We start from the raw sequence: 57,671 nt of genomic DNA, 5'->3' as shown, positions 1-57,671 counted from the left end.
ACCTCTCTTCCTGTTTCCCACTTTGCTGCTGCGTTATTGTTTATTATAGCTGCAGCAACAGATTGGGTTGATGGTTATTATGCCAGGAAATATGATCTTGTTACCAATTTAGGGAAATTTTTAGATCCGCTGGCCGACAAACTGCTTGTATCCGCGGCGTTAATTTTATTGGTGGAAATGGGTATTGCTCCTGCTTGGATAGTTATTGTTATTATTAGCAGGGAACTTGCAGTAACGGGTCTTCGCCTGGTCGCAGCAGGGGAAGGGATTGTTCTTGCTGCGGGAAGTATGGGAAAATTAAAAACGGCTACACAAATGATTGCTATCTCAGTCTTGTTACTACATAATTTTCCCTTTTCATTTATAGGCTTTCCATTTGGAATGATCATGTTATATGCAGCATTAATCTTCACCATAATTTCAGGTTATGATTACTTCGTTAAAAACTGGCATGTAATGAGGGATTCTAAGTAATGAAGCAGTTCAAAGCAGAAATCATTGCTGTTGGTACAGAACTTTTATTAGGTCAGATTGCTAATACGAATGCACAATGGTTATCACAACACTTGGCTTTACATGGTATTAATGTTTATAATCATGCTGTTGTAGGTGACAATTTGAAGCGTGTAGAAGATACTTTTAAACAAGCACAAGATCGTTCGGATATCATTATCGTCACAGGGGGCCTTGGACCGACAGATGACGACCTGACTCGTGAAGCTTTTCAAAAAATAGCGAATCTGAAAATAATAGAGCACACCCCTGCAATGATGAAAATCAGATCCTATTTTGAAAAACAAAAAACAATAATGACGCCAAACAACAAAAAACAAGCGCGTGTTTTTGAAGGTGCTCAGGTGCTGGAAAATAAAGTTGGAATGGCACCTGGGATGATCATAACCCACAAACAAAAAACGTGGGTTTTTCTGCCAGGAGTACCTAAAGAGATGAAGCAGCTGGCAACGGATGAAGTATTTCCTTATTTAAAAAGAGTAACTGGACATGCAGGAATTATTAAATCTACTGTATTAAAATTTGCAGGGATAGGCGAATCCAAATTGGAGCATGAATTACGTGCTCTAATTAATGCGCAAAGCAACCCTACTATTGCGCCTTTAGCCCAGGATGACGGAGTAGTCATTCGATTAACAGCTAAAGAAGATTCCAGTTATAAAGTAGACGAATTACTCAATCATACCAAAAAACAAATTCTTGACAGAGTAGGTAGTTATTTTTATGGTTCGGATGATCAAACAATGGAGCAACAAGTGGTTACCTTGCTAAAAGAGCAGAATAGAAAAATAGCAGCCGCTGAAAGTATTACTGGTGGTAAGTTTACAGATAAGTTAATTTCTGTAGAAGGCGCTTCTCAAGTGTGCCGAGGCGGAATCGTTTGTTATGATAACAAAGTGAAACAAAATATAGTAGGAGTAACACGTGAAACCATTGAAAATAAAGGGCCAGTTAGCGAAGCATGTGCTGTTGAGCTGGCTGCAGCAATAAACGATAAGCTGGATTCTTCTATTGGGATAAGCTTTACAGGTGAAGCAGGACCAACTAGTGCTAGTGATCAACCGGTAGGTACAGTTTATATTGCTATTTGTACGGAAGCTGGTTATAAGCAAGTAAATAGATTTACATTTCAAGGAGATCGTAATTCAATAAGAGATAAGGCTGCTTTAAAAGGTTTTGAACTTCTTTTAAAATACTTGAAATCGTAAAATTATAGATGCTTTGTGTGCAAAATCGTATTATAGATAGTTTTTAAGTGCTCAAAATCTATTTTTCATGATAGAAAGCAGGCGAAAAAAGCAGAACATTTATTCGTTTTTCGCTTGGCAAATTCGAAAAAACAATGTATGATGAAAATAGTTAATTAAGGAGGTAGTCTCGTTGAGTAATAAAAAACAGGCTTTAGATATGGCTTTAAAACAAATAGAAAAACAATTTGGAAAAGGTTCGATAATGAAACTAGGGGAAAATGAGATGCAAAAGATAGATATCATTCCCAGCGGATCATTAGCATTGGATGTAGCATTAGGAATAGGTGGTTATCCAAGAGGCCGTGTTATTGAAATTTATGGTCCCGAATCATCTGGTAAAACAACAGTAGCGCTGCATGCAATTGCGGAAGCACAACGAAAAGGTGGAACTGCAGCGTTTATTGACGCTGAGCATGCTCTTGACCCTATCTATGCACGTGCTTTAGGTGTGAATGTTGAAGAGTTGCTTTTATCGCAGCCTGATACAGGTGAGCAAGCTTTAGAGATTTGTGAAGCACTTGTACGTAGTGGTGCGGTGGACGTTGTTGTTGTGGATTCAGTTGCTGCATTAGTTCCAAAAGCAGAAATTGAAGGTGAGATGGGTGACTCTCACATGGGTCTTCAAGCTCGCTTAATGTCTCAAGCATTAAGAAAGCTATCTGGTGCAATACACAAATCAAATTCTACAGCTATTTTTATTAACCAAGTTCGTGAAAAAATCGGTGTAATGTTCGGTAATCCGGAAACGACGCCTGGTGGACGTGCGCTTAAATTCTATTCTTCTGTTAGGTTAGAAGTTCGTCGCGCAGAAACATTAAAGCAGGGTAATGAAATGGTTGGAAACAGAGCAAGAATTAAAGTAGTTAAGAATAAAGTGGCACCTCCATTTAAACAAGCAGAAGTTGACATCATGTATGGAGAAGGAATTTCTAAAGAAGGTGAAATTCTGGATATCGGTTCAGAACTTGATATCGTCCTAAAGAGTGGCGCATGGTATTCATATAACGAAGAGAGAATTGGACAGGGACGCGAAAATGCAAAACAATTCTTAAAAGAAAATAAGAATATGATGGCAGAAATTCATGAATCTATTCGGGAACATTATAAATTGGATGAAGAAAAAGAAGAGAAACAAGAGAAACAAGAGTCAGGTCAAGAGACTTTGGATGTTTAATAGATTCTAATTTAGTAAATCCCTTACTGATATATAGTAAGGGATTTGTTTGATTTTCAAGAGTTCCTTCATTAAATACTTGTGACGTTTCCTTGACATTAGCTATATAGACAATTAAAATTAAAGCTGTATAATTTTATAATTTATATTATACGGTTTATTGTTATTAATGCAATGAAAAACGGTACATGCCGACAATAATGAATTGTACAATTTTATAGCAATAGGAGGTGAAATCGTGGATATTACAATATTGATCATCTCCATTTTGCTTGGCCTAATCGTCGGTATTGTTGTTGGTTATCTGATTCGTAAATCTATTGCTGAAGCTAAAATTTCTAGCGCAGAAACGTTAGCAAAACAAATAGTTGATGAAGCACATCGAAATGCAGATGCCGCTAAAAAAGAGGCACTTCTTGAGGCGAAGGATGAAAATCATAAGCTTCGTCAGCAGACAGAAGAGGAATTGCGTATAAGACGTACAGAAGTACAGAAGCAAGAAAATCGTCTGATGCAAAGAGAAGAAAATCTGGACAGAAAAAGTGAAACAGTAGACAATCGTGAACTTTTGTTAGAGAGAAAAGAACAATCACTAACAGAAAAACAACAACAAATTGAAGAAATGGAAAGCAAAGTGGAAGCTAAATTACAAGAGCAGCAAACGGAGCTTGAGCGCATTTCAGGATACACTTCAGACCAAGCTAAGCATATTATTTTAGACCGGGTTGAAAAAGAGCTAACACATGAATCAGCATTAATGATAAAAGAAGCTGAAAATCGTGCGAAGGAAGAAGCAGATAAAAAAGCAAAAAATATTCTTTCCTTAGCTTTACAACGTTGTGCTGCGGACCACGTTGCTGAAACAACTGTTTCTGTTGTAAACCTTCCAAATGACGAGATGAAAGGTCGTATTATCGGTCGTGAAGGTCGTAATATACGAACACTAGAAACATTGACCGGTATTGATTTAATTATTGATGATACACCAGAAGCGGTAATCTTATCCGGTTTTGATCCAATCCGAAGAGAAACAGCTCGTATGGCGTTAGAAAAACTAGTTCAAGATGGAAGAATTCATCCTGCAAGAATAGAAGAAATGGTGGATAAAGCCAGACGTGAAGTAGATGAGTATATACGAGAAATTGGTGAAGAAACTACATTTGAGGTTGGTGTACATGGTCTGCATCCAGACCTAGTTAAAATACTTGGTCGCCTAAAATATCGTACAAGCTATGGCCAAAATGTTTTGAAGCATTCTACTGAGGTTGCGTACCTGGCAGGTCTACTTGCTGCTGAATTAGGGGAAGATGAAACATTAGCAAGGAGAGCTGGTTTACTTCATGACATTGGAAAAGCAATTGACCATGAAGTTGAAGGAAGCCACGTTGAAATCGGTAAAGAACTTGGAATGAAGTACAAAGAACACGAGGTTGTCATTAATTCTATCGCTTCCCATCACGGAGATGAAGAAGCAACTTCCATTATTTCTGTATTAGTAGCTGCAGCAGATGCTTTATCAGCTGCGCGTCCTGGTGCTAGAAGTGAGACATTGGAAAACTATATCAAACGTCTGGAAAAACTTGAAGAGATTTCTGAGTCATTTACTGGTGTAGAAAAATCATTTGCAATTCAAGCTGGACGAGAGATTCGAATTATTGTGAAACCTGATGAAATCAGCGACATCGAATCAGTCCGAATAGCTAGAGATATACGAAAACGGATAGAGGGTGAGCTGGATTATCCTGGGCATATTAAAGTAACTGTAATCAGAGAAACAAGATCAGTCGAATATGCAAAATAAAAGCGGTCAAAAGACCGCTTTTATTTTTTTGCTTTCTTTCCTCAGGTTGATGGATCCTTTGACTTTATATAATGGTTATGAAAAACTAAAAACATTATAATTGATAGGATGAGTGAAAATGAAAATATTATTCATAGGGGACGTTGTAGGTTCTCCAGGAAGAGATATGGTGCAGGAGTACTTACCAAAATTAAAAGAAAAATATCGTCCTACCATGACGATTATTAATGGAGAAAATGCCGCATCTGGAAAAGGGATTACAGAGAAGATATATAAACAGTTTTTGGAGTGGGGAGCCCAGGTAGTTACCATGGGTAATCACACGTGGGATAAGAAAGAAATCTTTGAATTTATTGATGGTGCCAAAAACATGGTTCGACCAGCCAATTTTCCAGAGGGGAACCCGGGTAAGGGAATGGTTTTTATTAATATGAACGGAATTGAAGTAGCTGTAATTAACCTTCAAGGACGTACATTTCTACCAGCAATAGATGATCCTTTTCGGAAAGTTGATGAATTGATAGAAGAAGCCAAAAAACGTACGAATATTATTTTTGTAGATTTCCATGGGGAAGCAACTAGTGAGAAACAAGCGATGGGATGGTATCTTGATGGAAGAGTGAGCGCTGTTGTAGGCACACATACACATACCCAAACAGCTGATGAGCGCATTTTGCCACAAGGAACTGCATATATTTCAGATGTGGGAATGACAGGGCCTTATGACGGGATATTGGGTGTAGAAAGAGATGCAGTATTGAAACGTTTCCTAACATCCTTGCCAGTACGTTTCGAAATTGATGAAAAGGGAAGATCACAATTAAATGGCTTTTTAGTAACGATCGATAATAGCAATGGAAAGTCTACCAGAGTTGATCGTATACTAATAAACGATGACCATCCATTCTTTGGCTGATTGATTGAATTATTTGAATTATTGATGCATAATAGGGTAATAAGCTAACATCTCCAGGAATATAGTAGCAGTAGAACTATAATAGCAAATGAAGGAGGTACTAGTAATGGATGTATTAAAGGTCTCAGCAAAATCCAATCCAAATTCAGTAGCAGGTGCACTTGCGAATGTATTACGTGAACGAGGCAAAGCGGAGATACAGGCAATTGGTGCGGGAGCATTAAACCAATCCGTAAAGGCAGTAGCCATAGCAAGAGGATTTGTAGCCCCGAGCGGAGTCGATTTAATTTGTATACCGGCTTTTACCGATATTATGATCGATAATGAAGAACGAACGGCGATTAAGCTAATTATAGAACCTAGATAATTTTTTTAAAGGAATTAATTAGTGTTGCGTTAAGGCGTAGCACTATTTTTGTTATGTTAATTAAAAAAACCGATACTTAAAATTGCTGAGTAATTAACTATAAGAAATAACAGTCCAAATACTAGAACACTACTGAAGATTTTTCCATAGCCTTACAAGATTAACAGTGAAAAATGACAATTTAAGTAACCTTCCTGATAATAAAGGAAGGTTTTTCTTTGTGCACCAAGTACAGATATTGTTTAATTTGGCTATAGAGTTTATACTGTACTAATGTAAAACTATACTTAATGAATTGTTTTTTAAATAAAGAAAGGGGTTTCGTTATGAACGAAGAACAGCGAAAAGAGCAGTCGCAAATTAAACAGGTAGATGCCGCGGACAGAAAATCCGGCCAGGAAAATGCCTTGCATGAAAAGACAAGTGCTGATTTTGCGAAGTATTTTGAGACAACCTATGAACCACCTAACTTAAATAAAGCACGCAAACGTGGACGTGATAAAATTAATGTTCACTATGATTTTGGTATCCCAGAGGATATGGAAAACGTCGGAGAAGGTAAAAAATATTTAATCCGTACATATGGTTGTCAAATGAATGAACATGATACAGAGGTAATGGCTGGAATTTTAACTGAAATGGGATATGAGTCAACTACTGACACGAATGAGGCAGATATTATCTTGCTGAACACATGTGCAATCCGGGAAAATGCCGAAAACAAAGTGTTCGGTGAAATTGGTCACCTCAAACCACTTAAATTGGAAAAACCAGATCTGATTCTTGGCGTTTGTGGTTGTATGTCACAGGAAGAGTCGGTAGTAAACCGCATTCTAAAAAAACATCAGCATGTTGATTTGATTTTCGGAACACATAACATCCACCGTTTGCCACAATTGGTTAAAGAAGCAATGTTCGGTAAAGAAAAAATAGTGGAAGTATGGTCTAAAGAAGGAGATATTATTGAAAACCTTCCTAAGGTCCGAAAGGGTAAAATCAAAGCATGGGTTAATATTATGTACGGCTGTGATAAGTTTTGTACGTACTGTATCGTGCCTATGACACGTGGGAAAGAGCGTAGTCGTAAACCAGAGGATATCATCCAGGAAGTACGCCATTTAGCTGCACAGGGCTATCAGGAGGTTACGTTGCTCGGTCAGAATGTAAATGCATATGGAAAAGACTTTGAGGATATGACATATGGGCTTGGAGAGTTGATGGATGCTATTCACAAAATAGATATTCCTCGCGTTCGGTTTACAACATCACATCCTAGAGATTTTGATGATCGTTTGATTGAAGTATTGGCACAAGGTGGCAATTTACTGGATCATATTCATTTACCGGTTCAGTCTGGAAGCAGCGAAGTGCTAAAGAAAATGAACCGGAAATATACACGCGAAGATTACCTGGAATTAGTCCGTAAAATCCGTGTTGCTATGCCAAACGCAACACTTACAACAGATATAATTGTTGGTTTCCCAAATGAAACAGAAGAGCAGTTTGAAGAAACCATGACATTGGTTGAGGAAGTTGGATTTGAGGCTGCATACACATTTATCTATTCACCTCGCGAAGGTACACCGGCAGCACGCAAGAAAGACGATGTGCCAGAAGAAGTGAAGAAGCAGCGTTTATATCGTTTGAATGACCTTGTAAACAAACAATCTGCGGCTTCTATGAAGACTTATGATAATGAGATAGTTAAAGTATTGGTTGAGGGTGAAAGTAAAAAAGACCCCGAAGTTCTTGCTGGATATACGGAGAAGAATAAACTAGTTAACTTCAAAGGGCCAAGATCATCAATAGGTAAAATAGTTGAAGTGGAAATAACAGAATCGAAAACATGGTCGTTAAATGGTATAATGGTAGAAAATACAGTTGAGGTGAATTAACATGGCTGAATACACACGTACACAAGTACTTGAAGAAGCAAAAAAATTAGCAGAAATGCTTGCAAATACAGAAGAAATTGACCGTTTTAAACAAGTTGAGGCAAAGATAAATGAGAACAAGAAAGTTCAGCAGCTTATAACAAAAATTAAAGCTTTACAAAAACAAGCTGTTAATTTTCAAGCTTATGAGAAACAGGAAGCATTGAAGAGAATTGAGCAGGAGATAGATCGTTTACAAGCTGAAATCGATGATATTCCAGTGGTACAGGAATTCAAGGAAACACAAATAGTAGTAAATGACGTGTTGCAATTGGTATCAGGAACAATCGCTAGAGAAGTGACAAATAATGTGATTAAATCTACTGGCGGGGACCTGCTTGCAGGAGAAACTGGTTCTAAATCACAAAGCAAAAGTGGCTGCGGTTATTAAATCTAATAAAACAGGAAGAGAATTTTACAATTTCTCTTCCTGTTTTTTCGTTTATTAAGCTAACAACCACAACGTATCCCCTGATTCATAAAATAGCTATGCACTTTAGGTATTTGTCTTGCATAAAATGACTATGTAAAAAGAGGAGGTAAAAGTAATTATGACTTTTCTTGATAAAGACTATAGAGAAATCATTACAAAGGCTGTTTGTGGTAAGGGTCGAAAGTTCACACAAGATTCACATTCAATCTCACCATCACATAAACCCTCTAGTATTTTAGGGTGTTGGGTAATTAATCATTTATACAATGCCAAGAAAAAATCAAAGGACACGGTAGAAGTTAATGGCAGCTACGACATTAACATTTGGTATTCGTATAATGATAATACGAAAACAGAGGTAGTAACAGAAAGAGTAACCTATTGTGATGTTATTCCACTTTCTGTAAAGGATGATAATTGCATTAACAACGATTATGATGTTATAGCAAAGGTAATTCAGCAACCAAACTGTCTGGAATGTAAAATTTCAAATAAGGGCCATAAGATTGTAGTTGAAATCGAAAGAGAGTTTATTGTTCAAATAATTGGAGAAACAAAGATCTCTGTACGGGTTAATCCGAAGTGGGATAAATTTGATGATGATGACGACGATGAGGGATGGGATTTTGAATTAACAGATGATGAGCTGAGTGATGTAGAACCGGATTTCCTTGAAACAAAAGATTAGTAAATTACGAGAGACCTTCTCTCGTAATTTTTTTTGTTTAAAACATAGTAAAATAAGTTGTTCGTGTTTATATACTTGGTAGCAGCGGACAGGTCACTTATCATTTATTTCAGGTCAAATCTGTTCACCTTAGTCGTATTAATCTTATTTGATGTGCTATAATGACATGAGAATATTAGCGGTTTTTGGGGGATTAGACATGGCAAAATACACACCAATGATGGAACAATATATGAAAATAAAAGCGGAGCATAAAGATGCTTTTCTATTTTATCGTTTAGGTGATTTTTATGAAATGTTTTTTGATGATGCAATAAAAGCGTCGAGGGAATTGGAAATTACACTTACACAACGGGATCCCGGTCAGAAGGAGCCTATCCCTATGTGTGGAGTGCCTTATCACGCAGCTGATAACTACATAAGAATTTTAATAGACAAAGGTTACAAAGTAGCAATGTGTGAACAGGTTGAAGATCCGAAAACAGCTAAAGGCGTTGTGAAAAGGGAAGTCGTACAGTTGATAACACCTGGTACAGTCATGGAAAGTAATATGCTACGTGAAGGTGAAAATAATTACATTGCCAGTCTCTCTCATTTCAAAGACGGCTCTTATGTTATTGTCTATAATGATCTATCAACCGGAGAAAATCGCATTGCGCTTCTTTCACATGGATGGGATACAGTTATTCATGAATTGTACAATCAGCCGATCAAGGAGATAGTTGTGTCTTCCAGTCTACCAGAGGATTTACAAAGACAATTACGCGATCGGTTACATGTAACTCTATCCTATCAGGATGAAGTGAACTTTAATGCCGAGTATCGCAATCTATGTGAAAACCTGAATGATGAGCGATTGATGAAGTCGTTTAGCCGTTTATTAAATTATATTCAGTTTACGCAAAAACGATCGCTCAATCATTTACAACAAGCAGAAGTAATTGAATTGGATCATTACCTGTCACTTGATATGTACTCTAAGCGCAATCTTGAATTAACAGAAACAATTTTGAAAAAAGGAAAGCATGGCAGTCTACTATGGGTACTAGATAAAACTGTGACAGCGATGGGATCCAGAATGCTTAAAAAATGGTTGGAACGTCCATTGTTGAACAAACAGCACATAGAAAAAAGACTGCAGATCGTAGATGGTTTTTATAGTGGCTTTATGGAGCGGGATACACTTAGGGAGACATTGAAATCTGTCTATGATTTGGAAAGGCTTGCTGGAAGAATTGCTTTTGGAAATGTTAATGCACGCGATTTAAACCAACTAAAGCAATCCCTTGAAAAGATACCAGAATTAATCGAAACCTTAAAGCAGTTTGAGCAAGAGCAAATAAAAGAGCTTGCTGATCGATTACTGTACCCAAAGCATTTAATAGACATATTACATTCCAGTTTAGTAGATGATCCACCGGTTTCTATTAAAGAAGGGTCGATTATTAAAGATGGATATAATGAGACGCTGGATAATTATCGCGATGCTTCAAGAAATGGTAAGAAGTGGATCGCTGAACTTGAACAAAAAGAAAAACAAGAAACAAAAATAAAGTCACTTAAAATTGGTTACAACCGTGTATTTGGATATTACATTGAAGTTACTAAAGCCAACATTCATCTTCTTCCTGAGGGCAGATATGAGAGAAAACAAACACTTGCAAATGCGGAACGTTATATCACTCCTGAATTAAAAGAAAAGGAACAACTGATCCTAGAAGCTGAAGAAAAAAGCGTGGAATTGGAGTATACCCTATTTATACAAATTCGTGAGCAGATTAAAGAACATATTCCACAACTTCAGCATTTAGCAGAAGTGGTCAGCACGATTGATGTTCTGCAAGCATTTGCTACCGTGAGTGAAACCAATAACTATAAGCGCCCTAGATTTGCAGAAAATAAGTTATCAATAAAAAACGGGCGGCATCCTGTGATTGAACAGGTTATGAAGGATGGCTCCTTTGTGCCAAATGATATTTCATTGGACGATAATAAAAATATTCTATTAATCACTGGACCCAATATGTCAGGGAAAAGTACCTATATGCGCCAGCTCGCATTAACTGTAATTATGGGGCAGATAGGCTGCTTTGTTCCTTGTGAGGATGCTGAATTGATGCTGTTTGATCAAATATTTACACGTATTGGTGCAGCAGATGATCTGGTTTCGGGCCAAAGTACTTTCATGGTGGAAATGCTGGAAGCCAATCACGCAATTTCAAATGCAACCAATAAGAGTCTGATTTTATTGGATGAGATTGGGCGAGGTACAAGTACTTATGACGGGATGGCATTAGCACAGGCAATAGTTGAATATATTCATAATAATATTCAGGCAAAAACCCTATTTTCCACCCATTATCACGAGCTTACAGCATTGGAAGAAACATTGCCTAATTTAAAAAATATACACGTGCGTGCAGAAGAGTATGAAGGTAATGTCGTTTTCTTGCATCAGATTAAAGACGGCGCAGCAGATGAAAGCTACGGTATTCATGTAGCCAAGCTAGCTGACCTTCCAGAAGCCCTGATCGAGCGTGCAAGCTCTATTTTAAGCCAATTAGAAAGCACGGATAAACCTGCCCCTACGACTGAAAAAATTGAGGCCGGTCAGTTGTCATTTTTTGTAGAAGAGAAGCTAACAGCAAAAAAAGAAAAAGTGTCTGTATCGCATAATAAAGTGATCAATGAATTAAAACAACTGAACTTATTTGAAATGACCCCATTAGAAGCAATGAATGAGCTATATAAACTGCAGAAGGATGCGAAGAAATAGAGCAGGAAAGGAGTGCTTATATGAAAATTATACAAATGCCGGATGCATTAGCTAACAAAATAGCTGCAGGGGAAGTTGTTGAACGCCCTGCATCTGTCGTAAAAGAATTAGTTGAAAATAGTATTGATGCAAAAAGCACATGGATCAAAGTGGAACTTATCGAAGCAGGTTTACAATTAATTAAAATAACTGATGATGGAGAAGGAATGGCGGAAGAAGATTGTGAACGGGCCTTTCTCCGTCATGCTACAAGTAAAATAAAGAATGAAAATGATCTGTTCCATGTTAGAACACTTGGATTTCGTGGTGAAGCACTCGCAAGTATTGCCTCCGTCAGTAAATTAACTGTCAAAACCTCTCAAGGAGATGAGGCGGGAACCTTCTTATCGCTAGAAGGTGGAAATATCAAAGAGAAAAAGAAAAGTGATGCTCGCCAAGGGTCCGAGATCATGGTTGAAGACTTATTTTTCAATACACCCGCGCGATTGAAATATATGAAAACAATACATACTGAACTCGGACATATAACGGATCTAATGAATAGGCTGGCGATGTCTCACCCCGAAATACGATTTGAAGTAACACATAATGGGAAGGGATTGTTTAAAACATCTGGTACTGGTGATATGCTACAAGTTATTTCGCATGTTTACGGAATGGGAGTCGCTAAACGTATGCTTCCAATTAAGCATGAAACACTTGATTTTTCTATTGAAGGATACATTGCTAAACCTGAGGTCACAAGAGCTTCCAGATCCTATATATCTACGATCATTAACGGACGTTACATCAAAAGTATCCCATTAGCACAGGCAATAGTTAGAGGTTATCATACACTCCTTCCCATAGGCCGCTCTCCCATTGTTGTAATTTCTATTACGATGGACCCAATTTTAGTAGATGTTAATGTGCATCCCGCTAAGCTGGAAGTACGTTTTAGCAAGGATAAAGAATTATTTAGTGCACTGGAAGAAACGATTAGAAGGAAATTTCGTGAAATATCCTTAATACCTGAATTGCAGCAAAAAGCAGCCCCGAGTGAGAAATCCGTGCAGCGCACAATCGACTTCAACGGAACAACTGAGCAGACAGCTGCCCCAGCATGGGAGTATAATTCAAAAATTAATGAGCAGCGGTCAGTGGCAGAGCCGCAACAGAAGCAGGATCCTGCTATCAACCAGCACTTTTCACAAAGCAGTTTACCACCTGGAGCTTCAAAACAAGCAGATTCTTATGAAACATCCGAACAGAACTACCCTACAGAAAAGAAAGAACCGGAGCAGCGTGTGCCTTCCATGTATCCTATTGGTCAATTGCAAGGAACGTATATTATGGCCCAAAATGAAAACGGTCTTTATATGGTGGACCAGCATGCTGCACAAGAACGAATCAAGTATGAATATTTTAAAGAGAAACTTGGAAAAACAAATAATGAATCACAGGAACTATTGTTACCGCTAACGTTTGAGTTTTCAAAGCAAGAAGCACTGTTTATTGAACAGTATATAGAAGAGCTCGAGAAAATAGGACTGTTCTTTGAATCATTTGGACACCAAGCATACGTTATTCGATCGCACCCGACTTGGTTTCCGACTGGTTTTGAAGAAGAGATTATCAGAGAAATGATCGAGCAGGTGATGTCTGATGAAAAAATTAATGTGGAAGCCATTCGGGAGGAAGCAGCAATACTCATGTCATGTAAACGATCAATTAAGGCGAATCATTATTTAAATCAAGAAGATATGTTTCGCCTGTTGGAAGACTTACGGACAACGACAGATCCGTTTACCTGTCCGCATGGCAGGCCTATAATTGTGCATTTTTCTTCTTATGAGTTGGAAAAAATGTTTAAACGAGTCATGTAAAAGGTATAAAAAATCCACGTCACGCCAAAACTAATGAAAAAACAGAGGTGTGTCATGGATAACCAAAAACTAATAGATTTTTTAAATCAACTACTTTCAAATTACTTTGTTATGTATGTTAAATTACATCGGTACCATTGGTATGTACAGGGCAGTCATTTCTTTCAGTTACATGAAAAGTTTGAAGAAATGTACACGGCATTTGCTGAGGATCTTGATGAAATTGCAGAAAGAATACTAATGATTGATGGAAGACCTTTAGCAACAATGAGTATGTACATCAAAGAAAGTACATTGCATGAAGCAAATGCTGACGACAAGGAAATTGAAATGATTACGCAGTTGATCAAAGACTATCAGCAGATGATAAATGAAATACGGGAAGAAGGGCTTAACCTCGCAGCTGGTCGAAAGGATAGCCCGACAGAAGATATGTTGATATCGATCCAAGCAAAACTTGAAAAATATGTATGGATGCTCCACGCATATTCAGCATAGAAATAAAAGAATGGGATATAGGGGAATACGGATGAAAAAAACTGTAATTGCGATAGTAGGACCAACGGCAGTAGGAAAAACAAAGCTAAGCATAGAAATTGCCAAACGGTATAATGGAGAAGTAATAAGCGGAGATTCAATGCAAGTATATAAGGGAATGGATATCGGTACAGCAAAAATTACAAACTCCGAAATGCAGGGTATTCCCCATTATATGCTGGACATTAAAGAACCAAATGAGAATTTTTCTGCAGCTGATTTCCAATATTATGTGCAAAACTACATAGATAAAATTACTGGTTCCGGAAAAATACCTATTATTGTAGGCGGCAGCGGACTATATATACAGGCAGCATTATATAACTATAATTTTTCTGAAACTAAAAGAGATGATTCTATTACCAATCGTTTGGAAAAAGAGATCGAAAAAATTGGGATAACACCTCTCTATCAACGCCTGAAAAAGGTAGATCCGGAGCAGGCTGAGAAAATCCATCCCAACAATTACAGACGTGTTATCCGTGCGCTGGAAATCTATGAAACAACTGGTTTAACCATGACTGACTACCAGCAGAAACAAAACTTGGAGTCTCCGTACAATATTGTTTTTATTGGTTTAGAAATGGATAGAGAGCTACTTTATAATCGGATTAATCAGCGTATTGAAAAGATGATGGAAGATGGATTGCTTAATGAAGTACAGAGAATTTACGAGCAAGGGTCCAAAGACAGCCAGTCGATGAGTGCGATTGGATATAAGGAATTCATCCCCTATTTCAGAGGTGAGCAGAACCTGGAACACTGTGTCAATCTCTTGAAAAGAAACTCGAGGAGATACGCTAAGCGGCAGTACACATGGTTTAGAAATAGAATGGACATTAATTGGTATACAGTAACACCTGAATTAATTAAAGAAAAATTTAGAATCATTTTAGCCGATCTTGCAGGATTTTTAGAAAGTAAGTAGAAGTTAAGTATATACAGATAGAAAAGAGGAGGAATATCTATGGCCCAAACAGTGAATATTCAAGATCAGTATTTAAATCAACTGAGAAAAAACCACATTGCAGTTACATTGTTTTTAACAAATGGATTTCAGTTGAGAGGGATTGTAAAAGCATTTGATAATTTTACAATATTATTGGAAACGGAAGGTAAGCAACAGCTTATCTTTAAGCATGCAATATCAACCTTTGCGCCAGTTAAGAATGTTACCCTTGAAAAAGAATAAAAGTCTAAAACGGTCGCTGTACAGCGTCCGTTTTTAATTACACATGGGCGTTTGTCACACTCTTTTTCTTTAAAGCGTATACTAACGTGACTAAGGAGTGATGACATGGAGACTCAAATGATTCGAAATAGAAATGGGCAAATTAATATTGTGTTACACGACAAAAAGGAAGTCAGATTGGAAAATACCGGCCAAGTACATTATATAGAGAATCGCCCATTTATGCATATAGATCAGGAGTTTTCTTCATTTGTAGCTATGAAAGAGCTCAAGCGAACTATAAAAGAAATATATGCCACAATTGTAATTAATGAAAAACGTGAACAATTGGGTTTAACTTGTTCTAAGCAGGTTCTTCATATGCTGTTTAAAGGCAATCCAGGAACAGGTAAAACTACTGTTGCCAGGAAACTTGCTAAGATTTACTTTGATATGAATCTATTGTCAAAAGGCCATTTCATTGAAGCAGAAAGAGCAGATTTAGTAGGAGAATACATTGGTCAAACAGCTCAAAAAACCCGAAACCTTATACAAAAGGCAATGGGAGGTATATTATTTATTGATGAGGCCTATTCCTTGGCTCGTGGTGGTGAAAAAGACTTTGGAAAAGAAGCAATAGATACTTTGGTCAAACATATGGAAGACAAACATAATGATTTTGTTCTAATATTAGCTGGTTATCCATTTGAAATGGAACGTTTTCTATCCTTGAATCCGGGGCTTCAGTCCAGGTTTCCTTTTATATTGGATTTTCAAGATTACGAGGTTGATCAATTGATGGAGATTGCCAAACAAATGGCTTCAGAGCGGGAGTATAAATTAACAAAAGAAGCAGAAATAGAACTCCGCGCTCATTTAACTAGAAAGACGCATGAAATTAAAAGGAACTTTTCGAATGCGCGTTATGTAAGAAATGTGATTGAAAATGCAATACGTATGCACGCCGTCCGGTTATTGCGTAAGAATGAATTCTCTACTGAAGACCTGATTCAGTTAACGGGAAAAGATTTGCATATTGATACAATTTAACTTTGGATTTTGTGATCAAGTTTCTACTCTGATATGATTAAGTCAAAGTATAGCAAGGTTATTTTAAGTTGTTACCGAACAGAAAGAGGTTAGCATCTATGTCAGAAGATAAAATAGAAGAGAAAGTATTAATCATAGCAGTAAAAAAACAGAATCAAAACGAGGATCGCTTTCAATCATCTTTAGAAGAGCTTATATCACTGAGTAAAACAGCGGGTGGATCGGTAAAAAAAGTAATGACACAAAATAGAGCCCGGATCCATCCTGCAACTTATATTGGAGAAGGAAAAACTGAAGAAATAAAAAAAGAAATAGATGAATTGGACATTGATTTAGTTGTGTCAAATGATGAACTTTCTGCCGGTCAATTAAGAAATTTAACAGATCGTTTAGAGGTTCGATTGGTTGATCGCAGTCAGCTTATATTAGATATATTTGCCCAAAGAGCCCGGACGAAAGAAGGGAAGATGCAGGTAGAACTCGCACAATTGGAGTATATGCTTCCCAGACTTCATGGACAAGGTGTTGCTATGTCAAGACTGGGAGCCGGTATTGGAACCAGAGGTCCTGGTGAAACAAAACTCGAAACTGATCAGCGGCATATAAGAAGAAGAATTTACGATATTAAGCGGAGATTAAAACTAGTTGTACGTCAGCGCGAGCAATACAGGAAACGCAGGAAAACAAATGATGTATTTCAGATTGCAATTGTAGGCTATACAAACGCAGGGAAGTCTACGTTATTCAATCGCTTAACGAAAAGCAGTTCATTAGAAGAAAATCAGTTATTTGCCACGCTGGACCCGCTAACAAGGCAAATTCAATTACCTGCAGGCTTTCAAACGTTAATTACAGACACAGTTGGATTTCTTCAAGAGCTACCTACAGCTCTGATTGCTTCATTCAGGTCAACCTTGGAGGAAGTGACCGAAGCAGATTTATTATTGCATGTTGTTGATGGTTCACACGATGACCAAGCGGAGCAACAGAAAACAGTGATGAAGCAGCTGGAGGATTTGGAATCACACACGCTGCCAATGCTTACTATTTATAATAAAAAAGATTTAATTAAAGATGACGTAATACCAATGAACCATCCATACCTGTTTATGAGTGCCTATGATCCATTGGATATAGAAAAGCTTTTAAAGAAAATAGAAGAAACCCTAAAAGGGGATTGGGATCGATATACGCTGAGCCTGGATCCCGATGAAGGGAAAATGCTGAATCGTCTGGAACGTGAAACAATTATAAGCAATAAATATTTTGATGAAAATACCAACCGGTATATGGTTAAAGGATTTATGAGACAAGAACATCCATTGCAAAGTTTGTTAAAGGAGTATTAAGTTAATGATCGAACAATTGATTAGACAAGCAGAAGAAGATTCCAGCAGCAAGCATAAAGAAATAAACAACCTTGTAGAAGTAAACCAAAAAAGAGTACTGGATGCTTTTAAAAAGAATCGTATTAGTGACAGTCATTTCAACGCCACAACCGGATATGGTTATGATGATCTTGGCCGTGAAGCACTTGAAAAAGTGTATGCTGATGTTTTTGGTGGTGAAGATGCAATAGTGAGGCCGCAACTAGTTTCAGGGACACACGCGATAGCAACCGCGCTATTTGGCTTATTGCGTCCTGAGGATGAGTTAATTTATATTACTGGAAAACCTTACGATACACTAGAAGAGGTCATCGGTATAAGGGGAAATAATGCGGGATCTTTAATTGATTACCGTATCAAGTATAAGGAAGTGGCCTTAAAAGAAAATGGGTTGGTAGATTTTGATGCTGTTAAGAAAGTAATCTCTAAGCAAACAAAAGTAATTGGAATCCAGCGCTCAAAAGGTTATGATGACCGACCTTCCTTTACAGTAGAGGAAATTGGACGGATGGTTAAATTTGTTAAATCTATAGATGAAAATATAATTATTTTTGTTGATAACTGTTACGGTGAATTTGTTGAGAACAAGGAACCCTTACATAATGGAGTGGACATTATTGCAGGTTCACTCATTAAAAATCCTGGTGGGGGAATTGTGCGTGCAGGAGGGTATATAGTTGGACGCGAGGACCTTATCCTCCAATGTGCTAACAGACTGACAGCACCTGGGTTAGGCAAAGAAACTGGTGCTACCTTAAACATGCTGCAGGAAATGTATCAGGGCTTCTTTTTAGCCCCTCACGTAGTTGGAGAAGCATTGAAAGGGGCAGTATTTACCTCGCGATTGCTGGAATTAGCTGGCTATAAAACGAGTCCGCATTACTTAGCAACACGTACCGATTTAATACAGTCGGTTATATTTAATGATGTCAATTCAATGGTTGCTTTTTGTCAGGCAATTCAAGAGAATTCACCGATTAATTCTTATGTAACACCTTACCCCAGTGAAATGCCTGGATACGAAGATGAAGTAATTATGGCTGCAGGAACTTTTATTCAAGGAGCAAGTATTGAATTATCGGCTGATGGACCGATAAAAGCACCTTACATAGCTTTTGTTCAAGGTGGCCTTACCTACGCTCATGTTAAGATCGCATTAATAGAATCCGTTAAAACTCTAATGGAAAAGGGTTACTTAAACATAAAATAGGGTAAAACTGAAAAGGAGAAAGCAAGTACTTTCTCTTTTAATGTATGTGAGGTTTACTAACATCAATTTGACACATTATCTTACATAGGGTATACTATTGACTATAAAAAGATTAGGGGGTCATGAATTGAATGATCAAGACCGTCGTTCTATGCCCTTATTTGCGATTGGAATTGTAATGAAGCTCACTGAGCTAACTGCTAGACAAATAAGATACTATGAAGAGCATGAGTTGATTCATCCTGAGCGAACAACAGGTAATCAACGATTATTTTCCTTTAATGACGTTGATAAATTATTAGAAATAAAGGACTTACTTGATAAAGGCTTGAATATGGCTGGGATAAAACTTCTTTTGTTAACTGGTAAAGAATTCAAAGAAAATAATCGGGAACAACTGCCTGATATAACGGACAAAGAGCTCAGGAAAATATTAAGAAGTGAACTAAGTAATGCAGGGAGATTTGGTAAAACAAGTTTGCGTCAAGGTGAACTTGCCAGGTTTTTTACTACCCATTAGAAAGTATAGAGGAATTAAGGCTTTAATAGTCTATTTTTCTATTCATATATATTAATTAATTATTAGGAGGAGAATGAATGGGAGACCGATTTACAAAAGAGAGTATTATGAAACAGATTAAAGAGGAAAATGTGAGGTTTATTCGTTTGCAGTTTACAGACTTGCTTGGAACAATAAAAAATGTGGAAATTCCACTTAGCCAAATGGATAAAGCGCTTGACAATAAAATGATGTTTGATGGATCTTCCATTGAAGGATTTGTGCGGATTGAGGAATCGGATATGTATTTATATCCAGATCTGGAGACATTTGTAGTATTTCCCTGGACTTCCGATAAAGGAAAAGTTGCACGCTTTATATGTGACATTTATAATCCGGATGGTACTCCTTTTGAAGGTTGCCCGCGCTATAACCTGAAACGTAATCTGAAGAAAATGGAAGAATTGGGATTTGACGCATTTAATATAGGCACAGAACCAGAGTTCTTTTTATTCAAGCTTGATGAAAAAGGTGATCCTTCTTTAGAATTAAATGACAGAGGTGGCTATTTCGATTTAGCACCCACAGATTTAGGGGAAAATTGCCGTAGAGATATTGTCCTTGAATTAGAAGAAATGGGATTTGAAATTGAAGCATCTCACCATGAAGTAGCACCTGGTCAGCATGAGATCGATTTTAAGTACGCAGATGCAGTTAAGCATGCAGATGATATTCAAACATTCAAGTTAGTAGTAAAAACAATTGCAAGGAAACATAATTTACATGCAACATTTATGCCCAAACCTCTCTTTGGAGTTAACGGTTCTGGTATGCACGTAAATATGTCTTTATTTAATAAAGGTGAAAATCAATTCTTTGACACTAGTGGTGAAATGCAATTAAGTGATGTTGCTTACCAATTTACCGCTGGAATTATCAAGCACGCAACAAACTTTACGGCCGTTACTAATCCTACTGTGAATTCATATAAAAGATTAGTACCGGGATATGAGGCACCATGTTACGTAGCATGGTCAGGTGCGAATAGAAGCCCATTAATACGTATACCTTATTCACGGGGTGTGAGCACACGTATCGAGGTGCGAAGTGTCGATCCGTCTGCTAATCCTTATTTAGCATTAGCGGTCCTGCTTGCTGCTGGACTGGATGGAATTAAAAATAAATTAACCCCTCCTAAAGCCGTCGATCGTAATATATATGTGATGGATCGTGCAGAACGAAGAGAGAACGGAATCAAGGATTTACCAGCTACATTAATGGATGCATTAAATGAGCTGCAAGATGATAAAGTTATCGTTGAATCAATGGGAGAACACCTTTTTGAGCACTTTATTGAGGCGAAAGAGATTGAATGGGATATGTTCCGCACAACTGTTCATCCTTGGGAAAGAGAGCAGTATTTAAGTACTTACTAGGCTGACCTTGGTGTGGGCTATGATGTCAGTTATGTCATTTAGTTAACTCCCAAAAAACGCATAAAAAAGTATCGTCCATGTAAGAATATGGGCGGTATTTTTTTGTAAGGAAAGAAAGTATAAATTTTTGATTGCAATTAATTCTTACACTTAAACAGCCACGTCTAGCTTCGACGGACAGGACGTCCTAGTGCCGATGAAGCCACAGGACGTGGCGTTTTCATCGGCCAACGCCCAGGGACTAGCGAGACTTCCTTCACCTCCGTGCGATAAGTCAACATCAGCTTCTTTTACAGGATATGTACTATGGAAAGGAAGGGAAAAGTACTTAAAGAGAGACAAGTAATCGTTAAGTGTTCATTTAAATATAGTCTTGTATTTTTTAACGAACAACTTTGTATGCACTTCTTTATCATTGATTTCATTTAATAAGGAGACGCTTTCGTTTGTTATATAACGAAAATCGTTTCCTTTATTGCCTCTCATATGACAAGCGCAATTGGTTAAAAATGTAACTGTTTTGTAACTGTGATTTGTTATTTTTGCGTTTAATTGAAAGCGCTTTAATTACTGTAAAGGAGTTGGTAAAATGTTTCACATTGTTTCCCGTGTAACAGTAGTCTTATTGTCCCTCACAATTGTATGTTTATTTGTAAAGGTTGAGGTTGGGGAAGTTTCGGCAGCTAGCTTTAATAAGTTCTTTCATAGTGGAAAATCTTATAAATTATATGTTCCCTCGACATATGATTCAAATGCTGAAGTTCCTTTAGTAGTCATGTTGCACGGGTGTACACAAGATGCGGACCAATTTGCAGCTGGTACAGAAATGAATCAAATAGCTGAGAATGAAAATTTCATTGTTCTATATCCAGAACAACCATCAAGCGCTAATACATCAAATTGTTGGAATTGGTTCGAACCACATCACCAAGAAAGAGGGTCAGGAGAACCATCCATTATTGCTGGAATGGTACAAAATGTGAAAAGTGAATTTAGTATTGAAGAAGAGCGTGTATACGTTACAGGCTTATCGGCTGGCGGTGCTATGAGCGTAATAATGGGGGCTACTTACCCAGATGTGTTTACAGCGATCGGAATCGCTTCAGGGCTAGAATATAAAGCCGCAGTTAATTCAAACGAAGCATTTTCAGCAATGATGAACGGTGGTCCAAACCCTGAGCAACAAGGTCAATTAGCCTATGAAGCAATGGGATCACATGCTAGAATTGTCCCTGTTATCGTTTTTCATGGTACGAACGATTTCACCGTCCGACCTATAAACGGAGACCAAGTAATAACTCAATGGATTAGAACGAATAACTTAGTATATAGTGATAAAAATTCAATTAGTGAAACACCATCCGAAACGATACAACATCAAGTTCCTAACGGACGAAGTTATACACAGTATATTTATAAAAATACTACGGAACAAACAATTTTAGAAAAGTATGTAGTTCAAGGAATGGGTCATGCGTGGTCTGGTGGAAGTTACCAAGGGAGCTATACTGATCCTAATGGTCCAAATGCTAGTGAAAGAATGTGGAACTTTTTTAAATCCAGAACAATGAGTGGTGGAGAAACTGATCCTGACCCAGATGATCCTGATCCGGAAGATCCTGAAATTAATAAACCGACTACTGTTGCACATCCTAGGGGTGGAGAATTTATTGATAGTGTAACAGTAGAATTGAACGTTGATCGAGAAGGGACAACATATTATACAATAGACGGTACGGAGCCAACAAAAGATTCATTCGTATATACAGAACCAATCGTAATTAATAAATCAACTGTACTAAAATTTTTTACAGTAGATGAAAATATGATTGAAGAGGACATTAAGACCGAAGAATATACAATTATAAAAGAACAATCAGATAATCAAAAGATCTTCATTCAATCAGAAGAAAGTGGTTTTGTAGGTAGACTTACGGCAGATGGTTTAAGTAATCGTCAATTAAAAGTTGGAGATAAAGGAATGTACAATACAGATACATTTCGTACAATATTATCTTTTGATACATCGTCCTTATCTGATCAAACAATTAAATCGGCAAAGTTAGTTTTATTTACGAAAACAAGCAATGGAACTGTGAACAAAATATCTATCGATTCTAAAGAAGGCTATTTCGGTTCCAGTTCAAAACTCGAACAACAAGACTTTCTAGCAACCACTAGTAAAACGTCTGTAGCGTCAATTTCAAGTATTCCAACTAGTGATGGTGGAAGGATGGTTATTGACCTGCCTTCGGACATTTTTAATCAGGTTGGATTAAACCAACTTAGATTACAAGCAGAGACTGTGCCTGGGTTTAACAGAAATTTAATTGAATTTTATAAAGAGGAAAATCCAGACTATGCCCCATACGTTGAAGTTGAATTAGAGTAATAAATATAACATCATAAACAGCCCTTTCTCATACTGTTAAGAGAGGGCTGTTTTCATTAAGGACTCTATATTTCGATGTTTTTAATAAATAGATAATGATGATTCCAACTGATAATCCAAGCACTAATATGAACCTCCCCCCACTTAAAAATCCGTTTTTGAAGTGGGGGTTTCCTAACAGATAATGTAAACGCGGATGACACTCTCTTTTAACGAGTAATCGTAGGAGTCGTTTTCACCAACTAAATTAGGCAATCCGTATATACAAAAAACGTTGGGATGACAGTATGATTTTCCGCTTAACAAGAAAACTTCGTTTAGGATTTCTATTTAGCCAATAAGAAGTATAAAAAAAGCGAAGAGCTAGAAAAACTAGAATGTATTTACTCTTTTCTCACTAGTCAAAAAAATAAGTAACACTCCTATATTTATTACGAAATGGGTAAATAGCTTTGTTTGCTATCCCACAGGCCACAAATTCTATAGTTTCAAAAAAGACCTGCCATCTAATGGCAGATCTTTTACTGAATAGTTCGATATAGACCGATCACTTTACCTAAGATGGTTACATTTTGATAAATTAGAGGTTCCATTGTAGAATTTTCAGGTTGCAAACGAAAATGGTCTTTTTCTTTAAAGAAACGCTTAACTGTTGCTTCGTCTTCTTCTGTCATAGCGACAACAATATCGCTGTTCTCAGCAGTGTTCTGCTGTTTTACTATGACCATATCCCCATTAAGAATACCGGCTTCTATCATACTTTCTCCTTCAATAACTAGAACAAATAAATTATCATCAGGGCCGGCACTGGAGGTTGGTAATGGTATGAATTCTTCAATATTCTCGACAGCAGTAATAGGCAGCCCGGCAGTGACTTTCCCAATTACCGGGGCATAACGCGCTTCTTCTCTTGGAATATTGTCCCCAGACATCTTTAGAACTTCAATAGCTCTCGGTTTTGTCGGATCACGTCTGATATAACCCTTGCCTTCTATTCGGGAAAGGTGGCCATGAACGGTAGAACTTGATGCAAGTCCTACTGCTTCAGCTATCTCCCGCACAGAAGGGGGATAACCTTTTTTGTCAACTTCGTCTTTAATATAATCAAGTATCATTTCCTGTCTTTTGGAAAGTTTAGTCATCTATCAAACACCTCACGCTTAGGATTTATTACTAGTAGTTTACCATTTGAAATAACATAAAGCAAACATTCGTTCGAAAAATTGACGCGTTCGTACGTTCGTTTGGTATTATATATAGAGGGGGAATAGAAGGACAGAGATTATTCTATATTACCTGGCAACTAATAAATTTTGATAAGGAGAATTCATGTTGAAAGCAATTATATATAGCCGTGTCAGTACAGATAAAGAAGAGCAGGAATCATCATTGAGAAGGCAGAAACAAGAGCTAACCAGATTAGCTACAAATCATAATATCACTATTGTTCAATGTATAGAAGAAAAACAAAGCGGATATGAAATAGAACGAGAAGGGATTTTTGAGATGCTTGATTATTTTTCCTCTCATAAAGCAGATTGCTTACTCATTCAAGATGAAACAAGGTTAGGCAGGGGGAATACTAAGATTGCGTTATTTCATCAATTGCAAAAATTAGACATTCGTGTTTATACTGCCATAAATAATGGTGAGCTAGTATTGTCCGAGTCTGATTCTATGGTTCTGCAAATTGTTGGGATAGTAGAAGAATATCAACGAAAAATACATAATGCAAAAATAAAGAGAGGAATGAAAAAAGCTATAGTCGATGGGTATGACCCAAGCAAAAATCTATCTAATAAAGGAAAGGCGCCTGGCAGAGAAAGAATAGAATTCCCTATTGAAGAGGTCGTACGTCTGCGAAAAAGCAATCTAACCTTTGAGGAGATAACTAATACATTAAATGGGCTGGGGTATTCCGTATCTAAAGCAACAGTTAATCGGAGGTATCAGGAGTTTCTAAATACTTGAATATAACTCATTCGAAAGGTAAAATTAAGAGACAAGGACTTCATTTGTCCTTGTCTTTTCTATCAACAGATAATACGTAACTCGTTTAGGAGGTTAAACATATATGCTATCAAAAGATAGATTGGAACGTATAAATATATTGGCTAAAAAAGCAAAAAATGAAGGCTTAACGGATGAGGAGAAAGTAGAGCAGAAAAATCTACGCGAACAATATTTAAACAATGTACGCAGTTCATTTAAAAATCAATTTAAATCTATGACGGTTATGGATCCGGAGGGTAATGATGTCACCCCGCAAAAAGTAAGAGATTTACAAGAAAGAAATAAAAAACATTAGAAATGTGCTTATTTTAGCATAATCAGGAGGCAAGATGTCTCCTTCTTGTTATTGCTTGTTAGAAAGAATGTTTCGTTATAGAATGAAGAAGGTTAATTAGTCTTTAAAAGCGAAGGGAGTAAATAAAAAATATGTCGAACAACATCGAGCAACAATCAATCAACACGATTCGTACATTATCTATTGATGCAATTGAAAATGCAAATTCAGGTCATCCTGGCCTGCCCATGGGTGCTGCTCCAATGGCCTATACATTATGGACGGATTTCATGAACCATAATCCAAAAAACTCAAAGTGGTTTAATAGAGACCGTTTTGTGCTTTCAGCGGGGCATGGTTCCATGCTTCTATACAGCTTATTGCATTTATCTGGTTATAACGTAACGATGAACGACCTTAAGAATTTCCGCCAGTGGGATTCTAAGACACCAGGTCATCCAGAAGTAAACCACACAGATGGTGTAGAAGCGACTACAGGACCATTAGGACAAGGACTTGCAATGTCTGTTGGAATGGCAATGGCTGAAGCACATCTTGCGGCTAAATTTAATAAGGATGATATTTCTATAGTTGACCATTTCACGTATGCACTTGTTAGTGATGGTGATTTAATGGAAGGTATTTCCCATGAGTCAGCATCATTGGCCGGACACCTTGGTCTTGGTAAATTAATTGCTTTATATGATTCAAATGATATTTCGCTGGATGGTGAATTGAACCGTTCTTTCTCTGATAATACAGAGGAGCGTTTTAAAGCGTATGGATGGCAGGTTATTCGTGTAGAAGATGGTAACAATGTAAATGACTTAAGAAATGCTATTAAAGAAGCTCAGGATAACTTAGACCAACCAACCTTAATCGAAGTGAAAACAGTCATAGGGTATGGCTCGCCAAATAAATCAGCTTCAGCTGCATCACACGGTGCACCACTTGGTGGGGACGAAGTTAAATTAACAAAAGATTACTATAAATGGACTTATGAAGAGGACTTCCATGTGCCTGATGAAGTATACACAGACTTTAAAGAAAAAATTGTTAAGTTAGGATCAGATGCAGAGGATAACTGGAACCAGCTCCTGGAAACATATAAAGAAAAATACCCGGATACCGCAGAAGAACTGGAGCTTGCGATGAGTGGTAAGTTACCCGCAGATTGGGATAAGAACTTGCCAGTATACGAACCTGGTGAACATAATCTTGCTACAAGAGCCTCATCAGGTGAAGTTCTTAATGCAATAGCAAAAACAGTGCCAAGCTTCTTTGGTGGTAGTGCTGATTTAGCTGGATCAAACAAAACAACTATTAACAATGAAGAAGATTTCTCCCGTAAGAACTATGCAGGAAGGAATGTATGGTTTGGTGTACGTGAACATGCGATGGGAGCAGCACTAAACGGTATGGCACTGCATGGTGGCTTAAAAGTATATGCTGGTACATTCTTTGTCTTCAGTGACTATTTACGACCTGCAGTTCGCCTATCTTCCATCATGAACACACCTGTTACTTATGTGTTTACACATGATTCTATTGCTGTAGGCGAAGATGGCCCAACTCATGAACCTGTAGAACATTTAGCTGCATTACGCGTAATGCCAGGCTTATCATTAATTCGTCCCGCAGACGGCAACGAAACACAAGCTGCATGGCGATTAGCACTGGAATCAGAAGATACTCCAACTGCCCTAGTGTTAACAAGACAGAACTTGCCTACCCTTGAAGGAACAAAAGAGAATGCGTACGAAGGTGTTAAAAAGGGTGCTTATGTAATTAGTAATTCTGAGAAGGAAACCCCTGACGTACTTTTATTAGCAACAGGGTCAGAAGTCCAATTAGCAGTTGCTTCACAAAAGGAACTTAAAAATAAAGGTATAGATGCCAGAGTCGTAAGTATGCCTTCCTGGGACCGTTTCAATGCACAGGATGAAGCATACAAAAACGAAGTGATTCCTTCAGGAGTCAAAGCTCGTCTTGCAGTTGAAATGGCTTCACCATTCGGCTGGGAACGTTATGTTGGCGATAAAGGAAAAATCATCGGAATAGATACCTTTGGAGCATCTGCTAAAGGAGAAAAAGTAATTGAAGAATATGGATTCACTGTTGAGAATGTAGTTAAACAAGTGGAATCCTTGCTGAAATAGTATTCATAAGGTAGATCCTGGATCAGGATCTACCTTTTTTAAGGGGAAAAAATTGAAGCTCTACTAAATTAGTTGCCGAAACATGTATCTTTTAGCTCCTTATAATAGATCAACAACCGATCTTTTTCACTTGATCCCACAGGATAAATAAGGACTTCGTATTGGTTCATTATAAACTTTTTCTGCCCTTTCCTGACGTTTCGTCACTATTTATTATACGATCGACAAAACTAGTGTGTTTTCGCAATATAAACTGACATTATTTTGAAATGGATTACGTATAATAAATGGTAAAGGGGGAAAAGTACTATGGTGTATGAGTATTCTGTTTTTTGGATAAGGGAAGAAATAGCAAATCATTATTATCGTAAAAGTGATATATTATTTCGATTTTTAAGAGATTACCAAAACAGTAAGAATAGAGAGGATCTTGAATCCCAATATTTTTATATAACAAATACTTTTCCTTCAGATAAATTGATTTCGCATATTGAAGATTATTACACACATGACATTAGGATAGAGATAAAAGGTACGAGTATTAAAATATATAGAAATTTAAGATGTATATCTTTACATATAGAAAGAAAACATTTAAAATTTCGTTGTAAAACATTACAAGATGCAGAGGAACTACTATTTCCAATGTTACGTTGTTTTCAGCCATTATTATTTATAACTGGAAATAATCTGAGTAACTTTGGCTGGATTTCACCAATGATTCTAACAAGTAACTATCAAAGTGAACAAGTATTGTATTCTTATCTTTAATTTACTATACTGTATAAGAAACAACATGAAGGGGGAAAGCTTGACATGGGCACGATTTGGGTAATATTAATAGCTACAGCAGCATTAATAGCTGGTGTTGCTCTTGGATTTTTTATTGCAAGAAGATATATGATGAGTTATTTAAAAAAGAATCCACCAATTAACGAGCAAATGCTTCGTACGTTAATGATGCAAATGGGACAAAAACCATCGCAGAAGAAAATTAATCAAATGATGCGTGCAATGAATAATCAATCTGAGAAATAAGCAATTATTAATTCTTAACATGTTACGCAAACATTCCACCATACCCCTTTCTATCTAAAATAGTAAGGGGTATTTTATAATTGTTCACCGAAGGTAATCTTACATCACGCTATATAAATTAGCTAAAAACTAGTCTAATTGCCGGTAGCTGCATATTATTTACAATGAACATATCTGGAGTTTCACTTTATTGTCATAATAACTCACGGTTGGGATTGATTTGTTTGTTAGAATAGGTAGTAGATATACCGATGAACTTAGGAGGATTTTACATGTCTGAAATTAATATATTTCTTGCTTTTGGTGCCGGATTTTTATCATTTATATCACCATGTGTATTACCACTTTATCCAGCCTTTTTATCTTACATTACCGGAATGAGTGTAAGTGAAATAAATGAAGAAAATAAGAAGGTCAATAAAAAAGCATTGCTGCATACCATCTTCTTTTTACTTGGATTTTCAAGTATTTTCATTATGCTTGGTTTTACGACATCATTTATATCAGAGTTTCTAATGACCTACCAAGACATTATAAGACAAATAGGTTCTATTCTAATTATATTTTTTGGCCTTGTTATTGTAGGGATATTTAACTTCAAATTTTTAATGAAAGATAAGAAGATAACATTTAAAAACCGACCTGCTGGATTTGCAGGTTCATTCCTTATTGGTATGGCTTTCTCATTAGGTTGGACGCCATGTACTGGTCCTATTTTAGCAATTGTTCTCTCATTAGCTGCTACAAACCCGGATATTGGCATGATTATGATGATTAGCTATATATTAGGCTTTTCTATTCCATTCTTGCTGCTTTCCTTATTTATAGGCAAATTAAAATGGATTAAGAAACATAGTATCAAACTAGTCACCATTGGTGGTTATGTAATGATTTTCATGGGAATAGCATTATTTTTTGATTTGATGACTAAATTGACATCCTTCTTGGCAGGTTGGTTTGGATTTATGGGGTTTTAATGGATATTTTCCTTGTTTTGTATTATTATTAGTAAATAGATAAGCTACAAAGGAGAACGTTTAATGTATAAAACTAATGATATTGTATTACGCACAACTACTTCCTTAATAGCCTTTATTTTATTAGGATTTGCTGTATACCTATTGATAGCAGGGCATAATTCCCCTGGTGGAGGATTTGTTGGTGGATTGATGACATCCGGTGCAGTACTGCTGATGTATATGGCCTATGGTATCGAAGCGGTTAAAAAGATGCTACCGATAAACTTTCTTACGTTGATTCCGATAGGATTAGCCATCGCATTAGGTACAGGTATGGCGTCATTTTTATTTGGAGTTCCTTTTTTAACTCAAACCTTTGATTATTTTACGATCCCTCTTTTTGGTGAAATTGAGTTAGCAACGGCCATGATATTTGACATTGGTGTATACTTAACTGTAGTAGGTGTAATGATTACGATAATTTTAACTATTGCAACTGATCAGTAAATTATATGGGGGGGGAGAAAAAATCTAATGGCAAAAATACTTATAGTCGATGATGCTAAGTTTATGCGCGTAACGCTGGGGACCATCTTAAAAAAAGCAAATCATGAGATTATTGGTGAAGCAGAGGATGGAGAAGAAGCAATAAGGTTATACAAAGAATTAAAACCAGATTTAGTTACAATGGACATTACAATGCCTGTAATGAATGGTATAGATGCTATTAACAATATTATAAATATTGATCGTGAAGCAAAAATTGTTGTCTGTTCAGCAATGGGTCAACAAAAGGTAGTCGTTGACGCTATTGAATCAGGTGCCAAAGATTTTATAGTCAAGCCATTTGATGAAACTATTGTGCTTGATACTGTAAATCGTATACTAAATAGTTGCGATCAGATCATCACAAGTAACTAAGCTGCAAGAGAGAGTGATTCTAATATGTTTTGGTTGGTAGCTAGTACAATCGTTGCTGCTTTTATGGCTATTACTATGATATTTATGCGTTTAAAAGCTTCAAAAAAACCAGCCTCTGTTAAGAAAATTATCTTACCACCTTTATTTATGAGCACGGGAGCTTTTATGTTTGTTTTTCCGGAATTTCAAATTAGCTGGGTCCAATTCATTGAAGCGATTAGTGTTGGAATAATTTGTTCCATATTTCTGATCAAAACCTCTAAATTCGAAGTGCGTAATAAAGATATTTACTTGATACCGTCTAAATCATTTATTTTTATATTATTTGGGCTTTTGCTTTTTAGGATAATTTTCAAACTAGCAATCGGAAGTACCATTTCTTTTGGTGAAACAAGTGGGATGTTCTTTATCCTGGCATTTGGAATGATTATAACCTGGCGGGTATCTATGCTCTATCAATATATTCAACTTGAGAAAAAGGTAAATATAGTGACTTAAAAAAGCGTCTACCTTCTTGGTATAGACGCTTTTTTTATTTATCCTCATTATTTACTTTTATGATTAACCCGCCTAGCCGTTGAATAATCGTCCTTCGATTGTTCAAAAAAATGCTCGTATGGGGTAACATCTATTTCTTTCTGGCTCAATTTTTTCCTAAGAAACTTATGGTCTCTTTTCGGTGTAGCTATAATATAACCTTCTATCAAGATATCCTGAGTAATTCTTTCTCTATCTTTTTTTAATGCAACTTCACCAATTTTGCTCGCTATTTTATGTTTTGCTACATCTCTAAACAACTCAGGTACTGGAGAAACTAACTCTTCTAAGAGTTTCTTTTCGTCATTTTTCCACATATGCTTCGTTTGTTCCATGTAATATTCTTCCCAGTCCATCATCGATTTACCATCTTCCTTTGGCATCTTTTTTAAAAATTTACGAAACATAAAGAATCCGCCAATTGCCATGAACCCTATCATTAAAAATCCCCACAGTATAATAAGTAAATCGACAAAAATGCCCATAATTTCACCCTATTTCGCTTAAGTATTCTAGTTCACAGAAATATTTAATTTATTTTTTGCTATAGTTATAGTACTATTACAATAATTGGATGTACTGAAACATACTAATGATGTATCATTAATTATATTATATTAGCACAAATCTTACAAACAAGAGTCATATACAACTGCGTTATATCATAATTATAGAGATAAATGATTATTAATGTAACTTTTTGTGAAAAGGGGGATATATGGTGGGTTTTGAAGAAGATCTTAGTAATGGAACTGATAATGGCGAACAAACTCCAAAAATTCCAGATAATAAAAATATTCAAAAAGACTTTCCCGACCTATCGTCACTCCCTCCATTTATACTTAGATGGGTCGAACAGAACAGCAATGATATCATAACGGTGTGGGGGCATGATGGAAGAATCCTCTTCATCTCTCAGTCAATTGAACAGTTATTAGGTTACAAAACTATTGATCTGCGAGGTACTCACTGGTACGACAAAATTTCACCTGAAGATGTAAGTTACATAAAAAATAAATTCGAAAATCAACTTAATAAAACTCAACTATTTAAGGTTAATATACTAGATAGCCGAGGGAAATACATATGGTCTGAATGTACGGTAGCTAAAGTAAAAGATGAAAATTGTAAGACATATTTTATTTCGACACTCAAAGATATTACAGATAAAAAACAAGCGGAGGAAATGATGATTCGCTCCGAAAAAATGTCAGTAGCCGGTCAGCTGGCTGCAGGTATTGCTCATGAAATACGAAATCCTTTGACCTCCTTAAAAGGGTTCTTGCAGCTCTTACAGGCAGGAGTTAACCGAAAGGAAGAGTATTACAATATTATGATAGAAGAAATAGAAAAAATGGAATCCATTACATCGGAATTACTGTTTATATCAAAACCATTAACTGATAACAAAAAAGTGGAGTCCGTAAAAAAAATGATCGACGATGTAGTTATTTTACTTGAGCCACAAGCCAAATTAAAAACTATAAAAATTGAATGCTTCGTCTCTGAAAAGGAGTTTATTTATTGTGATCGTTCTCAAATCAAGCAGGTTCTTATTAATCTGGTGAAAAACGCGATTGAAGCAATGGATGAACCAGGTACTGTGAAGATAGCAGCAGACTCTAATAAAGCACATAGTGAAATAAATATAGTTGATGAGGGACCGGGAATACCAGAGGAGATAATTCATAAGTTAGGAGAACCATTCTTTACTACAAAACAAACGGGCACAGGTTTAGGATTAATGATAACGAAACAAATACTGGAGCGTCATGGTGCAGAGCTGAAAATAAACAAAAATGATACGGTAGGGAGTACATTTCAAATTATTTTCTCTACTACTATATGAAAATAAAAAATCATTGTATAATCAACGCTTTACCAATTATTAAATACGTATAACTAATAGTTATGCAATTACATAAGTTTTTAATATATAGTAACAAACATGTAACGTTTGTTTTATATGACGTTTTGATTTAAGATATATAAGTAGGTAATACTTTAATACAGTTGGTTAGTATTAGAGTATTTGAATTGGAATTAATTTTATTTTTTTGCCATATTTACGTATATATGAAATAAATATACATAGATATGGCGAAAAACATGAGCGAAAGGGGTAACAACATGGGGAATAGTAATGCATTTAATGCTAAAAAACAATTTGAATTAAATGGAAAAACGTACAACTATTATCATCTGAAAGTATTAGAAGAAAATGGATTAGGTAAGGTTTCACGTTTACCATTTTCTATTCGTGTTTTACTAGAATCATTGATTCGTCAGCATGACGGTCATCAGATTAAAGATGAGCATGTAGAAAGACTTTTACAATGGGGGACAAAGGAAGGCATCGGAGTAGATGTACCCTTTAAACCATCACGCGTAATTTTACAAGATTTCACAGGAGTTCCTGCTGTTGTCGATCTAGCATCACTTCGCAAGGCAATGGTGGATATGGGTGGAGAACCTAATAAAATTAACCCTGAAGTACCAGTTGACCTAGTTATTGACCATTCAGTACAAGTTGATCAATACGGAACATCTACTGCACTTAAAGCGAATATGGACCTGGAATTTGAACGTAACGCTGAGCGTTATGAGTTTTTGAATTGGGCACAAAAAGCTTTTGATAACTATCGTGCTGTACCACCCGCAACAGGGATTGTTCACCAGGTTAACCTGGAGTACATTGCAAATGTAGTTCACGGAATAGAAAATGACAATGGAGAGTACGATGCATATCCTGACACACTTGTTGGAACGGACTCCCATACAACGATGATTAACGGATTAGGAGTTCTTGGCTGGGGTGTCGGTGGAATTGAAGCAGAAGCTGGCATGCTGGGTCAACCATCTTACTTCCCTGCACCAGAAGTTATCGGAGTGAAATTCACAGGCAGCTTCCCTAACGGAACAACAGCTACTGACTTGGCACTTAAAGTAACACAGGTTTTACGCAATGAAAATGTAGTCGGTAAATTTGTCGAATACTTCGGTCCTGGACTACAGGATATGCCTTTAGCTGACCGTGCGACAATTTCAAATATGGCTCCTGAGTATGGTGCTACCTGTGGTTTCTTCCCTGTAGACGAGGAATCATTAAATTACCTGCGTCTAACAGGACGAGATGAAGAACAGATTGATTTGGTAGAACAATATTGCAAAGAGAATGATCTATGGTATTCTCCAGATCAGGCAGATCCTGAATACACAGAGATTATTGAAATAAATCTTTCCGACTTAGAACCAAATCTATCCGGTCCAAAGCGTCCTCAGGATTTAATTGCTTTATCAAATATGAAAAAAGAGTTTAACAAAGCAATTACTGCACCTGAAGGTAACCAAGGATTTGGTATGGATAAGTCAGTCTTCGATAAAGAAGTAACGGTAGAACATCCTAATGGCAATACATCTGTTATGAAAACAGGAGCATTAGCAATTGCTGCAATTACTTCATGTACCAACACATCCAACCCATATGTAATGTTGGGTGCTGGGCTACTTGCTAAAAAAGCAGTTGAAAAAGGGTTAGTAGTACCTGATTATGTAAAAACATCACTGGCTCCTGGATCTAAGGTAGTTACACGTTACCTGGATGATTCCGGTTTGATGCCTTACCTTAATCAATTAGGATTCAACTTGGTTGGATATGGATGTACAACATGTATTGGTAACTCTGGTCCACTACGTGAAGAAATCGAGAAAGCAATTGTCGATAGCGATTTAACTGTATCCTCTGTACTATCCGGCAACCGTAACTTTGAAGGGCGTATCCATCCATTAGTCAAGGCTAATTACCTAGCATCTCCGCCATTGGTAGTTGCATATGCATTAGCTGGTACTGTAGATATAGATCTTACTAAAGAAGCTCTCGGAACAGATAAAGATGGAAATCCAATCTATATGAATGACATTTGGCCTACGATGGAAGAAATAAAAGAACAAGTTGAAAATGTTGTTACACCTGAGATTTTCCGCAAAGAATATGAAAATGTATTCCAATCCAATGAAAAATGGAATGCAATTGACACAACAGATGAGCCTTTATTCGAATGGGATAATGAATCAACATATATTCAAAATCCTCCATTCTTTGAAGGACTATCAAAAGAAGCAGGTACTGTCAAGCCATTAAATAAATTACGTGCAATTGGTAGTTTTGGAGATTCAGTCACTACGGATCATATTTCTCCAGCAGGAGCTATTGCAAAAGACATGCCTGCAGGAAAACATTTGCAGGAAAAAGGGGTTTCGCCTAGAAACTTCAATTCTTACGGTTCACGTCGTGGGAATCATGAAATAATGATGCGGGGGACTTTCGCAAACATCCGTATCCGCAACTTGCTGGCACCAGGTACAGAAGGTGGTTATACCACATATTGGCCAACTGAAGAAGTAATGCCAATTTATGACGCTGCTATGAAGTATCAACAAGATGGTACTGAATTAATTGTTATGGGTGGTAAAGATTACGGTATGGGATCTTCACGTGACTGGGCTGCTAAAGGGACAAACTTACTGGGTATTAAGACGGTAATTGCCGAGAGCTTTGAACGTATCCACCGTTCGAACCTTGTGATGATGGGTGTACTGCCATTACAGTTCGAAAAGGGACAAAGTGCTGTTAAGCTTGGATTAACAGGTAGAGAAACATTCAATATTGAAATAAACGAAGATGTTCGCCCACAGGACCTAGTGAATATTACTGCAGTTGACGAAAATGGAAAAACAACTAAATTCAAAGCTGTTGCACGCTTTGACAGTGAAGTTGAAATTGACTACTATCGTCATGGTGGTATATTACGCATGGTACTGCGCGATAAAATGAAAGCATAAAAAGTATAAAATGCAAGAAAATACGCCTGCACATTTTTAGTGCAGGCGTATTTTTATAAACTAATGAATTTTTTCCGAACAATGAGGAGTTTATCTTTACAAAGCATCAAAAAGAACATACCATTTTATATAGATCGTCTATTTCTTTTAGTATGATGAAGGAGAATCGAGATGTATAAGCAATTAATCGGCATGGCCATTTTACTTGTATTAGCAGGTATAGTATTAGTGAATTTTGTGCAACAAAACTCTGAATCTAATAATTCCAGTGAATATAATAGTAGTGGAGACATAAATACGGAAGGTGGTGCTATAGCACCTGCCGAAAGCTCAGGAATTCAACCAGGTGAGGTGGCTCCAGATTTTGAGCTGGAAACAATTGATGGTACGATAGTGAAATTATCAGATTACCGTGGCAAAAAAGTAATATTGAATTTTTGGGCTACGTGGTGTGGTCCATGTCGTGAAGAAATGCCCGAAATGCAGGATTTTTATGATGAGCACGGGGAAAGTGTTGAAATATTGGCTGTAAATTTAACAGGTACAGAAATGAAGGAAAATGATGTGCATAATTATATAGATGAGTATAATTACACGTACCCAATCCTTTTAGACCGTAGTTTAAAAGTAAGTGATGAATATAGAGGTGGAATTGCGGTCCCCACGACCTATTTTATAGGAACAGAAGGAACAATCCAGCAACCAAGAAAAGTCGGAGTTATGACTTATGAATTTATGGAAGATATGGTTAATTCATTAAATTAATTTCTTTACATTATTATAAATATTAGAGGAAATGGCAATACTGCATGTAAAAGGGGTGATTAGCCATTTCTCTAAAAAAAAGAATGACGTTTGATGATTTAGTTCAGGAAAACCGTCAGCAAATTATGAAGGATCACTTACTTATGGAAAAAATTGAACAGAATCTGGAAATGAAAATGCATCAATCATTAAAACAAAAGAAAGTTAAGTGATTTTGAGCTTCTTCCTCTGGCTATAATGTGGGAGAGGCTTTTTCTTATGTCTGTTTTTAATAATTTATTAGACAAAAGATGACAGTCATTTCCTTAGAACCATTTTTTTCTGGTATAGGAACAGCTATTCGAGAAAAGATAGTAGTAGTTCTATTTAGAAAGGAGAATAGCGATGACTGAACATAATAGAAGGCCACAGCCCAAACCGGATGATCGTAGTGACAATGTGGAAAAGCTTCAAAATATGGTGCAAAATACGATTGAGAATATTGAAGAGGCACATGACACTATGAAGTTTTCCTCTGGTGAAGAGAAAGAGCAAATTAAAGCAAAAAACAAACGTCGTGAGGAAGCGATAGAAGGTATGCGTCATGAAATTAAAGACGAATACAGAGATCAGGATCAATTAAAATAAAAGAGAGGAGAACCTTTATTCCATATTTTGGGGTGCAGGTTCTCCTTTTATTTGGGGAAAATCATATAGGTCTCTCTTGATTATTTTCCTCTAACTTTATGTTATTATATGAATGGAACGAATTAATTAGGGGGATAAAACTTGAATAAAGTTCGTACAACTATCGATGTAAGGTATCAGGAAACAGATCAAATGGGTGTTGTTTATCATGCAAACTATCTGGTTTGGTTTGAAATAGGTAGAACAAAATACATTGAATTTCTTGGATTTAACTATGCAGACATGGAAAAAAACAATATTGTCTCACCTGTAACGAATGCAGAAATTTCTTTTAAAAAACCAATCCGATACGGAGAAAAAGTTACCATTGAAACATGGCTGGAAAAGTATGATGGTATTCGAACGGTTTATGCATACCATATTTTAAATACAGATGATGAAATAGCTGTGAGTGGTCAGACCCAGCATGTTATTGTAAGGAAAGATAACTTTAGACCATTATCATTAAGAAAAGCTTTCCCAGACTGGCATAAAGCCTATTTAAATCAATATAAAGGGGAATAACGATGGCTTTTGGAATAAAAAAAGAAGAACTTTTAGAATGGAAGAAAAATGTTACATCTGGAGAAATAGCCTTCCTTACTCACTACTGGCTCGATGACCGATTTCCTCATTGTAATACTGTTACCAAAGTAGGGTGTAGTAACCTCAAAAAATTAAAAACATGGGGAAAAAAGTACAATCTTCAACCAAATTGGATTCATATGGATGATTTGTACCCGCATTTCGATTTGTTTGGTGATCGTCAAAAGGAAATACTGTGCAAGGAGAACCAACGGGAGCATATCAGGAGATTTGACTTATAAAAAAGGCATTAGTGTAACGCCTTTTTTATAAGGTAAGAAAGTATAGATTTTTGGCTGCAATTAATTCTTACACTTAAACAACCACGTCCAGCTTCGACGGACAATTGTTTTCGGTGGGACGAGCAGCGCAGTCCCAGGACGTCCTAGTGCCGATGAAGCCACAGGATAAGGTAAAGCATCTATGAGATACATCGCACGCAGGAAAAGTGCTTTTCCTTTTCAAGGACGTGGCGTTTTCATCGGCCAGCGCCCAGGGACTAGCGAGACTTCTTTCACCTCTGTACGTCCCTATCCGGGCGCCCTGCGCTTTTGTTCTAAGTCAGGTAAGAAATAATTGGAAAAATTATAAAACCAGGTTAATCTGCTGGGGGAAAGAGGTTTGTTATTTTTAGTCTGTATTTTCCGCCTGCGCGGATATAGGTTTTTTGTTTTATCGGCTATAAAATCAACGTTTCATTGAGTTCCTCTCACCCTGAACGAAAGCTATTCTAGCTGCGAAAAGAGCTTTCTTATAACGACGTATGACCTTGTCAGTTATTCTTTATCAATATATTTAAACTCTGGTTCCTGTAATTTCCGGTTCATGTTTATTTTAAGATCGTATCCCTCAAAATACCATGCGTCCTTACCTTCTACGAAAAACGTTATATCCTCTATAGTTGTTGATGTATATATATCTATTGGCTTATCCATGCTGATGCCTAGTGAAAATCCAGGAATATGTCCTCCAAAACCGTACCTTGTATAAAATCTGATATGTTCAGCGGTATCTTTTATATCCAACTCACTTTTATACCATTTGGCAGCTTCTTTACTTATCAATAGTTGCAATGAAGGTCAGCTCCTTTTAGGTTAATAACATATTTGCAATCACCGTTTATAATTCTTTCTTTCAGGTACTAAATCTACTCCTCCATGGTGAAAGGGATGACATTTACTTATTCTTTTAATAGTTAAATATCCCCCTTTCAAGGCACCAAATCGCCTGAAGGACTCCAGTCCATATTCGGAACAGCTTGGATAAAAACGGCAAGTAGGAGGTTTTATCGGACTAATTGCCTTGCGGTAAAATTTAATTATTCCAATAAAGATATATTTCATAGTCAGGATCCTTTTCATTTAAAGTCATAGTTTAATTTGTCATAACTAACTGAAGCAATAGCGTCATGCATATGAATGGATTCTTCATTCCTGCAATAAACTTTAAATTTAGTTATATCGGTCATTTCATATAAATCTGCTGCAACCAAACGAACCATATCCTCTACAAAACGGGGGTTTTCGTATGCTTGTTCGGTAATCATTTTTTCATCCGGTCTTTTTAACACAGGGTGAAGCCTGGCGCTGGCATTACTCTCGGCAGCATCTAACAAGGCCTCTTTCCAATCGACTATCGTGTCATCATAATCATCTGTGAAAGATACTTCCATAGTAACCCTACCACGTTGATTGTGTGCACTATATTCACTGATTTCTTTTGAACAAGGGCATAGGGTTGTAATTAATACTGAGAGGCTCGCACTCAAGGTAAATCCTTTATCTTTTTCATAAACCACTTTCATGGTAACCTCAGCATGGTTCATTCCTCCCAACCCAGATTGTGGTGCTTTTCTTTCATAAAACCATGGGAAGGTAACTTCTAGTGTTGCATCCTTTTGTTCAAGCCGAACGGCCAACTCCTCTGTAAATGATTTAAGAGAAGTAAAGTCGGAGATGAATCCTTTTGTATGATAATGATTTAACTGCTCTGTAAAGCGACTCATATTCGTACCTTTACTCGTGTTATTTAAACTCGATGCGAAATAGAATGTGCCTATGGTTGTTTGAGTAGCAGGCTTTAATTTACTGTAAACCGTAATAGGATGCTTAACATTCGAAACACCAACTGCATCCAAATCAAATAAGAAATCTCTCTTTACATTTTGTAAGTCTGCCATTTTATTTTTTTCAACAGGTTTGGTTTTTTCTATTGGCATGACAGAGCCAAATAATTTATGTCGTTGTTCCTTGTTTGGTAATTGTTTTAGTGGGAATGTTTTTGTTTTATTCATCACATAATCCCCTTTCTCTATATAGCTAAACACAAGTATACTTAAGACACTATTAATATTCAATTTATTGGTTTTTTACTCTTATTCATTTACATCCATTTTATTTTTGGCTCTGTTTTATTCTTAATTCGCTTCAGGTTTTCACTATGCCTGTAAAAAACAAAAGCAGCAAGAAGTATAGTAACAATAATCAGTCCGGTATCTTGCAGGATGATAGAGACAATAATAGCTATTACGCTTGTAATCATGGACGATAGTGATACATATTTCGAAATATAAAGTGTTACTATAAAAGATAAAACAATAATAATAAATAATAATGGATTAATACCCAGGATAATTCCTGCTGATGTTGCGACTGCTTTACCACCCTTAAATTTGGCAAAAACAGGGTATGTATGACCGAAAACTGCAAATAAGCCAATAACTAAACGATATACTTCTGCATCAAATAAGAGTGGGATTAAAGTAGCAACCGTACCTTTTAGTATATCCGCTAAAGTGACAATGACTCCAGCCTTAACTCCCAGCACACGGAAAGTGTTCGTAGCACCTAAGTTTCCACTTCCATGCTGCCGAATGTCAATGTTATACCCAATCTTTCCTACCAGTAGCGCAGATGGTATGGAACCTAGTAGATATGCAATAATACCAAATAAAATATATTCCATGTTTCTTCCTTCTTTCCTAATTATAAAATAGAATATAATAATGCTTCTGTTCCTTATTTTAGCACGAAGTACGCGTGGAAAGAACCATAAATATATTCCTTATCAAGATATAGTGAAAAAAGTCTGTAAATGTTTGGAGATACGTTAAAGAGGGTATAAAGTAGGGTGATAGATAGCACTCATTCTTTTAAGGCTGTAGTGAAGGAGAAAAGACAATGATTGAGTTTGAAAATGTAAATAAGATATATCAAGATGGTACAACAGCTATTAAAAATTTTTCATTGAAGGTTGAAAATGGAGAGATTGTAACCTTGATTGGTCCGAGTGGGTGTGGGAAAACAACATCAATGAAGATGATCAATCGTTTAATTAAACCGACATCAGGGACCATCTACATAAATAATAAGAATATAAACGAGTATAATATTCATGAACTACGGTGGAATATTGGCTATGTATTACAAGAAATCGCTCTGTTCCCACACCTAACAGTTGAGGAGAATATTTCTCTTGTGCCAGAAATGAAAAAATGGAAACGCAGTGATATACGAAAAAGAACAGAAGAACTTCTAGAAATGGTTGGGCTCGATTCAGTTACATTTCTAAAGAGAATGCCAAGAGAACTGTCAGGTGGACAACAGCAACGAGTTGGAGTAATCAGAGCATTGGCAGCAGATCCGGATATTATTTTAATGGATGAGCCTTTCAGCGCCCTCGACCCCATAAGTAGAGAGCAGTTGCAAAAGGATATTCGTAAGTTACAAAAAGAAATACAAAAAACAATCGTATTTGTAACGCATGATATGGACGAGGCAATGGCATTAGGAGATAAGGTTTGTTTAATGAAGGATGGGGAGATTGTGCAAATTGATACCCCTCAAGAACTAATTCTGAATCCAGGAAATCAATTTGTTAAGGACTTTATTGGTGAGCGGAAATCTCCTTGGCAAACTGCAATTGATGTAATCGCTGATCAATCAAAAAGCAATGTAATTTCGAAAAAAAGTTATACAGAAGGTGCGTATTCCAATTCAGGTATGTATATCATCTGTAATGAAAATAATACGTATGCAGGAGCAATAAATAACGGAATTAAAGTTGACATTACGACATTACCTAATGATTTGCCTTTATATAAAGCAACAGAAATAATTCAGCAGACAAAAGAGCAATCGTTATTTCCTGTTTTGAAAGACCAGGCAGTAGTAGGGGTTATAAGTAATAAGGATATCGTTATGTATTTGAGGAGTAAAACAAAAATTGAAAATGGAGTTATGCAATCATGAGTGAATTTATCTCCGTTTTTCAAAACAGACAGGACATGCTGCTGGAAACGATATGGGAACACTTGCAAATCTCCTTAATCTCCTTAATTATTGCTATAGTCATTGCAGTTCCGTTAGGTTTACTTTTAACTAGATATCCTCGTGTAGCAGAACCTGTTATTGGGGTTTCTGCCATCATGCAAACGATACCGAGTTTGGCAGTATTGGCTTTTTTAATTCCTTTTTTTGGTATCGGAACAACGCCTGCGATAATAGCCTTAGCAGCATATGGTTTACTGCCAATATTAAGAAATGCTTATACAGGTATTAAGGAAGTGGATCCAGCTTTAAAAGAGGCAGCTACAGGGATGGGAATGAATTCACTAAAGCGTTTAACTAAAATAGAGCTACCTATTGCTATGCCAGTAATCATGGCAGGTATTCGTACTTCTATGGTTCTTATTGTTGGAACAACGACAATCGCTGCCCTTATTGGTGCAGGGGGCCTAGGAAAAATAATATTATTAGGACTTGATCGCGGAGCAGATGTTAATCTTATTTTATTAGGGGCTATACCCGCAGCATTATTGGCAATTTTTCTGGATGTAATTTTAAGAGGATTCGAGCATATTTCCAAGCGAGCTGGATTCAAATCATTTATTGCTATGCTGGTTATTGCAATTCTTATAGTAGTTTCACCTTTCTTTATGAATACTTCAAAAGATCCAGATTTAGTTATTGGAGGGAAACTAGGATCAGAGCCTGCCATCCTAATAAACATGTATAAATTATTAATTGAAGAGGAAACAGATTTAAATGTTGAGCTTGAACCTGGTCTTGGTAAGACAGCATTCGTTTTTACTGCACTTCAACAAGGCAGTATCGATATGTTCCCTGAGTTTACAGGTACGGTTATTGTTACACACTTAGAGGAGGATGCCGTAAGCAATAATTCCACTGAAGTATATGAACAGGCACGACAGGGTATGAAGGAAAAATATAATATGACTCTTTTAGAACCAATGATGTTTAATAATACGTATACGGTTAGTACTACGAAAGAACTTGCAGAGCAGTATGGATTGGAGGATATTGGCGACTTAAAGCAAATAGAGGAACAAATAACAGCGGGCTTTACGTTAGAATTCAACGATAGATACGATGGCTATGTAGGTATGCAGGATATTTATAATCTCAGTCTCGGAAACGTACGGACCATGGAACCGGGCATTCGACAAGATGCTCTGTCAAATGGAGACGTAGATATAATAGATGCTTACGCAACGGACAGTTATATGATAGAGTTAGATTTAGTAACTTTAAATGATTCTGAAAATCTATTTCCTCCCTACCAGGGTGCGCCTTTGTTACGTGAAGATACACTGGAGAGGTTTCCTGAACTGGAAGAAGTATTAAATCAGCTCGGCGGCAGGATAACAGACGATGAAATGCGTCAAATGAATTACGAAGTGGATTATGAAGATAAATCGCCATATGAAGTGGCGAGGAAATTCTTAGTAGAAAAGGATTTACTTGAAAATTGAGGAGGATGCATGAATGTCTTGGGATAATCCAACGAATGAAAAGATTAAGGAAGTTTTGGAATCAGCTCATACGATTGCAGTAGTAGGTCTGTCTGACGACCCTGGCAGAACGTCTTATCAAGTTTCAAAAATTATGCAGGAAAGTGGATACAAAATTATTCCAGTGAATCCAACGGTAAAGGAAGTTCTGGGAGAAAAAGCTTATCCATCACTAAGAGATATCCCTGAAAAAGTAGATATTATTAATGTGTTCAGAAGACCGGAGTTTCTGCCTGAGATAGCAAAAGAAGCAGTACTAACGGACTGCAGGGTATTTTGGGCACAACAGGGTATCGTGAATCAAGAGGCATATGATTATTTGAAAGAACGCGATTTTACTGTCGTTATGGACTTATGTATTAAAGTAGTTCATGCTGTTTTAGTCAAAAAGTGAGCGCTTCACAGGATGGCAAAGAGTTGTCATCCTGTTTTCTATTTTATACAATAAGTTTTTAGTTATAGTATACTTAATAGCGTGTTCTAAGGTAATATGATTCTTGTGCAGTTTAATTCTTCTATTTACAATGGGAAACATTCGTTCTAATATAAGAGAACACTATTAATTATAAAACTTTTAGAAAGGAGTCGATGAGGGTTGACTAAACAATCTGCAACATATAGTGATGACTCGATCCAAGTTCTAGAAGGTCTTGAAGCAGTCAGAAAAAGACCGGGGATGTATATAGGCAGTACTGACTTACGCGGTTTACATCATCTAGTATTTGAAATAGTTGATAATGCGGTTGATGAAGCCTTGGCAGGATATGGAAACTTAATTAAGGTAACTATACATAAAGATAATAGTATTTCTGTTGAGGATAATGGTAGAGGTATACCTACTGGGATACATAGCACTGGTATTCCTACTACGGAAGTAATTTTTACTGTTTTGCATGCTGGAGGTAAATTTGGGCAGGGAGGCTATAAAACGAGTGGTGGTTTACATGGAGTAGGTGCTTCTGTAGTAAATGCATTGTCCGAGTGGCTAGATGTTACCATTTTCCGAGATGGTTATACATATTACCAGCGGTTTGAAAATGGAGGTAAGCCTGTTGGGTCAATTGAAAAGCAAGGACCAACAAAAAAGAAGGGATCGATTATACATTTTAAACCAGATTCCACCATATTTCCTTCCATTGTTTATGATTTCGAAACCTTATCAGAAAGATTAAGGGAATCAGCATTTTTACTAAAAGGGTTAAAAATTGAATTGGTGGACAGCCGTAAAGAGGAGAAAGATACTCATGAATATCCTGAGGGCTTAAAAGCATTTGTAAAATACTTAAACGAAGAAAAAGATACCTTACATCACGTGGTGTCCTTTGAAGGTGAACAACAGGGAATTGAAGTTGATTTTGCCTTTCAATTTAATGATGGTTATGCAGAGAGTATGCTTTCCTTTGTAAATCATGTCCGTACCAGAGATGGAGGTACACATGAATCGGGAGCACGTACAGCCATTACACGGACGTTTAATGAATACGCAAGAAGGACTGCTCTATTAAAAGAAAAAGAAAAGAATTTAGAAGGAACGGATATTCGTGAAGGTTTTACAGCAATTATTTCTGTAAGAATTCCTGAAGAAAAGTTACAATTTGAGGGACAAACGAAAGGTAAATTAGGAACAACTGAAGCACGATCAGTAGTTGATGCTGTTATTTCAGAAAAACTATCTTACTTTCTCGAAGAAAATCCTGATATATCTGGTTCATTAATAAAAAAATCCATCAGTGCAAAAGAAGCCCGCGAAGCTGCACGAAGAGCCCGGGAAGATGCTAGAACAGGGAAGAAAAAACGTAGAAAAGATACGATGTTAAGTGGTAAGCTTACACCTGCTCAATCAAAAAATGCTAAGAAAAATGAACTGTATTTAGTTGAGGGTGATTCTGCGGGTGGCTCTGCAAAGCAAGGAAGAGATCGAAAGTTTCAAGCAGTTCTGCCATTAAGAGGTAAAGTTATAAATACCGAAAAAGCTAAGTTGGAAGATGTATTTAAGAATGAAGAGATTTCTACAATTATCCATACAATTGGTGCTGGTGTAGGAGGCGACTTTGATCTGGAAGATGTCCGGTATAATAAAATCATAATAATGACTGATGCGGATACCGATGGTGCACATATACAAGTATTACTGCTGACATTTTTTTATCGATACATGCGTTCACTTATAGAAAATGGTAAAATATTTATTGCATTGCCACCTCTATTTAAAATCTCAAAAGGCAAAGGGAAAAAAGAAAAAATAATTTATGCCTGGGATGAAAAGGAAATGAAACAGGCGATTAAAGTATTTAAAACCGGATACATGATTCAACGGTATAAAGGTTTAGGTGAGATGAACGCCGATCAGTTGTGGGAAACAACGATGAACCCGGAAAGCCGTACACTCATCCGTGTTACCCTAGAAGATCTGGCCAGAGCTGAACGAAGAGTCACGACTTTGATGGGAGATAAAGTAGAGCCTAGAAGGAAATGGATAGAAAATAATGTAGCCTTTGGTATGGAAGAAGACGAAAACATATTAGATAATGACAAAATCCATACGTAACAACAAGAGCGCTTGTTTAGTTCTTTAAAAAAACTTAAATATAGAAATAATTAACATAAAGGGGGGGTTGGTTTGACACAACCAGAAACTTTTTTAGATCTTTCGTTAGAAGAAGTAGTAGGGGATAGATTTGGAAGGTATAGTAAATACATTATTCAAGAAAGAGCATTGCCGGATGCAAGAGACGGCTTAAAGCCTGTTCAGCGCAGAATCCTATATGCAATGCATGAAGAAAAGAATACACACGATAAAAATTTTCGTAAATCTGCCAAGACCGTTGGTACTGTAATAGGTAATTACCATCCACATGGTGATTCTTCAGTTTATGAAGCAATGGTTCGTTTAAGTCAGGACTGGAAAGTTCGGAATGTGTTAATAGAAATGCACGGTAATAACGGAAGTATTGATGGTGATCCACCTGCTGCCATGCGTTATACGGAAGCACGTCTTTCTACTATTGCCTCTGAATTGCTACGGGACATTGACAAAGAAACGGTGGATTTTATTCCGAATTTTGATGATACCAATTCTGAACCAGTTGTATTACCTGCAAAGTTTCCAAATCTTTTAGCCAATGGGTCGACGGGTATCTCTGCAGGATACGCAACTGATATACCTCCACACAATCTTGCAGAAGTTATTGATGCTGTAATAATGAAATTGGAGAAGGACTCCGTTACCGTGGATGAACTGATGGATGTTATAAAAGGTCCTGATTTCCCAACTGGAGGAATTGTACAGGGTATTGACGGTATAAAGAAGGCGTTTGAAACAGGTCGCGGAAAGATAATGATTCGGGGAAAAGCTAAGATTGAGGACCTTCGTGGGGATCGCCAACAAATTGTTATTGATGAAGTTCCCTACGAAGTAAATAAAGCAAATATGGTAAAAAAAATGGATGAATTGCGGATTGATCGTAAAGTAGAGGGGATTGCGGAGGTTCGAGATGAAACAGATCGAACTGGTTTAAGGGTTGTTGTAGAACTTAAAAAAGGCGTTAACAGTGAGGGTATATTAAATTACCTTTATAAAAATACAGATTTACAGTTAACCTACCATTATAATATGGTGGCAATTCAAGATAAAACCCCGAAACTATTATCCTTACCACAGATGCTTGATGCCTATATCTCTCATCAAAAAGAAATAGTAACTAAACAAACAGAATTTGATCTGAAAAAAGCAAGAGACCGATCTCATATTGTAGAGGGTCTAATTAAAGCGATTTCTGTTTTGGATGAATTAATTGCTACCATTCGCTCATCGAAAGATAAACAAGATGCGAAGAAACAAATTATTGCTAAATTTGAATTTTCCGATGCACAAGCAGAGGCTATCGTAACGCTTCAATTATATCGATTGACAAATACAGATATAACCTCATTGGAAAAGGAAGCAGCTGAGCTTCGAAATAGTATAGTAGAGCTGGAGTCTGTTTTAAATAGTGAAAAAAAGCTTTATCAAACAATCAAAAAAGACCTGAAGCAAATAAAAAAGACATTTGCAGATAAAAGAAAAACAGTTATTGAAGACAAAATAGAAGAGCTGAAAATTAATATAGAAGTAATGGTAGCGAGTGAAGATGTGCTTACTTCAGTAACGAAAGATGGGTATGTTAAACGAACGAGCCTTCGTTCCTACGGTGCTTCGAATGGCCAGGATTTTGCCATGAAAGAAGAGGATCATTTAATTGGTTTGACAGAGTTAAACACCACAGATAAACTACTTCTGTTTACTAATAAAGGTAAATACGTAATACTGCCCGTACACGAATTACCAGATATTCGCTGGAAGGATATTGGCCAGCATATCTCAAACATTGTTACCTTCGAAAAAGATGAACGGATCGTCCAATGTATTCCTGTTCGTGAATTTGCAGAGGATCATTACCTGTTATTCTTTACAAAAAATGGAATGGTGAAACGAAGTGAGTTCAAGCTTTATAATGCATCAAGACACTCTAAAGCATTAATTGCTCTTAATCTGAAAAAAGATGATGAAGTGGTAAATGTATACCAAACAAGCGGCAATTCAGATGTGTTTATTTCCTCGAACAAAGGATTTGGCTTATGGTACCATGAATCAGATGTGTCTGTAGTCGGACAGCGCGCTGCCGGGGTGAAGGCAATTCAACTTAAGGAAAATGAATATGTGGTTAACGGGGAGGTCTTTGATGACTTATCTGAACCTACGGTCGTTTTAATTACTCAGCGCGGCGCATGTAAACGAATGAAGTTACGAGAATTTGAAAAAACCAGCCGCGCTAAACGTGGATTAGTTATGTTAAGAGAACTTAAAAGTAAACCACATCGAGTCAGAGGATTTTTCATAGTAAATGAAAATGATACGATTAGTTTCCAAACTACTAATGGTGAATCACACACTATTTTTCCTTTGGAATTATCAACTAGTGACCGTTCCAGCAATGGTTCATTCGTCATTGATGCAGATAACCATGGTGAAGTTACTGAAGCATGGAAGGAAGCTACCTACCGCAAACCATTTGATGATACAAAAGACTAATATGCTTAGCAGACAGTTTACTATAAGCTGTCTGTTTTATGAGTTTAAATGAAAGCGCTTTATATTTTAAACAATATATGGTAAGATTAAAATAAATTTTCTGAAGGAGGGTTTAATACGGATTTACGTCATAAGATTATTCAGTCGTCTTTACTATTGTTTGAGAAGAATGGTTTTCATGGTGTAACAGTTAACCAAATTGTCGAAGATGTAGGGACATCCAAAGGGGGATTCTATCATCATTTCACTTCTAAGGATGAGCTGCTGTTCGTTATTCACGATACGTTTATAACCTATGTGCTGGAAAAAGCAACTATCGCTAATGATACATACCAGTCACCAACGAAGAAACTGCAGGCAATTATAAAGGATTTTGTAAAAGTATTTGACCTTTATAAACCTCATATTTCTGTTTTTTATCAAGAAAATATTTACTTAAAACCTCAGTATGAAACCCTGGTCAAGATTAAAAGGGACCAATTTAAACAAATTGTTATTCAAGCGATCAAGGAAGGAAAATTATGTGGAGAATTCAGGGAAGACCTGCCAGTAGAAATTACTGCAATGGCCATTCTCGGAATGGTGAACTGGACATATAAGTGGTATCAGCAATCAGGTGATAAAACAATTGATGAAATTGGAGATATTTTTGTAGACTTAATTTTACATGCTGTCTTGCAAGTAGAAACACTATCAAGTGCAACGTATGAGGATATATTAATTGAGAAACCCTTCTTTTCTGTATAAAAGAAGTTTTTTAACAGCTTTAACAGACCAACCAGTCGGTCTCACTGCTAAATATCAGGAGGATGAGCATGAATTTTGAATTGACTAAAGAGCAACAGATGATAAAGAAGATGGTGAAAGATTTTGCTGAAAAGGTTATTCAACCAAGAGCCATTGAGATTGATACAGAGGCGAAATTCCCAGTTGATATCTTTGATCAGATGGGAAAGTTGGGCTTATTGGGAATACCTTTTCCTGAAGAATATGGAGGATCAGGTGGAGATACGCTTTCTTATGCGCTGGCAGTCGAGGAAATTGGCCGAGTATGTGGAAGCACCGGTTTGAGCTATGCTGCTGCAGTATCGCTCGGAGCCAGTCCAATATATTATTTTGGTACAGAAGAACAAAAGGAAAAGTTCCTAACACCATTAGCAAATGGTACGGCTCTGGGTTCCTTTGGATTAACTGAACCTAATGCTGGCTCTGATGCAGGTGGTACCAAAACTACAGCGACAATTGATGGTGACGACTATGTTATTAATGGGGAAAAGTGTTTTATTACAAATGCGAGTTTTGCTGAAACCATTATTGTAACAGCAGTTACAGGAAAAAATGAAAATGGCAGGAATATTATTTCGGCGATTATTGTTCCAACAAATACTGATGGCGTGAAAATCACTAGTAATTACGACAAAATGGGTGTTCGTGGCTCAGATACAGCAGAAATCGTACTGACGAATGTACGTGTACCTAAAGAAAACCTTCTTGGGGATCCTCAAAAAGGGTTCAAGCAATTTTTGTATACGCTTGACGGTGGTAGAATCTCTATCGCAGCACTAGGATTAGGAATAGCTCAAGCATCACTGGAAAAGGCGCTAAGCTACGCAAAAGAAAGAACTCAGTTTGGTAAACCGATTTCCAGCTTCCAGGCTATTCAATTTAAGTTGGCTGATATGTCTATGGAAATTGAACTTGCTAGAAATATAGTTCACAAAGCAGCTTGGTTGAAAGATAATGAGAAACCATTCAGCAAAGAGGCAGCATATGCCAAGCTTTACGCAACAGAAACTGCCTTCCGTGCTGCTAATCAAGCGATCCAGATTCATGGTGGGTATGGTTATATGCGTGAATACGAGGTTGAGAGATACTTACGTGATGCGAAACTATTAGAAATTGGAGAAGGCACATCTGAAATTCAACGTTTAGTAATTGCCAGACAACTAGGCTGCTAGTATTCAATAGAAAGGAGAAAATTCATGTCTCTTATTAAATCAACAGTTGGTGAATTATTAGAAGAACAAGTGAATTTATATCCCGATCATGAAGCAGTTATCTACCCAGAATTAAATTTACGCAAGACGTATCAGGAATTTAATGAAATGGTAGATCAGGCAGCAAAAGGCTTCATGTCGCTAGGAATTAAAAAAGGGGAAAACGTTGCTATTTGGGCAGATAATAAACCTGAATGGCTAACTACCCAATTTGCTACAGGAAAAATGGGAGCAGTACTAGTGACAGTGAACACAAATTACCAGGCAAAAGAATTAGAGTATCTTTTAAAGCAATCAGAAGCGACAACGTTAATAATGGCAGAAAGTTATAAGGGAACTTCTTATATAGATATTCTAAAACAAGTTTGTCCGGAATTGACAGGTGCTGAAAAAGGAAAATTAAATTCTGAAGTTTTGCCGCTTTTAAAAAATATTATTGTATTAAGTGACAATGACTATTCCTATAGTTATACATGGGAAGAGATTATGGATTACGGAAGAGTTGTTAGCTTTGGTGAATTGGAGGAACGCAAAAAGACTTTACATTATGATGATGTAATTAATATGCAGTATACATCAGGTACGACGGGATTTCCTAAGGGAGTTATGCTGACACACTATAATATCGTTAATAATGGAAACCAAATTGCTGACTGTATGAAATTAACCTATGAAGACAGGCTCTGTATTCCAGTCCCATTTTTCCATTGCTTTGGATGTGTATTAGGTGTACTCGCTGCTGTTTCGAAAGGCACAACAATGGTTATTCTGGAACAATTCAATGCAGAGAAAGTTCTGCAGGCGGCAGCAGAGGAAAAATGCACGGCACTTCACGGAGTACCAACAATGTTTATTGCAGAATTAAATCATCCTGACTTTAGTTCTTATGACCTGTCCCATTTGCGTACAGGGATTATGGCTGGTTCTACTTGTCCGATTGAAGTAATGACAAACGTAATGGAGAAAATGGGGGCACAGGAGATTACAATTGCTTATGGGCAAACTGAGTCTTCCCCCGTTATAACACAGACAAGAACGGATGATCCTATTGAGTTGAAAGTAAGCACGGTAGGTAAACCACATCCGAATGTTGAAGTAAAAATAACCATTCCCGGTACAAATACAGAACAGGAAGTTGGCATTCCCGGTGAGCTGCTTACCCGAGGATATCATGTTATGAAAGGCTATTATAATAACCTAGCCGCAACGAATGAAGCAATCGACGATGATGGTTGGCTTCATACAGGAGACTTAGCGGTTATGCATGAAAATGGCTATTTGGAAATTACAGGAAGAATAAAAGATATGATTATCCGTGGGGGAGAGAATATTTATCCGCGGGAAGTAGAAGAGTTCTTATACCAGCATCCAGATGTATTGGATGTTCAAGTAGTAGGCTTACCGGACGAAAGGCTTGGAGAAGAAATTATGGCATGGATCATTTTGAAGGAAGGTAAACAAACAACAACTGATGATATTCGGAAATTTTGTGAAGGCAATATTTCGAGACATAAAATACCTAAATACATTGAGTTCATCGATGAGTATCCAATGACAGCCAGTGGCAAAATTCAAAAATTTAAGTTGAAGGAAAGCGCTATAAAACAACTTCAGAAATAGGAGAGAGTTTATGATAAAAAAAGTACTTATAGCAAATCGCGGGGAAATAGCAGCACGCATTATCAGAACTTGCAAAAGACTGGGAATTATAACTGTTGCTGTCTATTCTGAAGCAGATCAAAAAGCTCCATATGTTTCATTGGCAGATGAAAGTTATTTGATAGGCCCACCACGTGTCAACGATAGTTACTTAAATACAGAGAAGATATTCTCAGTTGCAAAAGAGGCAGGTGCAGATGCAATTCATCCTGGTTATGGCTTCCTGAGTGAGAATGATCAATTCGTAGAAAAATGTGATCAAGAAGGTATTATTTTCATTGGTCCCAGCAGTAAAGTTATGAAGCAAATGGGAAGTAAGATTGAAGCAAGAATTGCAATGCAAAAAGCGGGTATCCCGGTAGTTCCTGGAACTGATGTGGCTATATCGTCGATAGAGGAGGCGATAGAAATTGCCCACGGTATCAGTTATCCGGTGATGTTAAAAGCGTCTGCAGGTGGTGGGGGAATTGGGATGCAAGTCGTATCTTCTGACGAAGAGCTGTCGAAAGCATTCGAAAGTAATTCAAAGCGTGCCTTAACATTTTTCGGTGATGGGTCAATGTTTATGGAGAAAAAATTAGAAAATGCCCGTCATATTGAAATCCAGCTTTTAGCTGATCACCACGGAAATGTAGTTCATTTATTCGAAAGAGATTGCTCTATACAGCGTCGGAATCAAAAAGTTGTTGAAGAGGCACCATCGACGTTCATTTCGCAGCAAACCAGGGATGCGATGGGAAAAGCATCTGTGAAGGCCGCTAAAGCACTTGGTTATACAAATGCAGGCACTATTGAATTCTTAGTGGATGAAGACGAAAATTTTTATTTTCTTGAAATGAATACGAGAATCCAGGTTGAACATCCTGTAACAGAAGAGATAACAGGACTGGATATTGTTGAAGAACAGTTGAAAATAGCAAATGGGAAAAAGTTAGAGATTACACAGGAAAATTTGGCTATTAATGGGCATGCAATTGAAGTACGGATTTATGCGGAAGATCCGGTAACATTTTTTCCATCGCCAGGTCATATCACCACGTTTGTGATGCCTGAAGGTGAACATATCCGCAATGAAACAGCAGTAACAGGTGGATTTGATGTTACACCTTATTATGATCCGATGATTGGAAAGCTCATCGTTAAGGGTACAACGAGAAATGAAGCGATTTCCTTATTAAAGGATGCGCTTCTCATGTACAAAGTAGAAGGTATAAAAACGAATATCCCCATGCTTTTAAAAGTCGTGGATAATGAACAATTTAAAAAGGGAAATATTTCGACAGCATTTGTTGAAGAACATTATTTACCGGAAATGAAAACAAACTAAGGAGGAATAATTATGGAAGTAAAAGCAAGTATGGCAGGAAGCGTTTGGAAAATAACAGTAGCCCAAGGGGAAAGTGTAGAGGAAGGTCAAGATATTGTGATATTGGAATCAATGAAGATGGAGATTCCGATCGGTGCCGAAGAAGCGGGTACGGTTAAAGAGTTAAAAGTAAACGAAGGCGATTTTGTTAACGAAGGCGATGTAATTGCAATTATTGAGTAAAAATAAATCGTACAAAATTAAATAGGAGGGTTGCGATTGAACTTTCCAGGTGAAATTATTGTTAAAGAAGTTGGCCCACGTGACGGGCTGCAGAATGAAACTGAAATGGTCCCACTAGAAGCAAAAATAGAATGGATTAATATGCTTTCCGAAACTGGAACTTCTTATATTGAGATCTCTTCATTTGTTCATCCCGATTGGATTCCCCAATTAAAGGATGCAACAGAGGTAGCGAAACAAATTAAGCGTAATCCCGATGTTACTTATGCTGCTTTAGTCCCTAATTTAAAGGGACTGGAGCGGGCATTAGAAGTAAATGTGGATGAAGTATGTTTATTTTTATCTGCAAGCGAATCACATAACAAAAATAATATAAATAAAACAATAAGTGAAACACTACCTGTTTTAAAAAACGTGTCGAAGGAAGCTAAAGGAGCAGGAAAAACTGTCAGAGGCTATGTTTCAACTGTATTCGGATGTCCCTATGAAGGTAGTATAGATACTGAAAAGGTTATCACCATTTGCGATAAACTATTTACAATGGGAATCGATGAACTGTCTATAGGAGATACAATCGGTGTTGCCGATCCATTACAAGTGGAACAAGTAACTTCAAAACTATTAAGCTACTTTCCAAAGGAAAAGATTGCAATGCATTTTCATGACACAAGAGGAACTGCTCTAGCCAATGTATTAGTAGCAATGAACTTAGGTATTACTAAATTTGATAGCGCTGTTGGAGGTCTGGGTGGTTGCCCTTACGCAAAAGGAGCCTCAGGAAACTTAGCTACGGATGACTTACTATATATGTTGCATCGGATGGGAGTTAATACAGGAATTGATGAAAATAAAGTAATCAATGCTGCTTTTTATATTGAAAAATACGTAAAGAATCTATCAAGTCATCAAATGAAAATATTAAATAGTCAACCATTGTAAGGAGGTACGCATGACAACGTTAATTGAATTGAACATAGTTGATGAACATGTGGCAGTGATTACGCTGAACAGACCTGAGGCTGCTAACGCGATGTCAAAAGCATTACTGGATAAGCTTAATGAAATTATTAATGAAGTTAATGACAATACATCTGTCTATTGTACAATAATTACAGGAGCCTATGAGAAAGCTTTCTCTGCAGGAGCTGATCTGAAAGAGAGAAACGGAATGTCCGATGAGCAGGTTATTGCTGCAGTTCGTTATATCGGTGACACCGTAACTGCTGTAGAAGAGATGAAAATGCCTGTTATAGCTGCATTAAATGGTGTTGCATTCGGTGGTGGACTAGAATTAGCTTTAGCGTGTGATCTTCGGATAGCAGCAACTCATGCTAACATAGGTTTAACAGAGACTTCACTGGCTATTATACCGGGGGCTGGGGGCACACAGCGCCTTACAAGGCTTATTGGATTAGGTCAGGCAAAACGACTGATTTATACAGCGGAGAGAGTCACTGCTGACGAAGCACTAAAAATTGGGATGGTGGAGCAAGTAGTTGAGTATAATGAATTGCTGAAAACAGCAGTGCAACTTGCAAATAAAATCGCTGGCAATGGCCCAATTGCACTGGAACAAGCAAAGACTGCTATTAACAAAGGAATCCAAACAGATTTATCAACCGGATTAGCTCTAGAGCATTTATGTTACAAAGAAACTATACCAACATCCGACCGTAAAGAAGGATTAGAAGCGTTCAGAGAGAAAAGAAAGCCGATATATAAAGGGAAATAAAAACAGGAGGGCATTTTATGTCATATGTTGAAGATTTACAGAAAAGAATGGAAAAAATAGAGAAAGGTGGTCTTGAAAAGTATCATCAAAAGAATGAAGAAAAAGGAAAGCTGTTTGTTCGCAAACGCTTAGAGCTGTTATTTGACGAAGGTATGAATATTGAGGACGCATTTTTTGCTAATTGCATGGACGATACCTTACCAGCAGATGGTGTAGTAACCGGGATTGGTAAAGTAAATGGTCAGTCAGTTTGTGTGATGGCAAACGATTCGACCGTAAAAGCCGGTTCATGGGGAAAAAGAACAGTTGAAAAGATTATTCGCATTCAGGAAACCGCTGAAAAATTGGAAATACCAATGCTCTACCTGGTTGATTCAGCAGGAGCCAGAATAACTGACCAAATTGAAATGTTCCCGGGTCGACGGGGGGCTGGGCGGATATTCCATAATCAGATAAAATTATCTGGACGTGTACCTCAGGTCTGCTTACTCTTCGGACCATCTGCAGCAGGAGGAGCTTATATTCCCGCATTCTGTGATATTGTTATTATGGTTGATGGGAATGCTTCCATGTATTTAGGCAGCCCACGCATGGCAGAAAAGGTGATCGGCGAGAAAGTCAGCCTGGAAGAAATGGGCGGTGCCAATATGCATTGTTCAGTATCCGGCTGTGGAGATGTTTTGGTTAAATCAGAGGAAGAAGCAATAGAATATGCACAAAACTACTTAAGCTATTTCCCTGCTAACTTCAGACAAAAACCTGAAACTGTAGATGCTAAAGAGGCAAAAAACTTCGAGAAAACGATCACAGATATAATTCCTGAAAATCAAAATGCACCGTTTAATATGCATGACTTAATTAATAGAATTATAGATGAAGAAAGCTTTTGTGAGATTAAAAAGAAATTTGCACCAGAACTAATTACTGGACTTGCTAGAATTAATGGTAAAACAGTAGGTATTATCGCGAATCAGCCACGTATGAAGGGCGGGGTACTATTCCCGGATTCAGCAGATAAAGCAGCTAAATTTATCCAGCTATGCGACGCATTTAATATTTCATTACTGTTCCTGGCCGATATCCCTGGATTTATGATTGGTACAAAGGTGGAACGAGCTGGAATTATTAGACATGGTGCTAAAATGCTGGCAACGATGAGTGAGGCTACGGTTCCTAAGATTTCTGTAATTGTAAGGAAAGCATACGGAGCAGGGTTGTATGCAATGGCAGGACCTGCTTTTGAACCGGATTGCTGTATTGCGTTGCCAACAGCACAGATTGCTGTAATGGGACCAGAAGCAGCTGTTAATGCTGTTTATGCAAATAAAATAGCTGCATTACCGGAAGAGGAAAGACCGGCATTTATTAAAGAAAAGCAGGATGAATATAAGGATAACATTGATATTTACAGACTTGCATCAGAAATGGTAATTGATGCAGTAGTAGACCCAGATAAGCTTAGAGATGAATTATCCAGTCGTTTCTCCCTGTATGAAGCTAAAAATATTACTTTCACAGAAAGAAAACATGGTGTGTATCCAGTGTAAAACTTAGAAATGAAGATATAAATATCTTCATTTCTATTTTATTTAACAATAATAATTACCAATACATACATTATATTATTACTAGTAATTACTATTAAGTTAACAATAATATTATTATGTTAACTCTAAAGCATCTTTATTTAAA

General features: G+C 37.0%; 55 protein-coding genes (1 of these 55 cut by a window edge). 49 read left to right on the top strand and 6 right to left on the bottom strand.

The window, feature by feature from the left end; translation table 11 throughout:
* The 20 genes from pgsA to QGM71_RS03725 form a co-directional block, all read left to right on the top strand.
* On the top strand, positions 1–474 hold the 3' portion of the coding sequence (gene pgsA / locus QGM71_RS03820; RefSeq protein WP_327606179.1) for a CDP-diacylglycerol--glycerol-3-phosphate 3-phosphatidyltransferase. The gene continues 105 nt to the left of window position 1, outside the view; the window shows 474 of its 579 coding nt (coding positions 106–579); its start codon lies off the left edge, out of view; it ends in the stop codon at positions 472–474.
* Entirely contained in the window at positions 474–1,721 is a 1,248-nt protein-coding gene (locus QGM71_RS03815) for a competence/damage-inducible protein A (RefSeq protein WP_327606178.1), read from the top strand. The genes pgsA and QGM71_RS03815 overlap by 1 nt, the downstream gene beginning before the upstream one ends.
* Positions 1,722–1,893: 172 nt before the next feature.
* Positions 1,894–2,937: a recombinase RecA gene (gene recA / locus QGM71_RS03810; RefSeq protein ID WP_327606177.1), complete on the top strand. Its 1,044-nt coding sequence runs from the start codon at positions 1,894–1,896 to the stop codon at positions 2,935–2,937.
* Between the two features lie 238 nt (positions 2,938–3,175).
* Positions 3,176–4,738 (top strand): ribonuclease Y, encoded by a 1,563-nt coding sequence (rny, locus tag QGM71_RS03805; RefSeq protein ID WP_327606176.1) that lies wholly within the window; start codon positions 3,176–3,178, stop codon positions 4,736–4,738.
* Positions 4,739–4,856: 118 nt separating this feature from the next.
* Entirely contained in the window at positions 4,857–5,654 is a 798-nt protein-coding gene (locus QGM71_RS03800; protein WP_327606175.1) for a TIGR00282 family metallophosphoesterase, read from the top strand.
* Positions 5,655–5,760: 106 nt separating this feature from the next.
* Positions 5,761–6,021 (top strand): stage V sporulation protein S, encoded by a 261-nt coding sequence (locus QGM71_RS03795; protein WP_095655270.1) that lies wholly within the window; start codon positions 5,761–5,763, stop codon positions 6,019–6,021.
* Between the two features lie 326 nt (positions 6,022–6,347).
* Entirely contained in the window at positions 6,348–7,916 is a 1,569-nt protein-coding gene (gene miaB / locus QGM71_RS03790) for a tRNA (N6-isopentenyl adenosine(37)-C2)-methylthiotransferase MiaB (RefSeq protein ID WP_327606174.1), read from the top strand.
* A gap of 1 nt (position 7,917) precedes the next feature.
* Entirely contained in the window at positions 7,918–8,346 is a 429-nt protein-coding gene (locus tag QGM71_RS03785; RefSeq protein ID WP_327606173.1) for a RicAFT regulatory complex protein RicA family protein, read from the top strand.
* Between the two features lie 160 nt (positions 8,347–8,506).
* Positions 8,507–9,076, top strand: a complete 570-nt coding sequence (locus QGM71_RS03780; protein ID WP_327606172.1) for an outer spore coat protein CotE — start codon at positions 8,507–8,509, stop codon at positions 9,074–9,076.
* Between the two features lie 199 nt (positions 9,077–9,275).
* On the top strand, positions 9,276–11,852 hold the full coding sequence (mutS, locus tag QGM71_RS03775) for a DNA mismatch repair protein MutS (protein WP_327606171.1): 2,577 nt from the start codon (positions 9,276–9,278) through the stop codon (positions 11,850–11,852).
* Between the two features lie 20 nt (positions 11,853–11,872).
* Positions 11,873–13,717, top strand: coding sequence for a DNA mismatch repair endonuclease MutL (gene mutL, locus QGM71_RS03770; RefSeq protein ID WP_327606170.1), 1,845 nt, complete (start codon positions 11,873–11,875; stop codon positions 13,715–13,717).
* 54 nt (positions 13,718–13,771) lie between these two features.
* On the top strand, positions 13,772–14,215 hold the full coding sequence (locus tag QGM71_RS03765) for a Dps family protein (protein ID WP_327606169.1): 444 nt from the start codon (positions 13,772–13,774) through the stop codon (positions 14,213–14,215).
* Between the two features lie 31 nt (positions 14,216–14,246).
* Positions 14,247–15,182, top strand: coding sequence for a tRNA (adenosine(37)-N6)-dimethylallyltransferase MiaA (gene miaA / locus QGM71_RS03760; RefSeq protein ID WP_327606168.1), 936 nt, complete (start codon positions 14,247–14,249; stop codon positions 15,180–15,182).
* A gap of 39 nt (positions 15,183–15,221) precedes the next feature.
* Complete coding sequence (gene hfq, locus QGM71_RS03755; protein ID WP_327606167.1) at positions 15,222–15,446, top strand: RNA chaperone Hfq; 225 nt, start codon at positions 15,222–15,224, stop codon at positions 15,444–15,446.
* A 105-nt stretch (positions 15,447–15,551) separates the two neighbouring features.
* Positions 15,552–16,475, top strand: a complete 924-nt coding sequence (gene spoVK, locus QGM71_RS03750) for a stage V sporulation protein K (protein WP_327606166.1) — start codon at positions 15,552–15,554, stop codon at positions 16,473–16,475.
* 98 nt (positions 16,476–16,573) lie between these two features.
* Complete coding sequence (hflX, locus tag QGM71_RS03745) at positions 16,574–17,824, top strand: GTPase HflX (RefSeq protein WP_327606165.1); 1,251 nt, start codon at positions 16,574–16,576, stop codon at positions 17,822–17,824.
* 4 nt (positions 17,825–17,828) lie between these two features.
* Positions 17,829–19,073 (top strand): methionine gamma-lyase family protein, encoded by a 1,245-nt coding sequence (locus tag QGM71_RS03740; protein WP_327606164.1) that lies wholly within the window; start codon positions 17,829–17,831, stop codon positions 19,071–19,073.
* A 127-nt stretch (positions 19,074–19,200) separates the two neighbouring features.
* On the top strand, positions 19,201–19,593 hold the full coding sequence (locus QGM71_RS03735) for a MerR family transcriptional regulator (protein WP_327606163.1): 393 nt from the start codon (positions 19,201–19,203) through the stop codon (positions 19,591–19,593).
* Between the two features lie 77 nt (positions 19,594–19,670).
* The gene (gene glnA, locus QGM71_RS03730) at positions 19,671–21,008 is read left to right on the top strand and encodes a type I glutamate--ammonia ligase (RefSeq protein WP_327606162.1); all 1,338 of its coding nucleotides are present in this window, start codon (positions 19,671–19,673) and stop codon (positions 21,006–21,008) included.
* Between the two features lie 589 nt (positions 21,009–21,597).
* Entirely contained in the window at positions 21,598–23,400 is a 1,803-nt protein-coding gene (locus QGM71_RS03725) for an extracellular catalytic domain type 1 short-chain-length polyhydroxyalkanoate depolymerase (protein ID WP_327606161.1), read from the top strand.
* A gap of 521 nt (positions 23,401–23,921) precedes the next feature.
* Here QGM71_RS03725 and lexA read toward each other — a convergent pair.
* Complete coding sequence (gene lexA, locus QGM71_RS03720) at positions 23,922–24,542, bottom strand: transcriptional repressor LexA (RefSeq protein ID WP_327606160.1); 621 nt, start codon at positions 24,540–24,542, stop codon at positions 23,922–23,924.
* Between the two features lie 190 nt (positions 24,543–24,732).
* Here lexA and QGM71_RS03715 point away from each other — a divergent pair, with 190 nt between their 5' ends.
* From QGM71_RS03715 to QGM71_RS03675, 9 genes are all read left to right on the top strand, one after another.
* Entirely contained in the window at positions 24,733–25,371 is a 639-nt protein-coding gene (locus QGM71_RS03715) for a YneB family resolvase-like protein (protein WP_327606159.1), read from the top strand.
* 103 nt (positions 25,372–25,474) lie between these two features.
* A complete protein-coding gene (locus QGM71_RS03710; protein ID WP_327606158.1) occupies positions 25,475–25,708 on the top strand; it encodes a DUF896 domain-containing protein in 234 nt (77 codons plus the stop codon).
* Between the two features lie 131 nt (positions 25,709–25,839).
* Positions 25,840–27,846, top strand: coding sequence for a transketolase (tkt, locus tag QGM71_RS03705; RefSeq protein WP_327606157.1), 2,007 nt, complete (start codon positions 25,840–25,842; stop codon positions 27,844–27,846).
* A 309-nt stretch (positions 27,847–28,155) separates the two neighbouring features.
* Positions 28,156–28,617 carry a sporulation inhibitor of replication protein SirA gene (gene sirA / locus QGM71_RS03700; protein WP_327606156.1) on the top strand — a complete coding sequence of 154 codons (462 nt, stop codon included), beginning with the start codon at positions 28,156–28,158 and terminating at the stop codon, positions 28,615–28,617.
* Positions 28,618–28,662: 45 nt separating this feature from the next.
* Positions 28,663–28,884 (top strand): YneF family protein, encoded by a 222-nt coding sequence (locus QGM71_RS03695; RefSeq protein WP_327606155.1) that lies wholly within the window; start codon positions 28,663–28,665, stop codon positions 28,882–28,884.
* Positions 28,885–29,156: 272 nt separating this feature from the next.
* Positions 29,157–29,861, top strand: a complete 705-nt coding sequence (locus QGM71_RS03690) for a cytochrome c biogenesis CcdA family protein (RefSeq protein ID WP_327606154.1) — start codon at positions 29,157–29,159, stop codon at positions 29,859–29,861.
* 63 nt (positions 29,862–29,924) lie between these two features.
* Positions 29,925–30,350 (top strand): Na(+)/H(+) antiporter subunit B, encoded by a 426-nt coding sequence (locus QGM71_RS03685; RefSeq protein ID WP_327606153.1) that lies wholly within the window; start codon positions 29,925–29,927, stop codon positions 30,348–30,350.
* Positions 30,351–30,377: 27 nt separating this feature from the next.
* Positions 30,378–30,764: a response regulator gene (locus QGM71_RS03680; protein ID WP_327606152.1), complete on the top strand. Its 387-nt coding sequence runs from the start codon at positions 30,378–30,380 to the stop codon at positions 30,762–30,764.
* A gap of 24 nt (positions 30,765–30,788) precedes the next feature.
* The gene (locus QGM71_RS03675) at positions 30,789–31,262 is read left to right on the top strand and encodes a CcdC family protein (protein WP_327606151.1); all 474 of its coding nucleotides are present in this window, start codon (positions 30,789–30,791) and stop codon (positions 31,260–31,262) included.
* 47 nt (positions 31,263–31,309) lie between these two features.
* Here the strand turns inward: QGM71_RS03675 and QGM71_RS03670 are convergent, their stop codons facing one another.
* The gene (locus QGM71_RS03670) at positions 31,310–31,786 is read right to left on the bottom strand and encodes a DUF2621 family protein (RefSeq protein WP_327606150.1); all 477 of its coding nucleotides are present in this window, start codon (positions 31,784–31,786) and stop codon (positions 31,310–31,312) included.
* Positions 31,787–32,022: 236 nt separating this feature from the next.
* Here QGM71_RS03670 and QGM71_RS03665 point away from each other — a divergent pair, with 236 nt between their 5' ends.
* The 7 genes from QGM71_RS03665 (at position 32,023) to QGM71_RS03635 (ending at position 38,401) form a co-directional block, all read left to right on the top strand.
* A complete protein-coding gene (locus QGM71_RS03665; RefSeq protein WP_327606149.1) occupies positions 32,023–33,150 on the top strand; it encodes an ATP-binding protein in 1,128 nt (375 codons plus the stop codon).
* Positions 33,151–33,431: 281 nt separating this feature from the next.
* Positions 33,432–36,143: an aconitate hydratase AcnA gene (acnA, locus tag QGM71_RS03660; RefSeq protein ID WP_327606148.1), complete on the top strand. Its 2,712-nt coding sequence runs from the start codon at positions 33,432–33,434 to the stop codon at positions 36,141–36,143.
* A 171-nt stretch (positions 36,144–36,314) separates the two neighbouring features.
* On the top strand, positions 36,315–36,908 hold the full coding sequence (locus QGM71_RS03655; RefSeq protein ID WP_327606147.1) for a redoxin domain-containing protein: 594 nt from the start codon (positions 36,315–36,317) through the stop codon (positions 36,906–36,908).
* 83 nt (positions 36,909–36,991) lie between these two features.
* Complete coding sequence (locus tag QGM71_RS03650) at positions 36,992–37,120, top strand: FbpB family small basic protein (protein WP_327606146.1); 129 nt, start codon at positions 36,992–36,994, stop codon at positions 37,118–37,120.
* 172 nt (positions 37,121–37,292) lie between these two features.
* Entirely contained in the window at positions 37,293–37,535 is a 243-nt protein-coding gene (gene tlp, locus QGM71_RS03645) for a small acid-soluble spore protein Tlp (protein ID WP_327606145.1), read from the top strand.
* A 141-nt stretch (positions 37,536–37,676) separates the two neighbouring features.
* Positions 37,677–38,099, top strand: coding sequence for an acyl-CoA thioesterase (locus tag QGM71_RS03640; protein WP_327606144.1), 423 nt, complete (start codon positions 37,677–37,679; stop codon positions 38,097–38,099).
* Between the two features lie 2 nt (positions 38,100–38,101).
* The gene (locus QGM71_RS03635; protein WP_327606143.1) at positions 38,102–38,401 is read left to right on the top strand and encodes a hypothetical protein; all 300 of its coding nucleotides are present in this window, start codon (positions 38,102–38,104) and stop codon (positions 38,399–38,401) included.
* 534 nt (positions 38,402–38,935) lie between these two features.
* Here QGM71_RS03635 and QGM71_RS03630 read toward each other — a convergent pair.
* The 4 genes from QGM71_RS03630 to plsY all read right to left on the bottom strand — a co-directional run bounded on the left by QGM71_RS03630 (position 38,936) and on the right by plsY (position 41,123).
* On the bottom strand, positions 38,936–39,232 hold the full coding sequence (locus tag QGM71_RS03630) for a HesB/YadR/YfhF family protein (RefSeq protein WP_327606142.1): 297 nt from the start codon (positions 39,230–39,232) through the stop codon (positions 38,936–38,938).
* A 39-nt stretch (positions 39,233–39,271) separates the two neighbouring features.
* Positions 39,272–39,502 (bottom strand): membrane protein insertion efficiency factor YidD, encoded by a 231-nt coding sequence (gene yidD / locus QGM71_RS03625; RefSeq protein WP_327606141.1) that lies wholly within the window; start codon positions 39,500–39,502, stop codon positions 39,272–39,274.
* A gap of 14 nt (positions 39,503–39,516) precedes the next feature.
* Positions 39,517–40,452, bottom strand: a complete 936-nt coding sequence (folE2, locus tag QGM71_RS03620) for a GTP cyclohydrolase FolE2 (RefSeq protein WP_327606140.1) — start codon at positions 40,450–40,452, stop codon at positions 39,517–39,519.
* Positions 40,453–40,541: 89 nt separating this feature from the next.
* Positions 40,542–41,123, bottom strand: coding sequence for a glycerol-3-phosphate 1-O-acyltransferase PlsY (gene plsY, locus QGM71_RS03615; protein WP_327606139.1), 582 nt, complete (start codon positions 41,121–41,123; stop codon positions 40,542–40,544).
* Between the two features lie 215 nt (positions 41,124–41,338).
* Between plsY and QGM71_RS03610 the strand changes: the two genes are divergently transcribed.
* The 13 genes from QGM71_RS03610 to QGM71_RS03550 all read left to right on the top strand — a co-directional run bounded on the left by QGM71_RS03610 (position 41,339) and on the right by QGM71_RS03550 (position 57,526).
* Positions 41,339–42,409 carry an ABC transporter ATP-binding protein gene (locus QGM71_RS03610; protein ID WP_327606138.1) on the top strand — a complete coding sequence of 357 codons (1,071 nt, stop codon included), beginning with the start codon at positions 41,339–41,341 and terminating at the stop codon, positions 42,407–42,409.
* A complete protein-coding gene (locus QGM71_RS03605; RefSeq protein WP_327606137.1) occupies positions 42,406–43,932 on the top strand; it encodes an ABC transporter permease/substrate-binding protein in 1,527 nt (508 codons plus the stop codon). Before QGM71_RS03610 ends, QGM71_RS03605 begins: the two co-directional genes overlap by 4 nt.
* Positions 43,933–43,945: 13 nt before the next feature.
* Positions 43,946–44,365: a CoA-binding protein gene (locus QGM71_RS03600; RefSeq protein ID WP_327606136.1), complete on the top strand. Its 420-nt coding sequence runs from the start codon at positions 43,946–43,948 to the stop codon at positions 44,363–44,365.
* 201 nt (positions 44,366–44,566) lie between these two features.
* Entirely contained in the window at positions 44,567–46,519 is a 1,953-nt protein-coding gene (parE, locus tag QGM71_RS03595; RefSeq protein WP_327606135.1) for a DNA topoisomerase IV subunit B, read from the top strand.
* Between the two features lie 72 nt (positions 46,520–46,591).
* On the top strand, positions 46,592–49,042 hold the full coding sequence (gene parC, locus QGM71_RS03590) for a DNA topoisomerase IV subunit A (RefSeq protein WP_327606134.1): 2,451 nt from the start codon (positions 46,592–46,594) through the stop codon (positions 49,040–49,042).
* A 135-nt stretch (positions 49,043–49,177) separates the two neighbouring features.
* Positions 49,178–49,789 (top strand): TetR/AcrR family transcriptional regulator, encoded by a 612-nt coding sequence (locus QGM71_RS03585; RefSeq protein ID WP_327606404.1) that lies wholly within the window; start codon positions 49,178–49,180, stop codon positions 49,787–49,789.
* Between the two features lie 68 nt (positions 49,790–49,857).
* A complete protein-coding gene (locus QGM71_RS03580; RefSeq protein WP_327606133.1) occupies positions 49,858–51,000 on the top strand; it encodes an acyl-CoA dehydrogenase family protein in 1,143 nt (380 codons plus the stop codon).
* 24 nt (positions 51,001–51,024) lie between these two features.
* A complete protein-coding gene (locus tag QGM71_RS03575; protein ID WP_327606132.1) occupies positions 51,025–52,659 on the top strand; it encodes an AMP-binding protein in 1,635 nt (544 codons plus the stop codon).
* Between the two features lie 10 nt (positions 52,660–52,669).
* Entirely contained in the window at positions 52,670–54,025 is a 1,356-nt protein-coding gene (locus QGM71_RS03570) for an acetyl-CoA carboxylase biotin carboxylase subunit (protein WP_327606131.1), read from the top strand.
* Between the two features lie 9 nt (positions 54,026–54,034).
* Complete coding sequence (locus QGM71_RS03565) at positions 54,035–54,247, top strand: acetyl-CoA carboxylase biotin carboxyl carrier protein subunit (protein ID WP_327606403.1); 213 nt, start codon at positions 54,035–54,037, stop codon at positions 54,245–54,247.
* A gap of 36 nt (positions 54,248–54,283) precedes the next feature.
* Positions 54,284–55,186 carry a hydroxymethylglutaryl-CoA lyase gene (locus QGM71_RS03560; protein ID WP_327606130.1) on the top strand — a complete coding sequence of 301 codons (903 nt, stop codon included), beginning with the start codon at positions 54,284–54,286 and terminating at the stop codon, positions 55,184–55,186.
* A 10-nt stretch (positions 55,187–55,196) separates the two neighbouring features.
* Positions 55,197–55,979, top strand: coding sequence for an enoyl-CoA hydratase (locus tag QGM71_RS03555; RefSeq protein WP_327606129.1), 783 nt, complete (start codon positions 55,197–55,199; stop codon positions 55,977–55,979).
* Positions 55,980–55,996: 17 nt separating this feature from the next.
* Positions 55,997–57,526, top strand: coding sequence for an acyl-CoA carboxylase subunit beta (locus tag QGM71_RS03550; RefSeq protein ID WP_327606128.1), 1,530 nt, complete (start codon positions 55,997–55,999; stop codon positions 57,524–57,526).
* Positions 57,527–57,671: the final 145 nt, after the last annotated feature.

Origin of the sequence: Virgibacillus tibetensis (assembly GCF_036026595.1) — a bacterium.
Taxonomy (GTDB): Bacteria; Bacillota; Bacilli; order Bacillales; family Amphibacillaceae; genus Virgibacillus_P; species Virgibacillus_P tibetensis.
The sequence above is the reverse complement of the archived record's forward strand: the minus strand, read 5'-3'. Positions and strand labels throughout refer to the sequence as shown.

Coding starts and splice junctions, on each gene's coding strand:
- QGM71_RS03605 (WP_327606137.1), top strand. CDS start 42,406: ATGAGTGAATTTATCTCCGTTTTTCAAAACAGACAGGACATGCTGCTG.
- hfq (WP_327606167.1), top strand. CDS start 15,222: ATGGCCCAAACAGTGAATATTCAAGATCAGTATTTAAATCAACTGAGA.
- QGM71_RS03655 (WP_327606147.1), top strand. CDS start 36,315: ATGTATAAGCAATTAATCGGCATGGCCATTTTACTTGTATTAGCAGGT.
- QGM71_RS03580 (WP_327606133.1), top strand. CDS start 49,858: ATGAATTTTGAATTGACTAAAGAGCAACAGATGATAAAGAAGATGGTG.
- QGM71_RS03680 (WP_327606152.1), top strand. CDS start 30,378: ATGGCAAAAATACTTATAGTCGATGATGCTAAGTTTATGCGCGTAACG.
- spoVK (WP_327606166.1), top strand. CDS start 15,552: ATGGAGACTCAAATGATTCGAAATAGAAATGGGCAAATTAATATTGTG.
- QGM71_RS03650 (WP_327606146.1), top strand. CDS start 36,992: ATGACGTTTGATGATTTAGTTCAGGAAAACCGTCAGCAAATTATGAAG.
- miaB (WP_327606174.1), top strand. CDS start 6,348: ATGAACGAAGAACAGCGAAAAGAGCAGTCGCAAATTAAACAGGTAGAT.
- QGM71_RS03725 (WP_327606161.1), top strand. CDS start 21,598: ATGTTTCACATTGTTTCCCGTGTAACAGTAGTCTTATTGTCCCTCACA.
- QGM71_RS03635 (WP_327606143.1), top strand. CDS start 38,102: ATGGCTTTTGGAATAAAAAAAGAAGAACTTTTAGAATGGAAGAAAAAT.
- tkt (WP_327606157.1), top strand. CDS start 25,840: ATGTCGAACAACATCGAGCAACAATCAATCAACACGATTCGTACATTA.
- QGM71_RS03780 (WP_327606172.1), top strand. CDS start 8,507: ATGACTTTTCTTGATAAAGACTATAGAGAAATCATTACAAAGGCTGTT.
- miaA (WP_327606168.1), top strand. CDS start 14,247: ATGAAAAAAACTGTAATTGCGATAGTAGGACCAACGGCAGTAGGAAAA.
- QGM71_RS03815 (WP_327606178.1), top strand. CDS start 474: ATGAAGCAGTTCAAAGCAGAAATCATTGCTGTTGGTACAGAACTTTTA.
- plsY (WP_327606139.1), bottom strand. CDS start 41,123: ATGGAATATATTTTATTTGGTATTATTGCATATCTACTAGGTTCCATA.
- glnA (WP_327606162.1), top strand. CDS start 19,671: ATGGGAGACCGATTTACAAAAGAGAGTATTATGAAACAGATTAAAGAG.
- tlp (WP_327606145.1), top strand. CDS start 37,293: ATGACTGAACATAATAGAAGGCCACAGCCCAAACCGGATGATCGTAGT.
- QGM71_RS03795 (WP_095655270.1), top strand. CDS start 5,761: ATGGATGTATTAAAGGTCTCAGCAAAATCCAATCCAAATTCAGTAGCA.
- QGM71_RS03570 (WP_327606131.1), top strand. CDS start 52,670: ATGATAAAAAAAGTACTTATAGCAAATCGCGGGGAAATAGCAGCACGC.
- QGM71_RS03685 (WP_327606153.1), top strand. CDS start 29,925: ATGTATAAAACTAATGATATTGTATTACGCACAACTACTTCCTTAATA.
- mutL (WP_327606170.1), top strand. CDS start 11,873: ATGAAAATTATACAAATGCCGGATGCATTAGCTAACAAAATAGCTGCA.
- QGM71_RS03550 (WP_327606128.1), top strand. CDS start 55,997: ATGTCATATGTTGAAGATTTACAGAAAAGAATGGAAAAAATAGAGAAA.
- QGM71_RS03740 (WP_327606164.1), top strand. CDS start 17,829: ATGATCGAACAATTGATTAGACAAGCAGAAGAAGATTCCAGCAGCAAG.
- folE2 (WP_327606140.1), bottom strand. CDS start 40,452: ATGAATAAAACAAAAACATTCCCACTAAAACAATTACCAAACAAGGAA.
- QGM71_RS03600 (WP_327606136.1), top strand. CDS start 43,946: ATGTCTTGGGATAATCCAACGAATGAAAAGATTAAGGAAGTTTTGGAA.
- QGM71_RS03675 (WP_327606151.1), top strand. CDS start 30,789: ATGTTTTGGTTGGTAGCTAGTACAATCGTTGCTGCTTTTATGGCTATT.
- hflX (WP_327606165.1), top strand. CDS start 16,574: ATGTCAGAAGATAAAATAGAAGAGAAAGTATTAATCATAGCAGTAAAA.
- QGM71_RS03555 (WP_327606129.1), top strand. CDS start 55,197: ATGACAACGTTAATTGAATTGAACATAGTTGATGAACATGTGGCAGTG.
- QGM71_RS03670 (WP_327606150.1), bottom strand. CDS start 31,786: ATGGGCATTTTTGTCGATTTACTTATTATACTGTGGGGATTTTTAATG.
- QGM71_RS03800 (WP_327606175.1), top strand. CDS start 4,857: ATGAAAATATTATTCATAGGGGACGTTGTAGGTTCTCCAGGAAGAGAT.
- sirA (WP_327606156.1), top strand. CDS start 28,156: ATGGTGTATGAGTATTCTGTTTTTTGGATAAGGGAAGAAATAGCAAAT.
- QGM71_RS03690 (WP_327606154.1), top strand. CDS start 29,157: ATGTCTGAAATTAATATATTTCTTGCTTTTGGTGCCGGATTTTTATCA.
- QGM71_RS03695 (WP_327606155.1), top strand. CDS start 28,663: ATGGGCACGATTTGGGTAATATTAATAGCTACAGCAGCATTAATAGCT.
- QGM71_RS03610 (WP_327606138.1), top strand. CDS start 41,339: ATGATTGAGTTTGAAAATGTAAATAAGATATATCAAGATGGTACAACA.
- QGM71_RS03710 (WP_327606158.1), top strand. CDS start 25,475: ATGCTATCAAAAGATAGATTGGAACGTATAAATATATTGGCTAAAAAA.
- lexA (WP_327606160.1), bottom strand. CDS start 24,542: ATGACTAAACTTTCCAAAAGACAGGAAATGATACTTGATTATATTAAA.
- mutS (WP_327606171.1), top strand. CDS start 9,276: ATGGCAAAATACACACCAATGATGGAACAATATATGAAAATAAAAGCG.
- QGM71_RS03575 (WP_327606132.1), top strand. CDS start 51,025: ATGTCTCTTATTAAATCAACAGTTGGTGAATTATTAGAAGAACAAGTG.
- QGM71_RS03765 (WP_327606169.1), top strand. CDS start 13,772: ATGGATAACCAAAAACTAATAGATTTTTTAAATCAACTACTTTCAAAT.
- yidD (WP_327606141.1), bottom strand. CDS start 39,502: ATGAAATATATCTTTATTGGAATAATTAAATTTTACCGCAAGGCAATT.
- QGM71_RS03785 (WP_327606173.1), top strand. CDS start 7,918: ATGGCTGAATACACACGTACACAAGTACTTGAAGAAGCAAAAAAATTA.
- acnA (WP_327606148.1), top strand. CDS start 33,432: ATGGGGAATAGTAATGCATTTAATGCTAAAAAACAATTTGAATTAAAT.